The 57,671-nt window shown below is 42.4% G+C and carries 37 protein-coding genes and 1 pseudogene (2 of these 38 running past the window's edge); 13 read left to right on the forward strand and 25 right to left on the reverse strand.

Annotated elements, in window-relative coordinates; translation table 11 throughout:
* The 7 genes from V7K84_RS25145 to V7K84_RS25175 form a co-directional block, all read right to left on the reverse strand.
* Nucleotides 1–254, reverse strand: partial view of a non-ribosomal peptide synthetase gene (locus tag V7K84_RS25145; RefSeq protein ID WP_334842055.1) — the 5' portion only. 3,013 nt of this gene lie to the left of the window's left edge; only the first 254 of its 3,267 coding nucleotides appear in the window; the start codon lies at nucleotides 252–254; the stop codon falls past the left edge of the window.
* Between the two features lie 66 nt (nucleotides 255–320).
* Complete coding sequence (locus V7K84_RS25150) at nucleotides 321–1,463, reverse strand: acyltransferase family protein (protein ID WP_334842057.1); 1,143 nt, start codon at nucleotides 1,461–1,463, stop codon at nucleotides 321–323.
* Between the two features lie 240 nt (nucleotides 1,464–1,703).
* Nucleotides 1,704–2,702: a cupin-like domain-containing protein gene (locus V7K84_RS25155; protein WP_334842059.1), complete on the reverse strand. Its 999-nt coding sequence runs from the start codon at nucleotides 2,700–2,702 to the stop codon at nucleotides 1,704–1,706.
* A gap of 82 nt (nucleotides 2,703–2,784) precedes the next feature.
* The gene (locus V7K84_RS25160; protein ID WP_334842061.1) at nucleotides 2,785–7,707 is read right to left on the reverse strand and encodes an aminotransferase class III-fold pyridoxal phosphate-dependent enzyme; all 4,923 of its coding nucleotides are present in this window, start codon (nucleotides 7,705–7,707) and stop codon (nucleotides 2,785–2,787) included.
* A 3-nt stretch (nucleotides 7,708–7,710) separates the two neighbouring features.
* Nucleotides 7,711–9,738, reverse strand: coding sequence for a non-ribosomal peptide synthetase (locus tag V7K84_RS25165; protein WP_334842063.1), 2,028 nt, complete (start codon nucleotides 9,736–9,738; stop codon nucleotides 7,711–7,713).
* 613 nt (nucleotides 9,739–10,351) lie between these two features.
* On the reverse strand, nucleotides 10,352–13,027 hold the full coding sequence (locus V7K84_RS25170; RefSeq protein ID WP_334842064.1) for an alkaline phosphatase family protein: 2,676 nt from the start codon (nucleotides 13,025–13,027) through the stop codon (nucleotides 10,352–10,354).
* A 405-nt stretch (nucleotides 13,028–13,432) separates the two neighbouring features.
* Nucleotides 13,433–18,205 (reverse strand): esterase-like activity of phytase family protein, encoded by a 4,773-nt coding sequence (locus V7K84_RS25175; protein WP_334842067.1) that lies wholly within the window; start codon nucleotides 18,203–18,205, stop codon nucleotides 13,433–13,435.
* 540 nt (nucleotides 18,206–18,745) lie between these two features.
* Between V7K84_RS25175 and V7K84_RS25180 the strand changes: the two genes are divergently transcribed.
* Nucleotides 18,746–21,271, forward strand: coding sequence for a molybdopterin-containing oxidoreductase family protein (locus V7K84_RS25180; RefSeq protein WP_334842069.1), 2,526 nt, complete (start codon nucleotides 18,746–18,748; stop codon nucleotides 21,269–21,271).
* Between the two features lie 281 nt (nucleotides 21,272–21,552).
* Here V7K84_RS25180 and V7K84_RS25185 read toward each other — a convergent pair whose 3' ends face one another.
* The 16 genes and pseudogenes from V7K84_RS25185 to V7K84_RS25255 all read right to left on the reverse strand — a co-directional run bounded on the left by V7K84_RS25185 (nucleotide 21,553) and on the right by V7K84_RS25255 (nucleotide 43,064).
* Nucleotides 21,553–26,982, reverse strand: coding sequence for a phytase (locus V7K84_RS25185; RefSeq protein ID WP_334842071.1), 5,430 nt, complete (start codon nucleotides 26,980–26,982; stop codon nucleotides 21,553–21,555).
* A gap of 135 nt (nucleotides 26,983–27,117) precedes the next feature.
* Nucleotides 27,118–31,218, reverse strand: coding sequence for a choice-of-anchor I family protein (locus tag V7K84_RS25190; RefSeq protein ID WP_334842073.1), 4,101 nt, complete (start codon nucleotides 31,216–31,218; stop codon nucleotides 27,118–27,120).
* Nucleotides 31,219–31,610: 392 nt separating this feature from the next.
* Nucleotides 31,611–32,393 (reverse strand): COP23 domain-containing protein, encoded by a 783-nt coding sequence (locus tag V7K84_RS25195; protein ID WP_334842075.1) that lies wholly within the window; start codon nucleotides 32,391–32,393, stop codon nucleotides 31,611–31,613.
* 237 nt (nucleotides 32,394–32,630) lie between these two features.
* Nucleotides 32,631–33,356, reverse strand: a complete 726-nt coding sequence (locus V7K84_RS25200; protein ID WP_334842077.1) for a Uma2 family endonuclease — start codon at nucleotides 33,354–33,356, stop codon at nucleotides 32,631–32,633.
* 121 nt (nucleotides 33,357–33,477) lie between these two features.
* Nucleotides 33,478–33,960 carry a pentapeptide repeat-containing protein gene (locus tag V7K84_RS25205; protein WP_334842078.1) on the reverse strand — a complete coding sequence of 161 codons (483 nt, stop codon included), beginning with the start codon at nucleotides 33,958–33,960 and terminating at the stop codon, nucleotides 33,478–33,480.
* Nucleotides 33,961–34,226: 266 nt separating this feature from the next.
* Complete coding sequence (gene psb34, locus V7K84_RS25210) at nucleotides 34,227–34,397, reverse strand: photosystem II assembly protein Psb34 (RefSeq protein ID WP_292736552.1); 171 nt, start codon at nucleotides 34,395–34,397, stop codon at nucleotides 34,227–34,229.
* Between the two features lie 233 nt (nucleotides 34,398–34,630).
* A complete protein-coding gene (psb34, locus tag V7K84_RS25215; RefSeq protein ID WP_334842080.1) occupies nucleotides 34,631–34,801 on the reverse strand; it encodes a photosystem II assembly protein Psb34 in 171 nt (56 codons plus the stop codon).
* Between the two features lie 386 nt (nucleotides 34,802–35,187).
* Nucleotides 35,188–36,822: a mucoidy inhibitor MuiA family protein gene (locus V7K84_RS25220; protein ID WP_334842082.1), complete on the reverse strand. Its 1,635-nt coding sequence runs from the start codon at nucleotides 36,820–36,822 to the stop codon at nucleotides 35,188–35,190.
* 121 nt (nucleotides 36,823–36,943) lie between these two features.
* Nucleotides 36,944–37,885, reverse strand: a complete 942-nt coding sequence (locus tag V7K84_RS25225; RefSeq protein WP_334842084.1) for a LysR family transcriptional regulator — start codon at nucleotides 37,883–37,885, stop codon at nucleotides 36,944–36,946.
* A 246-nt stretch (nucleotides 37,886–38,131) separates the two neighbouring features.
* Nucleotides 38,132–38,920 (reverse strand): BMC domain-containing protein, encoded by a 789-nt coding sequence (locus tag V7K84_RS25230; protein ID WP_289798916.1) that lies wholly within the window; start codon nucleotides 38,918–38,920, stop codon nucleotides 38,132–38,134.
* A gap of 57 nt (nucleotides 38,921–38,977) precedes the next feature.
* Nucleotides 38,978–39,751, reverse strand: coding sequence for a transferase (locus V7K84_RS25235; protein ID WP_334842087.1), 774 nt, complete (start codon nucleotides 39,749–39,751; stop codon nucleotides 38,978–38,980).
* A gap of 162 nt (nucleotides 39,752–39,913) precedes the next feature.
* Nucleotides 39,914–40,171 carry a ribulose bisphosphate carboxylase small subunit gene (locus V7K84_RS34340; protein ID WP_442940991.1) on the reverse strand — a complete coding sequence of 86 codons (258 nt, stop codon included), beginning with the start codon at nucleotides 40,169–40,171 and terminating at the stop codon, nucleotides 39,914–39,916.
* Between the two features lie 93 nt (nucleotides 40,172–40,264).
* Nucleotides 40,265–41,920: pseudogene (locus V7K84_RS25240) on the reverse strand (ribulose bisphosphate carboxylase small subunit); the annotation flags it as partial.
* A gap of 88 nt (nucleotides 41,921–42,008) precedes the next feature.
* Entirely contained in the window at nucleotides 42,009–42,311 is a 303-nt protein-coding gene (locus tag V7K84_RS25245) for a EutN/CcmL family microcompartment protein (protein ID WP_094327600.1), read from the reverse strand.
* Between the two features lie 6 nt (nucleotides 42,312–42,317).
* Nucleotides 42,318–42,662 carry a carbon dioxide-concentrating mechanism protein CcmK gene (locus V7K84_RS25250; RefSeq protein WP_010995041.1) on the reverse strand — a complete coding sequence of 115 codons (345 nt, stop codon included), beginning with the start codon at nucleotides 42,660–42,662 and terminating at the stop codon, nucleotides 42,318–42,320.
* Between the two features lie 93 nt (nucleotides 42,663–42,755).
* Nucleotides 42,756–43,064, reverse strand: a complete 309-nt coding sequence (locus V7K84_RS25255) for a carbon dioxide-concentrating mechanism protein CcmK (RefSeq protein WP_012410633.1) — start codon at nucleotides 43,062–43,064, stop codon at nucleotides 42,756–42,758.
* A 657-nt stretch (nucleotides 43,065–43,721) separates the two neighbouring features.
* On the opposite strand from V7K84_RS25255, the gene V7K84_RS25260 reads away from it, so the two are divergent.
* The 4 genes from V7K84_RS25260 (at nucleotide 43,722) to V7K84_RS25275 (ending at nucleotide 49,272) form a co-directional block, all read left to right on the forward strand.
* Nucleotides 43,722–45,578, forward strand: a complete 1,857-nt coding sequence (locus V7K84_RS25260; protein WP_334842091.1) for an NAD(P)H-quinone oxidoreductase subunit F — start codon at nucleotides 43,722–43,724, stop codon at nucleotides 45,576–45,578.
* Nucleotides 45,579–45,695: 117 nt separating this feature from the next.
* On the forward strand, nucleotides 45,696–47,201 hold the full coding sequence (locus V7K84_RS25265) for an NADH-quinone oxidoreductase subunit M (protein ID WP_334842092.1): 1,506 nt from the start codon (nucleotides 45,696–45,698) through the stop codon (nucleotides 47,199–47,201).
* Nucleotides 47,202–47,314: 113 nt separating this feature from the next.
* Entirely contained in the window at nucleotides 47,315–48,445 is a 1,131-nt protein-coding gene (locus V7K84_RS25270) for a CO2 hydration protein (RefSeq protein ID WP_334842095.1), read from the forward strand.
* Nucleotides 48,442–49,272, forward strand: coding sequence for a class I SAM-dependent methyltransferase (locus tag V7K84_RS25275; protein ID WP_334842097.1), 831 nt, complete (start codon nucleotides 48,442–48,444; stop codon nucleotides 49,270–49,272). Before V7K84_RS25270 ends, V7K84_RS25275 begins: the two co-directional genes overlap by 4 nt.
* Before the next feature lie 40 nt (nucleotides 49,273–49,312).
* On the opposite strand, the gene V7K84_RS25280 is transcribed toward V7K84_RS25275, so the two are convergent.
* Nucleotides 49,313–49,783, reverse strand: a complete 471-nt coding sequence (locus tag V7K84_RS25280; protein ID WP_334842098.1) for a GNAT family N-acetyltransferase — start codon at nucleotides 49,781–49,783, stop codon at nucleotides 49,313–49,315.
* Between the two features lie 630 nt (nucleotides 49,784–50,413).
* Here V7K84_RS25280 and V7K84_RS25285 point away from each other — a divergent pair.
* The 7 genes from V7K84_RS25285 to V7K84_RS25315 all read left to right on the forward strand — a co-directional run bounded on the left by V7K84_RS25285 (nucleotide 50,414) and on the right by V7K84_RS25315 (nucleotide 56,445).
* Nucleotides 50,414–50,920 (forward strand): hypothetical protein, encoded by a 507-nt coding sequence (locus V7K84_RS25285; protein ID WP_334842100.1) that lies wholly within the window; start codon nucleotides 50,414–50,416, stop codon nucleotides 50,918–50,920.
* A gap of 228 nt (nucleotides 50,921–51,148) precedes the next feature.
* The gene (locus V7K84_RS25290; RefSeq protein WP_334842101.1) at nucleotides 51,149–51,472 is read left to right on the forward strand and encodes a DUF6464 family protein; all 324 of its coding nucleotides are present in this window, start codon (nucleotides 51,149–51,151) and stop codon (nucleotides 51,470–51,472) included.
* A gap of 261 nt (nucleotides 51,473–51,733) precedes the next feature.
* Nucleotides 51,734–53,005: an ABC transporter substrate-binding protein gene (locus V7K84_RS25295; RefSeq protein WP_334842102.1), complete on the forward strand. Its 1,272-nt coding sequence runs from the start codon at nucleotides 51,734–51,736 to the stop codon at nucleotides 53,003–53,005.
* A gap of 7 nt (nucleotides 53,006–53,012) precedes the next feature.
* A complete protein-coding gene (locus V7K84_RS25300; protein ID WP_334842104.1) occupies nucleotides 53,013–53,963 on the forward strand; it encodes a branched-chain amino acid ABC transporter permease in 951 nt (316 codons plus the stop codon).
* Nucleotides 53,964–53,977: 14 nt separating this feature from the next.
* Nucleotides 53,978–54,580, forward strand: a complete 603-nt coding sequence (locus V7K84_RS25305; protein ID WP_334842105.1) for a Uma2 family endonuclease — start codon at nucleotides 53,978–53,980, stop codon at nucleotides 54,578–54,580.
* Between the two features lie 53 nt (nucleotides 54,581–54,633).
* A complete protein-coding gene (locus V7K84_RS25310; RefSeq protein WP_334842108.1) occupies nucleotides 54,634–55,599 on the forward strand; it encodes a branched-chain amino acid ABC transporter permease in 966 nt (321 codons plus the stop codon).
* A gap of 54 nt (nucleotides 55,600–55,653) precedes the next feature.
* Nucleotides 55,654–56,445, forward strand: a complete 792-nt coding sequence (locus V7K84_RS25315; RefSeq protein ID WP_334842110.1) for an ABC transporter ATP-binding protein — start codon at nucleotides 55,654–55,656, stop codon at nucleotides 56,443–56,445.
* Between the two features lie 2 nt (nucleotides 56,446–56,447).
* Here the strand turns inward: V7K84_RS25315 and V7K84_RS25320 are convergent, their stop codons facing one another.
* A complete protein-coding gene (locus V7K84_RS25320) occupies nucleotides 56,448–57,287 on the reverse strand; it encodes an Rpn family recombination-promoting nuclease/putative transposase (RefSeq protein WP_334842113.1) in 840 nt (279 codons plus the stop codon).
* 161 nt (nucleotides 57,288–57,448) lie between these two features.
* On the opposite strand from V7K84_RS25320, the gene V7K84_RS25325 reads away from it, so the two are divergent.
* A protein-coding gene (locus V7K84_RS25325) for an ABC transporter ATP-binding protein (protein ID WP_334842116.1) crosses the window boundary here: on the forward strand, nucleotides 57,449–57,671 show its beginning. 509 nt of this gene lie beyond the right edge of the window; the window shows 223 of its 732 coding nt (coding positions 1–223); the start codon lies at nucleotides 57,449–57,451; the stop codon falls past the right edge of the window.

A 57,671-nucleotide genomic window follows, 5' to 3' on the forward strand; every position in this document is an offset into this window, starting at 1 on the left:
GTCCGTAGTGCTTCATGACGTTGTACTAACTTTTCCACCGCAGATTGGAAAAGTTTGACATCAAGTTCGCCTTTTAGTCGCAGAGATTGAGACTCATTATAAGCACAATTAGCAGCATCGCCCATTTGCACAGAAGCCCAAATTTCTTTTTGTGATTCTGTGGCGGGGGCGGTTAGAAGTAATTCTCCATCTGCAAATGGATCAAAATCAACCGCAGTTAATGTCGATTGGTAATCTACAGGTGATAAGGTCATAAAAATTTATTATTTTCTCAGTTTATTGAATGTGGATAAATCTCAATCTTTTTTAGATTCCTGACTTTAAATACCTTGTTTAGCCAAGATTGTAGACTTTAAATAATTACGCGCAGGTATTTCTACAAATTTATATGTCAATGATGCAGCCAATAAGACAATCATAAGAAATACTCCTAAAGATGTCAATGATTGATATCCTGTAAATTCTTTGCCAAAAACATCGTGAAATTTATAAAGCCAGAAAGATTTTAACAATTCTTGAACAACCCAATGAACCATATAAGTTGAGTAAGAGATAGTGCCGATATATAGCATTAACTGTGAATTAAGAAACTTTGATATTAAACTTTTTTTGTTGATAGATACAGATAAAATCAGTAGAGAAAAAGCTGGTAAAATTAGCCAATCATGAATATTACGAAAATGATGCCAGTAGTAATGCATAATCAAAATTATCCAAGTTATAGCTATAATTGCCAGGAAACTAAGATTAAAATACTTTTTATAATTACCTCTATGATAAATTTTGTAAGTTATAATACCAAGGATGCATTCTAGCCCACATCTAGCTATCGAAGGTATGCCAATAATCGTATCTAAATTGCCACGGGTAAAAGTGATTAGTAATAATATGCAAAAGAGAGTAGAACTATAAATTATTAAATCAGTTTTGAATTTATTTTTTAATAAAACTACTAATAAAATTGGAAATATGCAATAAATAAAAAACTCCACACTTATTGACCAAGCTGGCTCATTCCAGTAGGTATTACACCAGAATAAAGGTGGGCACTTTATGTCAAATGCTTGGAGAAGAAAAATATTGGAAACAAGAGCCGTTAAGTTAAATTTACCAGTAAAAGCAGAAGCATTTAGGAAAAGTAATTTCACAACCTCTAATCCAACAAATAGAGAAATAATAAATATATGCAGAGGATAAATTCTAGCAAAACGCGAGAATAAATATGAACGATAGTTTTTTAAATTGACTTTTAAACAAAAAGTCTCCGCATAAACGTGGGTCATAATAAAACCACTCAGAATAAAGAAAAAATCGACCCATAAATATCCATTTGTAAAAAAATTAGTATAGGCTGATAAAGTTGAACCGATTTTCGGTAAACCGTAGTAAGAAAAATGGTGTATAACAACAACCAAGGCTGCAATACCGCGTAAAGAAGTGAGCGATTTGATGTGTTTATACATTAAGGTTTTTGGTTTTAGTTTCTACCTATAGCAATCCTATTTGAATTGTGAAAATTATTTTGATAATTAGACGCGTAGTTGCTTTGTGTTGGCTACATGAAGGATGTAATAAGCGCTTACTATGTATAAAAGCAAGCTACGCGAAGTGTTTAAAATAAAATATTTCACAAATGATTTAGAATTGCTATAGAATACCGATTCAGTATTCAGGCTAATTAATAATTAGTCATTTGAGAAAAATTATATTTTTTTCCCAATCTTGTCGATAAATTGCTTTAACTTCCCCTCAATAGATTTTAGTTTTAATACACCAGAGCGCAGGATCATAAATTTACTTTTCGGTCGGCGATCGGATAGAAGACCCAGAGCAAAAATTTTGAGCCGATCTTTCAAAGCATATTTATCTGGTGGAGTGGGTTTTAATCCCAGTCTGCGTAAGTAGCTGTTGACTTGATATATTCTGGCTTTGAGATCGTAAGGTCGCAGATAAAAGAGAATACTCAAAGCTACAGAGACATTATTACCATTTTTAGCCCAATGGGGTGCCAATATAGGATGATGGAGTCCCTTGCCTGGTTGCAAATAGTAAACCTTTGCTTTACTTTGATTCTCCTCTTTATAATTTGCTACGTTCAGGTCGCCTACATAAAATTTTTCAATCTCCTCTTCGCTCAGTACAGAACGATCGCTTTGATTGAAGAGGCTCATATCTTTCTCGCCCTGAATTTGAAACAGGAAATTCAACTCACTATCGATATGGTAAGGTGTAATAGAATTTGGGGAACCAATAAAGATGTAAGCACCTAGCCAAGTCATCTGCTTCCGAAGGGGTTTGCCTGTAAGCGTTTCGAGTTCAGTTATAATCTGGTTAACCAAGGCAGCATATTCTGGGTCTACTTGAACATCTTCAAGCATCACCCAAGAATCCGATTCACCAATATGTGCGATCGCCTCGTTAATTTGCTTGATTCCAGGTCGCTGATTCCACTTTTGCTCAACAGGAACTTTGCTGATATAAGACTGGATTTTATTTGCTCTACCCTGACTTAGCATAGTATTTGCAAGCTCAACTAAGCGGGGAATCTCAAATAAAGGATGTCCTGCAAGGTTATGCGAAAACATGAAGTGAGAAGAGTTGAAGTTTTCCCGGAAGTTTGAAACATCAGTTTCAATGATTTGTTCAGGAAGCTTCGGATCGGACTTAATAAAACTCGGTTCAAGTAGATTATCAACTGACATACAAAAATGGATGAGTATTTACTATTTGCAAAAATTATTAACGCTTACTACACTTTCTATGCACTTGATTTTTGAAAGCACTTCAAGAAACACTTGCGACTTGTAAATATTTCCCAGGACGCTCGATATCCGGGATATACCAGGCGGGGTTTCCTTGGGGATCTCGTCCTAATTTGGCATCGGGTTGTGGAGGACGATTACGTAAACTGTTATTGGTTTCGCGGTTTGTTACTTCTATAGGCGGTGCAGACAAGAACCCAGCAGATTGCATTTCGGCAATACTTTCTTTAAAGGCTGCCATTACGAAAGCCAGATCGGCTTCGGAATGGGCTGTCGTCAAGAAGCAAGGACGGTGATCCCAAGTATGCACTCCCTTATCGCGCAGCAAGTAAAACAATAAATCTCCGTAGGGAAACTCTGGTAAAGACTTCACCATGAACAGGGAGCCGAAATTATAAGCTGTAAACGGAGCCTGAACTTGCTGGAAATAGCCCATAAGTTCCGCTACAAACTTATCGGTTCTAGCATTGAGATTTTGCTGTAAGCTGGGGCCATTCTGTTTTAAATGTTGAAGTACTGCTTTGGCGGCTGCTAGTGCTAAAGGATGGCGGACGAAAGTGCCGGCGAAGTAAGTCACACCTACTTCTGGAACGGAGTCATCGCCAAACTGCCAAAACCCACCATCCAAAGCATCCATATATTGTGATTTGCCAGCAATGACTCCAATTGGTAGCCCACCGCCCACAATCTTACCGTAGGTTGCTATGTCCGCCTTGATACCGAAATGTGCTTGAGCGCCACCTGGATGAATTCTGAATCCGGTAACAATTTCATCAAAAATCAGGGCAATACCAGCTTCTTCTGTGAAATCACGCAATTGCTGGAGGAATTCTTTAGGCTGGTATTCAGGGCGACGACTTTGCACAGATTCCACCATCACTGCTGCTAACTCATCAGCCCGACTTCTGAGGATTTCTAGAGACTCAGGTGAATCGTAGTCCACCACCAAAATGTTCTCTACCATTTCGGGTGGGATACCAGGAGCAGCAGGAATTGATCGGAGTTTTTTTGTACCTCGAACAATTACTTCATCCAAAATACCGTGATAAGCTCCAGAAAAGATAGCAATCAAGTTACGCCCTGTGATGGTGCGTGCCATCCGCATTGCTCCCAACACCGCTTCCGAACCTGTGTTGCAAAAGGCTGCTCGGTCAAAGTTGGTCAACTCACACATCAGCTTTGCCACTTCTCCAACTAAGGGAGTTTGCGGCCCAATTTCCATGCCGAGTTTGAGTTGTGCTTCAATTGCCTCAGTAATGAAAGGTGGCGACCAACCAAACAAATTCAACCCAAAGCCATTGCTTAAATCGACATATTCATTACCATCAACATCCCAAAGTTTAGAACCTGAAGAATGAGACGCCACGATGGGATAAACCATCTCTTTCATCATCGGGTTAAACCCGGAAACAGTTCTGGGATCTGCTAAGTAAGGGCGATGAGTTTGAGTATATTCTTTGGATTTTTGAGTCCGTTTTGTATATCTTTGGATAATTTTGTCTAGATGAGTGCGTTGTTGCGCTGTCAAAGTTTTAGTCTGGGTCTTTTCAATCCGAGCAGCCGCACCAAATGCCTTTTTAGCACCATTTGACTCTGTTTCTACTGATGCTGATTCTTTGCTAGTTTGGGTTGGAGGGACAGATACAGCATTTTGTGGCTTGACACCATTATTTTGAGATGTTGCCGCAGGCACAACTGGGATTGTTACAGATTGACTGCTATTACCCAATAGCGCCAATTGCTGGCTCATAATTTGTAGCTGCTGATTAATCACATTTTCTAGGATGCTACTAGATGCAGCAGGTTGGAGGGAAATCTTAGGTGCAGATCCATTCGATCCATTTGTATGAACTTCATGAACTACCAAAGTGCTTGTAGGTGTAGGTTCTGACAAGGGTACTTCTGGAACGATATCTGCAACGGTTTCTGTTAATCCTAATGCGGATAAAGTTTCGGGAGACAAGGCTGAATTGATAAAGTCAGCCAGTGTTCCTAAATTGGAGTAAATTTCTAGTAACTGCCTAAGTGTGACTTTGACTTGAAATTTTTTCTTTAACGCTAGCCCGACTTGTGTCAGAGATAAGGAATCTAATCCCATTTCTAAAAATGTTATCGAGTCGTCAACACTAGCAATTTCCAATCCTGAAGTTTCTTCGATAATTTCTTTGAGCAGGGGAATAAGCTTTTGCTGAGGGGATGTTGTCATAATTTGGGTCTTTTCTAATAATTGGGGATTTAAAAGTGTGGGAGTTGCTACACGATTGGGATGAGGTGGAGGATCGATCCAGAAGCGTTGGCGTTCAAAAGGATAAGTAGGTAGAGGAATTCGTTGTCGCGTTTCCCTTTGATAGAAGTTGCTCCAGTCAATAGATACTCCTGCTAACCACAGTTGCCCTACTGCCTTGAGTAATGCCGTCCATTCGGCTTCGTTCTCGGCGTTATCGCCCAAAGAAGGAATCGCAATCTGTTGTTTAATATCTTTTGCTTGTTGGCGGGCTAAGGTCGTAGTTGTGATTCGCGGCCCTACCTCTAACAGTAGGCGTTCTGGCTGCTGCCATAGAGTTTGTACGCCCTCTGCAAACCGCACAGTCTGGCGTAGATGTGTAGCCCAATACATCGGATCGGTTGCTTGCTGGGCTGTAATCCAATCGGCGGTAACTGTGGATACAAAGGGAATTTGGGGTGGCGATAATTTAACTTTCCCAACTACCTCAGCAAAGGGGTGAATGATGCTATCCATCATTGGGGAGTGGAAAGCGTGGGAAGTGTGTAATTGGCGACAGGCAACTTCTTCGCTTTCAAGTTGTTTTTGCAGAGATGCGATCGCCTCTGTGGGACCAGAAACTACACACAAGGAAGGGCCATTAATTGCAGCGATCGCTAGTTCTGGACTCAATCGCGGCTCTACCTCTCTGGCTGGTAGGCGCACTGAGAGCATAGCCCCTGCTGGTAACTCCCACATTAAGCGACCGCGAGTTGCAACCAACATCAGCGCATCTTCTAAGGTGAATACACCCGCAATACAGGCGGCGACAAATTCGCCAATACTGTGACCAATCATGGCTTGGGGCTTGACTCCCCAACTTTGCCATAGTTGCGCTAAAGCGTATTCAATGACGAATAGTGCTGGTTGGGTAAAGCAGGTTTGTCGCAATGAGATAGCCGCAGTTTCGCAATCGCTCGGTGCGGGATAGATGATTTCTCGTAAATCCTTGCCCAGCAAAGGCTTAAGCATTTCAGCACATTCATTTACTGCTTCCTGGAATACAGGTTCGTGGTTATAGAGATTCAGTCCCATGTTCACATATTGCGATCCTTGTCCGGGGAACATGAAGACAACGGCTGGATTGCGGATTTCTATGTGACGGGTATTTACTTGATTTGAATCTAAAGATTGGAGGGCTGCGATCGCATCTGTAATATCGTGACAAACTACACTGCGTCGGTAGTTAAAAGCTTTGCGCCCTCGCTGTAGGGTATAAGCTACATCAGCTAAGTTAATTTCGGCATTGTATTGTAAATGTTGCTGTAAATTCGCGGTTGCAGCCTCTAAAGCTTGACTAGTTTTTGCCGAGAGCAACAATAGCTGCTGTGGACGCGAAGATCCGGAACTTTGGATTTGTGGCGCTTCTTCTAGCACAATATGAGCATTAGTCCCGCCGACACCAAAAGAACTCACACCGGCTCGTCGCGGAGTTTCACCCTCCGACCATTCAGCTAGTTTGGTATTTACATAGAAGGGGCTATTGGCAAGGTCAATCTTGGGATTGGGAGCCTCAAAATTTAAACTAGGTGGGATCTTTTTATAATGCAGGGCGAGAGCGGTTTTAATTAACCCTGCTACTCCAGCCGCCGCAACTAAATGTCCGACATTGCTTTTAAGAGAGCCGATCGCACAAAATTGTTTAGCATTTGTATGTACCCGAAATGCTTGTGTCAGCGCTTCAATTTCAATTGGGTCGCCTAAAGGTGTAGCTGTGCCGTGAGCTTCAATATAAGAGATGGTTTCTGGGTGAAAGTTAGCGTAAGCTTGCGCCATTGCAATGGCCTCTGCTTGTCCGTCTACGCTAGGAGCGGTAAAGCTCACCTTATCAGCGCCGTCATTATTGATACCAGAACCTCGAATTACGGCATAGATGCGATCGCCATCATTGAGTGCATCTTCTAAACGCTTGAGGACAACTACTCCTGCGCCATTGTTGAACATTGTGCCCTGAGCGCTGGCATCAAAGGGACGACAATGCCCATCTCCAGAGAGCATACTGCCTTCTTGTGCCATATAACCGCTGTTTTGGGGTGTAGTCATAGATACACCACCAGATAAAGCCAAATCGCACTGATAGCTGGTTAAGGCTTGACAAGCCTGAATGACTGCTACCAAAGAAGTGGAACAGGCTGTATTGACGCTAACGGCTGGGCCTTTGAGGTTGAGTTTGTAAGCAGCACGGGTGGTTAAAAAGTCTTTTTCATTGGCTAACATCGTTTGGAATTCACCGATGCGATCGACAATTTCCATGCGACCAGCAATATGGTTAGCAAAATAAGTATTTTGACCACAACCAGCGTATAAACCAATCAAACCCTCAAAAGACTCTGATTCATAACCAGCATTTTCTAGGGCTTCATAAACCAACTCTAGGAATACTCTAGCCTGTGGGTCCATAACCACAGCTTCAAGTGGATTAATGCCAAAGAATGCGGCATCAAAGGTTTCGCCCCCAGAAATTATCCCTCTAGCTTTTACATAGCTAGGATCTTTGCAAAGGCTCGGATCGATACTAGGATCTAGTTCTTCATCTTGAAAGAAAGTCGTTGATTCTAATCCCTCGCACAGATTGCGCCAAAATTCATCGACATTTCCAGCGCCAGGAAATCTTCCTACCATGCCAATAATGGCAACACCATCAGTAGGATCTTGGTTATCGGATGCTTGCATATTTACCATTGCTTAAACACCTTGTTGATGATTACGGCGACGAGTACGAGCTGCTTGTTGCCGTTGGGCGCGATTTTGCAGCTTGTCAGAAGACGGTTGGCTGTTCTGGTTTGAATCCAAATACTTTGCTAAAGAGCCAATTGTTGAATACTGAAATAGCTTCACAGCAGGTAGCTCAATACCAAGTTCCTGTTTTATTCGCGCAGCAACTTGGAGAATTGAGATTGAAGTTGCTCCCAAATCAAAGAAATTATCATCAATCCCAACGCGATCGATTTTCAGCAGTTCGGATAAAATACCTACAAGCAGACGTTCTAAATCGGTTTGCGCAGCAATGTACGCTTGTTCTAGTTGCGGACGTTCTCTACTTGGTGCTGGCAATTTATGTCTATCTACTTTGCCATTTACAGTCAAAGGCAATGACTCTAACATCACAAATACTGATGGCACCATGTAATTAGGTAGTCGCTGTTGTAAGAAACCACGTAATTTATTGTGCGTATATCCACTGCTATAGTGAGGAACAATATAAGCTGTCAACTGCTTTTCACCTGCTTCATCCTGACGAGCTAAGACGACAATTTCCCGAACGTCAGGATGTTGTGCAATTTCTCGCTCAATTTCCCCTAGTTCAATTCGGAAACCGCGAATTTTTACCTGATTGTCAATCCGACCTAAGAACTCGATATTGCCATCTGGAAGATAACGAGCTAAATCTCCAGTTTTGTAAAGGCGCGTTGCTAAATTGCCATCAAATGAGTGAGAAATGAATTTTTCGGCAGTTATATCTGGGCGATTTAAATAGCCTCTAGCTAATCCATCACCACCAATGTACAATTCACCAGCTTCTCCAATTGATACTGATTGCAGGTTTTTATCTAATATATAAACTTGGGTGTTAGCAATTGGACGACCAATAGGAATCGAAACATCTGGCTGTAGTGGTGCTGTTATCGGATGGCAGCATGTGAAAGTTGTATTCTCAGTTGGCCCATAACCATTAATTAGTTGACAGTTATCTACTGTTTGGAGAAACTTCTGTACATGGGGAACAGATAAAACATCACCACCCGCTAAAAGTTGACGTAAGGATTTTAAAGCATCAATTTTTTCATCTACTATCAGGTGAAATAAACCGGCTGTCAGCCAAAGAGTAGTAACTTGGTATTGCTGAATAATCTGCCCTAATTCTTCTAAAGATGGTGTATTAGGAGGGTAAATTACTAGTCGCCCACCATTAAGTAAACAACCCCAAATTTCAAAAGTGGAAGCATCGAAGGAAATAGGAGCAAGTTGCAGAATTACTTCTTCAGGTGTGAGTTGAGCATAATTAGTTTCTTTGACTAACCTAACTACACCACGATGGATAACGCTAACGCCTTTGGGTGTACCTGTAGAACCTGATGTATACATGACATAAGCCAAGTTGTCAGCAGTGACACTAGTGCTGAGGTTCTCTTTTTTATTTAGGGCGATTGTATTCCAATCTGTATCTAGGCAAATTACAAGTGCTGTGTGAGTAGGTAATTTGGTAACTAGTTCTTTTTGAGTTAATAGTACAGATACCTGGGTATCTGACAGCATGAAAGCTAAACGTTCTTGTGGATACCCTGGATCTAATGGTACATAAGCTCCACCAGCTTTAAGGATAGCTAAGAGTGCTACAACCATTTCTAAGGAGCGCTCTATGCAGATTCCTACAAGAATTTCTGTTCCTACCCCTAGTGATTGTAGATGTTTTGCTAGTTGATTAGCACGATTATTCAAATCTCTATAAGTAAGATGCTGATTATTAAAAATTAGTGCTACAGCATCAGGTGTTTTCTCGACTTGTGCTTCAAACAACTGATGAATAGACGCTTGTTGAGGATAATCAGTTTGAGTATGATTCCACTCTATTAGTAGGTTGTTTTCAGATTCTTTCAAAATAGGTAATGTTAAATTATCTCGTTCTAAGTTATTTTCTGATGATGAATATTGACCATTAGTCATCAGTAATTCATTTTTATTTTGGGGCAATGAATTAGTTATTATTTTCATTTTTAACTTTAAGAAAAAATATTTATATCAATGAGCAACAAGGAATTGGGTGTATTTAAATTTAAGATGAGATGTTTATTTTCCGTATTTAGAGAAACAGATAAAATAAAAAGTGTGAAAGCATTTCCATATATTTGTTATTAGTGTTTCCACGTAGAATTTATGGTTACATTCTTAGCTTTAAATTTATATTAAAAGACTAATTTGACAAAAAATTATGCCGCAATCCTACAATATTTGTGTGAAAGGGCACTGACTCTAAGATTTAGTTCTCTCATTCTGACCTATTTCCTCCAAATCGCAGTTATTTCCAGTACATCTTCATTGAAAATTAAAACTTTAGAGATGTTTGCAATGGGAATATTAACTGTACGCAGGCTTATTTGGAGATAACAAGAAGAATTAATACCTTGAAGAACAAGGAATACTGCGATTTTAGCAACTGATAAGTAATGTAAACTCTTCGAGGTAGGTTGGACTCCAGCGAAACGAGAATAGGGTGAGCATTACAATGCCCACCCCACAATAACCAACTATTTGCTGTAGTCTACGTAATAGAAAACCGCTGTTTCAACTGATAGTTATTTCTGCTGTGCTGCACTAGACCAACAAACTAAGCCACAACACTAGCAGAGAAAACGAAATCATTTGCTGTCAGGTTAGTTGAAGTAATTTCTAGTAATGAAGCCAACTCTGTATTTCCGGTTTTTACGATAGTGTCAGCACCCTGTTGCAATAAGGTTAGGGCACTAAACTGAGTGACGCTAATCCCGCCCAGCCCAATTTTATCAATACCGATCGCAAAATCAGTCACGATGTTCTTACTAGATGGCAGACTGGCGTTAGCAATCCAGAACTGGTCAGCACCAGCACCACCACTCAAGCTATTACCACCACTTTGTCCTGCAAATAACACATCATCACTATCGCCACCAAACAGCGAATCATTTACACCGGAGAAGAGTTTATCATCTCCAGAACCACCATACAGACGGTTATTGCTACCTTCGCTCTTGAGGGTGTCATTGCCTGAGCCACCAAAGGATAATTGACGAGTACCTTCAACTACCGTCAAAGTATCAGCACCTACGCCTCCAAACAAATTATTACTACCACTAGCTTCGGCAACGGTAACTTCATCATTACCATTGCCACCATCAGCACTAGTATTGTTAGCAGGGCTATTTGCGCCAATCAAGACTCGATCGTTACCATCCCCAGTGGACACAGAGGAGTTACTACCAACTACCACCGTGTCATCACCTTTTCCAGTCAGAATTTTATTAGCTTTAGTACCCTCTACAAAGTCTGCTCCGTCACCTGTAAATAAGGTTTGATTTGGCTTAAGGGTGACATCATCACTACTGCTAGAACCAAATTGAAGGTCTAGTGTTGTTAGTCCAACAGTGCGACCAGCAAACCCTGCTGCTGTAAAGTACTGAGTATTCCCTACACTCTGAGAATCTAAAACTGTTGCTTGACCATTAGTAGTTTCTTCCGAAGTCAAGACTTTTTTAGTGGAGGAAACTACATCTGGGCCTCCCACCAGTGCTTCTGTAATGGCACGACCTTTCAAATCGCCATTACTGGGAATGTTTAACCCCAGAATACGAGCAAGTGTAGGCGTTACATCAGCATTACTGACAGGCGCATAGTCCACATAGCCTTGTTTAAAGTCAGGGCCAATAGCCTCCATATTATTGAAAGTATCACCTCGACCAAAGCTGCCATGCATCCCCTGCCCTTGCTGTAAAGTTGTATCAGCAATTTCTACTTGAGCTTGAGGGTTATTTGGGTTGCTTGGGTCTGTGCTAAAGCTTTTGAAGTTGATAACAATAGATGGAACTGGTGTTTGAGCATCACCTTTTAGCCCGATCGCACTCAGTGGTAAAGCGCCTGGAATGCTTCCAAATGCATCGTCTACAAAAATACCACTTATGTAGTCTTTCTGCGAGAGCAAATTCACTACCTGTTTAGCTAAGTCAGCATTGCCATTGGGTAGATAAATTAAGTCAGAACCACCATTGGCAGCTACAACTATTTTTGTACCTGGGTCAAGTTGGCCATTAATTACTTCACCTGTACCACCAATTACACCATTCCCAGAAATAGGACGTTGACCTTTTGTGGCATCAACAGTTGCATACTGGATCTGGTTGAGGTTTGGGGGAAGGGTTGTAGGGTTAGGATCGTATAAGGGTAAATCGAGATCGTGAGCCAAATCAATCGCCACAAAACCTGCTGGTAAAAATCCCGGATTTACGCCTGCATAAGTTTGGGTGGCAGCATAACTTGTAGTTTTTGTGCCTTGGCTATCAATAGCTTGTTTGCTGATGCTAGAAAAACCGTGGTCGGAAGTAATAAAGACATCAGTAGTCTTGTCCAAGCCTGTACTCTTGAGATAGTCAAGAAGTTGCTTTAAATTATCATCAGCATTTTTGACTCCAGCTTTTGAAGTAGGGCCATTGATACCTGGTGTCAAAGTGTTTAAACTATCACCCTGATTGTGTTGAGTACCATCGGGATCTCTTGACCAGTAGACCAATGCAAATGGTTTACCATCTTCCTGAAACTTGGGTAAAATTACTTTGGTTGTGGCGTCTGCAAAATATTGTTGTTGAGCGACATTGGCATTTAGAGTACCAGGAGTTGTATTATTACCTGCTGGCTGGACTCGCGGTGTGGTTTTTACATCTAGACCAGCGGCTTCTAAGCGATTGACAATATCTGGATCGAGTGGGACACCAGAAGGCGAACCTGCGGCTGTAGGCGGCGGTGTTGCACCGTTTGTAGTGTCATCAATAATAATTGTATCGGGAGTAGGAATAGTACCTGTAGTACCACCTTCTCGGTTAACTTGGTTAACATCTTGGATCGCAACAGGCCCTAATTTACCAACTGCTGCTGTGTTGAAACCCTGCGATCGCGCGTAAGCTAAGAGTGACTCTTCATCTAAAAAGTTGTTACCGGGGAATTTTTCATCAATATCCCCCAAAACCGCATCATTTTCGATGAATGGCGTGACACTACCATTGGCATTAGCACTAGGAAAACCAGTGTAGATAGTGTTGCTAAAGTCACCTGTATCACCAAGATAATGCCCCGTGGCGATCGCAGAAGCATTCGGCGTGGTAAATGTCGGAAATAGTGAATGACTATTGGCGAAACTAACTCCTTGCTCACGGATGCTATATAAAGTCGGGGTATCAGTGGGGTTTACAGAACCGTTACGCAATCCATCTGCAACAAAAATAATGACATTTCTACCGTTGCCGTTTGTATCAGCCATGCCTACCATTCCTTAAGTATTGTGAGTACAATTAATCACAGCAATTGCGTTTCTATGGACTGAGCGATTAATTACACTCAACCTCAGCAAAAATTATTGGCTACAGAAACATAAGTAGTATTTGGCGACAAAATGCTTAGTGTCCACACAAATTAGTGCAGATAATTAGATGAACTTAACTTTGGTTACTGTCTCAAAAGATAGTTGTTCAATGTTTAAGGAAAGTTATAAACAAGTTAAGATTTTGGACAAAAAGATCCCCGACTTCTTGAAGAAGTTGGGGATCTAATACTTTTGGTAGATAGCAAATCAAAATATGATTGCAATATCACTCTTTAGAGTTAGCAAAATCGCTACTGCTTAATTCATTTTGAACATTGAACCTAAGCTGTAATCATTTTTGAGCTAAAGGGCACTAGCAGAAAAAACGAAATCATTTGCTGTAAGGCTAGTTGCTGCAATTCCCAACAATGAAACCAACTCTGTATTTCCGGTTTTCACGATAGTGTCACTACCCTGTTGCAACAGTGTTAAAGCACTAAATTGTGCGATCCCAACACCGCCCAGCCCGATTTTATCAATGGCGATCGCAAAATCAGTCACAATATTCTTGCTAGTTGGCAGACTGGCGTTAGCAATCCAGAATTGGTCAGCACCAGTACCACCACTGAGGCGATTACCGCCCTGTTTACCAGCAAATAGCACATCATCGCCGTCGCCACCGAACAGGGAATCATTAACATTAGAGAAAAGTTTGTCATCGCCAGAACCACCGTTGAGACGGTTATTGCTACCGCTACTGCTAAGGGTATCGTTACCTGAGCCGCCGAATAATGATTGACGAGAACCCTCAATTACTGAGAGAGTATCATCACCTGCCGCCCCAAGTAAATTATTACTTCCACTAGCTTCCACTACGGTAATAACATCATTACCATTACCACCATCAGCAGTAATATTTTGAACCGGGCCATTTTGACCAATAAATATCCGATCGTTACCCTCTCCTGTGGACACTGAAGAGTCACTACCGACTAGCACCGTGTCTTCACCGTTTCCAGTCTGGATTGTGTTACCTTTAGTACCCTCTGCAAAATCTGCTCCGTCACCTGTGAATAAGGTTTGATTTGGCTGAACGGTAATATCATCGCTGGTAGTGGAGCCAAAATTAATTTCTTCAGTTTGAGGTTGACCTAAGCCAGGAGCAAGATTAAGGGGCTTCTCTAACTTCAGTTGTAGAATCTCATTGTTGTCTATAACTGGATTTTGAGGATCGTTTCCAGGACGACCTGTAGAGAAGGGATAGTTGTTGTCATTCGCTACCAAAATGGTGTTTTTGTCAACAACCAGAACATTTTCAATGGTTTGAAATGGGAAGTCGAAGGTGGTCTTACCATCCCCATTCAGGTCGTTGGGATCTTGAATGTTTAACAAGTCTGCAACTTCTTCTTTAGCGACATAGCCATTAGAATCTGTTTTAGACAAATCTATTTTGTAGATCCTCTTAAATTTAGCCGCAGCTCCTTGATTGTTATCCCGTTCAATGACTAGGTACTCATTATCATTAATGACTGCTAAATCCCCGATCGCATTTGCCGGATTATCCAATCTGTAGTAAAGCTTTTTATCAGTGTACTTGTGGCTGGCTAAATCAAATTCGTTAATCCGCAAAGCACCAGGAGTATCGCCTTGAACCGTACCTTCTAGGAGGAAATAAAGCTTGGTTTTGCTGGCGTTGATTGCTCCGCCTTCAAAACCTTTGGAACTACCCAAGTTAGCAAAAGCATCACCTGAAAGCACATCGGGATTTTGTGGCGATCGCACTACATTATACTGAGGATCGTCTCTGAGTTTATCCCGTACTCCATCGGCAATATCTGGGAAATCTGAGAAGAGTGCATCTACCCCTAATTGATAGAACTGCTGAATTTCTAATGCTAGCTGGCCTTTGTAATCTGCTGCTAAGTATTGATCTTCCGCCCGGAAGGTGTAAGGATGAACCTGCAATCCTGCATTGTGAGCATCTTGAATTAAGGTAGAAGGAGGTAATGTTGTCTTATCAGCATCATTGACTGCTCCATCCCCATTCACATCATCAGCTTTGCCGTCACCATTCGCATCAGTACCTTTGACGCTAACAATCATCCGTTTCCAAGGGCCAATACCATCAGCATAAGTGGCAACTTCAGCCAAGCCTTCTGGTGTTCGCAAGTCGCCATAAGTGCGAGTGTCACCACTGACTTTCAAATCATAAGGCTGACTCTCGATGATTTTGCCGTTGATGTCAATGTCACTGGCATCTAAAAGTTGGACAAGTGGAATGTCAACCCCTGCCGCAGGCATGATGGTATCATGCAATTCTTTGAGATTGCCGACTTCAAAGGACTGGATGAAGATGCGACTGGGGTCAGTAAAGTTATTTTCCTTGAGCGTATCGATTAATAACTGACTGATGTTTCTGTTGATTTTGTCTGTGGTGCCTACATAAGTGGCTTCATTAGCCAAATAAGTCGGATGCTTAGTTTCAGGGTAGATGCCAATTTTTTTACCTGTCTCGGCTTCTACTTGCTTAACCAAGTTGATTACTTCCGTGAAGGTAGGAATCTCAAATTGATCGTCAAAGGAATGATCGCGGAAAGGTAGACGTTCTTCTGCGCGTAAAGTCTTGATTTCAGCTAAAGTGAAGTCTTCAGCAAACCAACCTGTAATTGTGTTTCCATCTAAACTTACCGTTTTCTTGCGATCGGCAAACTCTGGATGCTTGTAAATATCTGTGGTTGTATTGTTGAAATTGACAGTACCATCAGCATTCAAAACTGCTAAAGCTGGCTCATGGCGAGCAATTAGCACACCATCTTTTGTAACTACTAAGTCAGGCTCAATAAAGTCAGCGCCTCGTGCAATTGCTTGCTTATAAGACTCTAAGGTGTGTTCTGGACGATAGCCGCTTGCACCTCTATGACCAATAACTTTAGGTGCTTCTCCATCTAAAGTTTTGAATTGGTCGGGTGTAGCGATCGGAGCCTCTAATAACTTACCACTGGCATCAAAATGCAGCAGGTAGGGGCCAAACTCGTCTCCCACCCAGATTGTCCCGTCTTTATCAAAGACGAATGACTCGACATCAAAGTCTGCACCAGTTAGTAATCTTCCAGTAGTTCCCTCATTCACAATTTCAAAAGGAACTTTGTTGTTAGGGTCAGAGAGTTGAATGTAGTCTAAAACTTTAACAGTACCATCGCCATTTTCTGTTCCCTTAAAATTCGGGTCTAGACGATTGATCCGCAATAAAAAGTCTTCACTATTATCTTTGCTACCGTAACCGTTATCTGACAGGAAGTACAAAGAGTTACTGTTAGCAAATTGGACACCGCTAAAGCCTTGAATTGGCTGTCCTGGGAAAGGCCCGGTTCTGCCATTGGCTGAAACATCTGCACCAGAAGCTGGCCCATCACTAAAGGTATCAGCAGGCAAAGAGGCAAAGCCTACTAACTCAACTTTTGGCACTATTGAAGCAAACATCGTTTGGTAGATGTGGGTTTGATCGTTTAAACCCGCAATTCCAGGAATCTCAGAACCGTAGGCGTTATAACCTTTACCTACCAAGCTATTTAACACTTCAGAACCAGCACCTTGGTAGTAAACAGGTACGGGACGGTTGGTGTGAGTTCCCCAACCATACTTGACATTGGGATCGGACCCCCAGTAATGTCCAACTTCTGCTGGAGTATCCAAATTGGTTAATGCTTCAGCACCTTGATTTTTTACTAAAGTCGGAAAATTACCGTCGAGAGTCAGATACTGATCGTGGTCAGCCGTAACGATCAGTTGGTTTTCTTCCCAACCACCATTTTTTTCAATCCAGTCAATCGTAGATCCAACTGCCTTATCGAAATCCAATGTGGTGCCAATCAAGTTGTCTATGTTGTTATCATGGGCAGACCAATCAATATCGCCACCCTCAACCATCAACCAGAAACCATCGGGGTCTTTACCTAATACATCTAATGCAGCGTTTGTCAAGTCATTGAGGGTTGGGTTTTCGTTAACCTCTTTGGCAATGAAAGATGCATCCGTCTCTCCGGGAAGCAGGGGACGTGTGGTGTCTACTTTGGCGTTATCACCTTGGTTAGTGAAAACGCTGAACATATCTAAACCAGTAGTGCTGTAGTCGCCGTTGGCAGAACTTACAGGCAAGTTACCGTTTTGACCGCGCGCACCGTATAAACCGAAAAGGCGATCGCCTTTTTCTGGATCGATTGTCGCCGCAGTTTCAGCTAGTTTCTGGGCAGCATTTTCACCGCGCTCTAAAAAGGTGTAATCGTAGAGGTTGTTTGTTGGTTTAGTGCTAAGTTCTGTGTAGGTAGATTGGCTAATGTATTCATTGCTCGTATTCGGCTCAACCCCTGCTGGTAATAAGTCTCCAGGAGCAGAGAGTGGGTGTCCACCACCAAGTAATACTGTTGGTTGATAGACACGGAGTTGCTGTTGCAAGATGTTGTCTAATGCCGGATAGTCAGCATCATACTTGCTGCGACGGTTAACGTTGGCAGCAGCAGCAGCAGGTGTCGCGTGGTCGATGGGAACTGAAGTTACTAAACCAGTAGATTTACCAACTTCGTTTGCAGTTTTGAGAATTGTTTCTAGAGGATTCTCGAAAATATCAACGCCAACAGCGTTGTTGTAGGTCTTGACCCCAGTGTACAAAGTTGTTGCGGTGTTTGCAGAGTCAGGATAGCTGTACTTAATATATTCAGGATCGTTACCGGGAGTCCAAGGATTAACGCCGCCTCTGGTAGGGTCATAACCAACTAGGTTTCCAACAGCACCATCACTGACTTTTGCACCACCTGTTGGGGTATTACCTTGGTTAAAAGTTGGATCGAAGGTGAAACCAGGGCGAACTGGGCTTTCTCCTGTGATGGGATTAGTCCCGTCAAGGGCGGAATTAGCAGTACTAAAAACTCCATTACTATCGGCGATCGTTGTCCCGTAGGTGGTTGCCAAACCGTAGCCTTGGAGTGTTTGAAAGTTGAGTCCTTGACCCTTACCTTGTGTATAAAAATCACTCAGATTAGCGCCTGTCTTACCATTTTGAATCTCTTTATAGATGGATGCAGCACGAGCCATTTCCCAGCCCATACCATCCCCAATCATAATGATGACGTTCTTAGCCATGAAAGAGAATCTCCCTGTGTTTATTGTTGAGATGGTCTTGGCTCTAGTGGAATCAAAAAAGTAATACAGCAGAATTCAGGAGTAAAACACGCTTTATACCTGGGTAAAAGACTTAGCTTGTGTACCTCAGCAACTTGAAATCTGCTGTATTATTAGGGCAAAATTTGTAGTTCTAGACATCTAGAGATGTAGTTGACTTGTAAACTTGTTGAGTCTGAACTATTAAATATCAACCACTATAATTGACATCTCACTAGAGGATTAAGGTATCAAAATTAACAAACTTAATTGCATATTAATTAACATACATAGCAAAAGTTGTGAAAAAATTGTGGACTGGTTAAGAAATGTTGTATTGCAATCTTTTGCTTAATGTGTTGGCAAAAATTTTGTGCATATTTCTGATGATATAAATAATTTTTTTTGCACTTCTGTGTTAGCGATTAAATTGCCCAAATATTTAGTTTTTAATAAAAAGCCGACTTTGCTATGTTTTTGTGAAAAGCTGGAATCAGTGCGAAATATAAGGAGACTATCTCCATGACATCAAAGGGCAGGAAAAAGACCTCACGACGTAGTTTCCTCCAAGGAGTAGCTATTAGCACAGCTGCGGTTACTGGAGTTGAGTTACTAAAAAAAGATGTGGCAGATGCAGCAGATGCTACAAGTGAAGGGCAGTGCGGGGAGATTCCTTCTCAAAGCACTGAATTTGACTTGACCGAGAAATCAGCAGCTTTACAGCCAGACAAAATTGTTAATAGTGCTTGCCAATTTTGTAATTCTCTGTGTCGTCTGAAAGTTCATGTCAAAGATGGACGGATCGTAGATGTCTTAGGTGAACCGGACGATCCAGTACAGGCTGGTGGGTTTTGCATCAAGGGGCCGATGATGACTGAGCTAGTCTACAATCGCTTTCGGCTAAAATACCCGATGAAGCGGGTTGCAGGAGAGAAAGGTTCAGCAGATTCACAATTTGAGCAGATTTCTTGGGATGAAGCTCTTTCAATCATCGCCAGCAAGTTCTTGGCACTCAGGGATGCAGGAGAAGCTAGAGCGATCGCAAATAAAACTTCTGGTAGATTACCACGGGGAACAGGCTCTTTGGTCGGACGCTATTTCAATTTGTTGGGCAGTCCCAACGATACTGATGTCGGGCCTGTATGTAACGATGCTGGTGGCAATGCCTTGGCCTGGACATTTGGATTAGGCAATTTTACCAACGGTTACGGGATTGATGGTGCGACTAAAAAAGAAGACTTAGGCTCGGCTAAATTCTTGCTGTTTTTGGGTACGAATCAAGCAGAAACTCATCCTGTTACCTTTACTTACCTTTTGAGAAGCCGAGCGAAAACCAAAGCCAAATTAGTAGTCATCGACCCACGCTTAACTCCCACTGGAGCGCAAGCTGATGAGTGGATTGCACCCAAACCACACACAGACTTGGCTTTAGTCTTAGCAATGCTTTACCACATAGTTACTCAGAACTTATATGATGCTGCTTTTGTACAAAAGTGGGTGCTGGGTTTTGACGAACTTAAACAACATCTTAAGAGCAATAATTACACACCAGAATGGGCGGCAGAAATTACAGATGTTCCAGTATCAAAAATCAAATTTCTAGCTGAAACTTATGCTCAAACCAAGCCCGCTGCCATTTTCTGTAACGCAGGTATTTCCCATCAACTGAATGCTTTTGATACTTACCGCTGTCTGGCATTCTTGGCGGCGATTACGGGCAATATTGGTATTCCTGGTGGTGGCTGCAATTTCATGCACAATACTTGGCCTGGGGGATTAAATCTACCACCGATTCAAGGCAAGATACCTAAAAAAGACATAGCTTTACCAGTTGGGCCAGATTATTTTGCCGAAGCTATCATCTCAGGTCAACCTTATCGACTCAAAGCACTCATAACTCAAGGCAATCCTCTGTTAGCTTGTTCCAACACAACTAAAGTACAACAGGCTTACCGCCAATTAGAATTTTATGTTTACACGGGATTATTTATGGAGGAATCGGCTTATTATGCCGACATCATCTTGCCCGTCACTAGTGGTTTTGAGATGGAAACTGTCTATATGCGACGAGATGACAGGGCAATTCGTTGGCAACAACAAGTAGTTCCTCCTGTAGGCGAATCGAAACCAGATTGGCACATTTGGATTGAATTAGCACACGCCACAGCTAAACTAGATAAACGTAATCCACCGCAATACTGGCAAGATAACTTTCCTTCTTCTTGGAAAGACTACCGCCATCTGTGGGCAACTTTTGTGGCGAACACTCCAGGAATGGCTGGTATGACTCAACAAAGGCTGAGTGAACGCACCGAACCCTTACGTTGGCCTTGCCCAACAGTAGATCATCCTGGTGTCAGCACTCTTTATCTGGATCGTCCGTCTTGGTATCAGGCCGCAGAAAGCCTCAATGTTGATAATATTGGTAAGCGATTTCTAACTCCTAGTGGAAAAGTGGAAATCTACACTTCAGAGTTACAAAAGCAGTTGACCAAAGCAGGACACTCTGCATTACCTATTTTCTATACCCACCCTGAAGTTACAGGTAGAAATCCGACAATCGAGTATTTAGGAGAGTTAGTAAAAAATCCGGTAAATCCCCACGCACTGACTCACAATGTGAAGTTGGGCAAACTTTCTACTGGTGAAGTACATAAACAATATCCACTCATGGGGACAACTGGCAGGTCTAGTGTAGTTCATTTTCATTCCATTACTCATTGGACTTACACAGGTAAGCAAAAAAATGGTGTTCGCTTAGTACAAATTCACCCAAAAACCGCGCAAACTGCTGGTATTGAAAATGGTGATGAGATTATTGTCGAAAGTCTCAGAGGATCGATCAAAGGCACAGCATTGCTTTGGCAGGGAATTCGAGAAGATACTATTTTTGTGCCTAATTGGTTTGGCTCTCAACAGAAGATGGCTCAAGATTTAGGCACACCATACTATGAAGCAGCTAATGTCTTGATCGACCAAAAGTACTATGACAATCTTTCAGGACAGCAAGCTTTTAAATGTTTTGCGTGCCGAATAAAAAAAGCATAATGGAAACTGAGAAGCGCCAATCGAAGTATTTTTGAAATGTTTGGGTGAGTTGAAGCGATCGCATTTGACCCCGTTTGAGAACAGACTGTTGAGTTTGATTGAGCAGAAATATGGGATGATAGACCAAATAAAAATTGAGTAATTACGCCAAAGGCGAACGCGTCTACGCATCCGTAGGCTGCGGGAGAACTTTATAAATAAGGGTTTTTGCAATCATTGAGTACAGCTTCATTAACTTTTGCTGTGTAATGAAGCTGTAACAATCAGACTAGGCGAACAAATTAACCTATAACACTGCCAGAGAAAACAAAGTCATTTGCTGTGAGAGTATTTGATGTAATTCCTAGCAATGAGACTAACTCGACATTTCCGATTTTCACGATGGTATCATCACCCTGTTGCAATAGTGTCAGGGCATTAAACTGAGTAACACCAATACCGCCCAGCCCGATTTTATCAATGCCAACTGTAAAATCAGTCACAATGTTCTTGCTAGTTGGCAGACTAGCGTTAGCAATCCAGAATTGATCGACACCAGTACCTCCACTGAGGCGATTACCACCCCCTTGACCAGCAAATAGTACATCATCGCGATCGCCACCAAACAGGGAATCATTCACACTGGAGAAGAGTTTGTCATCTCCAGAACCACCGTAGAGACGGTTATTGCTACCGTTACTCGTGAGGGTGTCGTTACCTGAGCCACCGAATAATGATTGACGAGAACCTTCAATTACTGTGAGAGTATCATCACCTGTCGCCCCAAACAAATTATTGCTACGACTGGCTTCCACCACCGTAATTTCATCATCACCAGCACCACCATCAGCACTGGTATTTTGAACTGGGCCATTTTGACCAATAAATATGCGATCGCTACCATCTTCCCCGGATACTGAAGAGTTACTGCCTACAAGCACAGTGTCATCACCATTCCCAGCCTCGATTGTGTTGCCTTCAGTACCCTCTACAAAATCTGCTCCGTCACCCGCAAAGAATGTTTTTCCTGGCTGAACTGTAACATTATCGCTGTTACTAGAACCAAAGCTATCGGGGAAAGTCGGCTGTGCAGTTGTCAGGTTATTGGGTAGTTCAAGAATGCCGAGTTTTTCAGCAGCCGTATTACCCGTAATGTTGAAGTCGTTGTCGTTAATCAAGGCTAGGGTGTTAGGTGCTACCAGTGCCAGACCTTCTAATTTTTCCACCCCGGTGTAACCCAACTGAGCAGCATTAGCAATCAAACTCTTGCTGACAGGCGTAATATTAGCAGCAGCTAACTCCGCAGAGGTAAGTTGTTCAATAGTTTTACCAGTTGGCAAGGTAAAGTTAGCAGGGTTGTTGATGTTGGTCGCCCCGGCTAAATCAATTTGGTAAATCAGTTTATTGCCAGCAGATGTGCCATTGTCGTCTCGTTCAACCACTGCAAATTTGCCATTACCCAAAGAGACTGCATCGCCAATCTTATCGGTTCCTGGTAAACCTTCTAGACGATATAAATACTCTCCTGTTACCTGCTTGCTAACAATATCAAACTCCAGAATTCGCAGGTTGAGAGAAGCTTTGGAAGTCGCGTCATTGGCGACATCTGGATTATCAATTGGACTCTGAATAAAGGCATATAATTTATTACCTTGGAATGCTACAGCTTCAAATCCCCTATTATTGCGGCGTTGGGCATAAACCGCTGGCAATACCTCAGTGCCAAAAGTTCCTGCTGGTTGATCTGGGTTGGGCGCTGTGGCAGTTCCTTGAGGGATAAAGCGCTCAATTAGCTTTCCATTAGTATCAAAATGATAAATGGAGGGACGATACTCATCTACCAGCCAGTAATCACCATTTTCCGCAACTACAATGCCCTCTAAATCAGCACCCAAAGGATCGTTAGCTAGAACATTGTTGTCTAAGTCAACGGCAATTTCATCTGTGTAGGCTAAACCGTTTCCTACACCTTGTAAGTTAGGCAGTCCCGTTAATGGCGTCGTTCCATCTTGGCGAAATAGTTCTGTTCTGTTGGTAATGTTGATTTCACCTGTGGTGCGGTTGAGTTCAAAACTGACTATTTCTGGCTGGAAGTTGGGTAATAAAAATGGTCTTTTGACACCATCAGGTTCTCCATTGGGGCCACGGTCTGTGTTGGTGACAAATTTCAGGTTGCCATTTGCTGCAAACCCTTGGAAATACAACCCAGAAAAACCACCTAAGAAAATATCTTGATTTTCAGAAGTCGTACCTAACTTTGGTAGGTTTTCAAATTCATAGATAGTCAGCTTGGGTTGGGCAACAGGATTGCGAGGATCGTAACTAGTGGTGTCGATATTTAGAGAATTGGGGAAGGTATTGGCGATATTTTCCCAAGGTACCAGCTTAAAGTTAGAGTTGACATTTTCGCCATCGATGGTCTTGGCAGGTTCATTGGAGCCATCTTGAGTAACAAATAAACCAAATGGGAAGTTAGGCCCCAGTGCCACGTTAATTACATCAGCACCATCTGACTCTTGCACGCTGTCAATTGACCCATTGTTACCAATGGCAAAATTACCTACGTATTCGTTATTACCTTCACGAGTGTAGGCAACAAAAGTGCTGTCGCCTTGGCTGGATGCTAGCAAGTAGCCTGTGCCGTTTTTGCCGTAGTAGATGGTCAACCCTTCGGCATCATCGGTGAGGTGAGAACCACCCTCAAAACGAACGCGATCGATCAGTTTGCCTGTTGTGCCGCCGTCCGGTTCTGCCTGGAATTTCCAAATGCCCACATCTTCTTGGGCTATGTAGAGAAAGCCGGTTTCTTGGTCAACCACCATACCCTCTGTTTGGGGAGAACGCCCTTCTGTGGTGGGCGAGGGGATGGTGAACTCCCGCACTAGTTCCGCTCCAATTTTGCCATTACCTTTGTCAATCAATTTGAATTGAGCTATATCTCCAGTTTGGCGGCGACTGGTAAAGACATAGTAATCATTAGTTACAGGGCTACGGTATAAGGTAACTCCATAAGAACTGCGAGTTGATGCAGAATAAGGAGGTTCAAAAGGTGATGCTTGAAAGATTGTACCAATATTGCTATCGGTGATATCTTCCAAATATTGTCCGGCGGTGGTAGGGTTGGGGTTAATTTTGAAGATTGCTAGTTTATCATTTTGGCGATCGCTAGCTACGGCAATATCAACAGATTGATTGCCTAATTTAAAACCGTATTGCAGATCAATGTTGTTGTAGCGAATGCCACCAGGATTAACTGTTTGCAACAAATTACCAGACAAGTCATAAACCCGCAATCCAGCATTTTTGACTGAGGTTAGTACTAAACTATCGGCAGAATTTGTCGCATTAACATAAATGGCAGGGTCATCAGCATCAGCGTTTTGATCCACAGCAGGTAGTGTTGGATCTTCATCGTCAAATAAACTGGGGCGGGTTTCTACTGTGGGTGCAGCAGTGGGAACTAAGTCTGCATCTAATGTGAGAATTTGGGTAAATTGACTTTGGCTGAAGTTGTTATCACTTACCAGCACAATCGACTGGCTACCATCTGCTAGTTTGGGGCCAAAGGTAATACCCTCGATGTTATCTGTACCGTTAGGCAAGTTTAAGTCATTTAAATTCAACAGCAGTCGCTTTTGAGCAGGTGCGATCGCTGCTAGTTGTTCAGCGCTCAAATTATTGAGAGAATCGTAGAAACTAATGTCAGTTGCACCTTGCAAAGAAACTTCGTAGATTTTGATGGTGTTGCCTACACCTTGGGCAAAGGAACGTTCTAGCGCTAGTAATGTGCCACGATTATCTATTGCTAATAAGTCTGCCAAACCATTGTCAGCTGAACCTGTGCTAGGGTTGGGCGCTTCGGGAATCGCATCAGTAATATAAAGGTATTCTTTTTCTGGTTGTCCAGTAACCACATTATATTGCAGAATCCGGGAAGGGCTGCCATTGTTGAGCGAGGCCTTTAATCCATCTTGGGACAGTGCGTTTTCGGTGGCGGTGAATAGAGTTTTCTCGTCGGGTGTGATGGTGAGGCTTTCAAAGGCTAAGTTATTGTAAACACCTGATGTCTGCGTATCACCTGCATCGATAATGCCGTTACTGTTGGTATCTTCTAGGACTGGCAGGAACTTTTTGGGGACAAGTAGCGATCGCACTTCTTCCCCAGTAGCCAGCGAAAACTCTTTAATAAAGGGATTGGTAACACGACCAGCAGTAGGATTTACTTCGCCTTCTGAAGAGATGAAAACAGTGCCATTGTTAGTTAAAGCAATGCCTTCTGTGTCGAGGCTGTTAATTGCAAAAAAGTTGCCGTTGATATCTTTCAGGGTTGTGACATTAGTAAAATTCACCCCGGAATCGTCAGCAGTGAAGGTATAGAAACGCGCAGGGGCAACTTGGGAGCGATCATCTGAGATTGCGTAGTAGCGGTTATTCGCAGCATCATAGGTGACGCCAGATAATCCACCCACTGGAGTTTGTACCCCATTTACCGTTCCTGCTGCGCCAGTAGGAATAAAGCCAGTGACAAAGGTAGTTTGTCCCAAAAATCCTATATTAGGAATGGTTTTACCTGCTTCAGTTGGCCCAGCTTGCACATCTGCGAACACTAAGCGATGGTCAGAACTGGGGAATGGAAAAGTACCGACTGGGGAAAATGTTGGATCGGTATTCAGCGGCCAAAATACTCCTGAATTGGCAATTGTCAAGTTAGCGGAAGGTAGCACATAGTCAGTCCGCAGGTTTCCGGGAGTCGTATCAGCAAAGTCTGCGGTGTCAAAGCTAGGATTACCATTTTGGCTAATGTTTGCACCAGCTTGTAAGCCTGCTTGTTGGCGACCACCCAGACTGGTAGGAATAACATTAGTATTGATATTGGGATTTTGCAACAGTTGGCGAATAGCGTTGTCAAAACTATCACCATCCAATGGATCGGCATTTTGATCGCCCACAATCACAAAGTTTGATCCAGCATCAATACCGCCTGTTTTCCCTTCATCATCGTAAATGTAATTACCGTTACCTGGGGTAATATAGTCTGCCCAAAAGCGGATCTCGTCGTGGTTGCGTTTGCCGTTGCGGTCTTCCGCGCCATCAAAGGTTGGGGGTGTGGGGTGGCTGGCAAGGATGTGAATTGTCTCGCCGTTTACCTTAATTGGTACATCCCAATGACTTTTGGAGGAGAGGCGTAAAACTGCCAGTTCATCCTCAGAATACCAATCATTTGGCTGTGGTGTTGTCGGATCGTCGGGAAGTAAGGCATTTGGCATATCCTTCCAAAGGAAATTTTGGAAGGTGCGGATATTGGCAATGTCGATGGGATATTTAGACAGCAACAACATCCCGTATTGACCAGGGAAATTCCCAAATCCGAAGGCATCATCGCCGTATCCCGTTTCACCAGGGGTTGTAACTACAGTGCCGTTGTTGTTTAAGTCAAACCCAGAGGCAATACCCGTATTGGAAGGAGCGATGTAGAAGTAAGGGTAATCAACAGCAGTTGCACCGTTCTGGCTGACGGCTAAGTAATTTTGCCGGAATAGTTGAACTGCTTCCGGGGAGTAGTCAAACTCGTTAATTAGCAACACATCCGGGTTATTACGCTGGATGATTTCTGCAACTGCCTTTGCTTGAGCATTGTCAGGGGTAGAAAGATCGCTGACTAACTGACCTTTGGCATTACGATTCAAAGAAGCATTAAATTGGGAAAAGCGAATTGTATTAGTAGTTACCATGTTTAATTCTGAGATTGATTCCAGATATGAGACTGCTTTGAAATTTGGCAGTGGGGAATAGCGAACCGCAGAGGCGCAGAGTACGTAGAGAAATCGGAGTTTGAAAGATTTTAGGTAAGTTTTATTAAATCTGCGTTAAACAAAGACGAAACGAGTATCTGTTGCCAAATTGGTATTACGGTTTAACCCGTTTTCTACAACAGCAATCAATTCCGCTCCATTGTTGGTGAAAATGCCTACATCCGATCTAACTGAGGCTAGTGAGTAATTGTTCGCAACTCCCTTAAGCTGAATCCGATCGTTTGTTTGGAAGTTGAGAATATCGGCATAATCATTGTTGCGGGAACTGGTATAGAAAGCTGAAGTGGCATCACCTAAAACGTAAGTATCTGCACCTTGTTCGCCGTTGAGGAGGTCGATTTCGTTTGTGCCACCGCCCCAACCAATCAGGCGGTCATTATCATTGCCTCCAGAAAGTGCGTCACTGCCAAGTCCACCAAAGATTGTGTCATTGCCATCGCCACCGAGGAGTACATCTATGCCTCCCTTGCCATCCAGGTAATCATTGCCCGATCCACCATCGATTAACTCGCTGGTATTAGTGCCGATGACGCGATCGCTCCCTGCTAGAGCATTGACTATGTATTTGTTCAAACCAGTAAGTTCGCTGACAAAGATGATGTCGTTGCCAGATGTCGCCTTGTTATTGGCAACAGTCAAATCAAAGGTATCGCTAACATTAGTGCCTTTAGGATCGGCAGCGGTAACTGTGACTGCAAAAATGCCGATTTGGGAGATAGTGCCGGATATTACACCTGTGTTGGCAACGATACTAGAACCAGTGGGTAAACCTGTAGCACTGTAAGTCAGGGTATCACCTGGATCTACATCAGCAAATTTGTTACTGATATTGAAAGAAAAAGCTTTATTAGTAGAAATGATTTGGTCGTCAATCGGCTGTACTACCGTGGGAGCATTATTTTTAGGGAGATTAAACCGAGCTACACTAGGGTCATGATCGCTATCCTGGTCGGCAAACTCTGAGTTGATGTGAACTACATCATAACCATCCAGCTTGTTGAGCAAGTTGTTACTAACTAAAACGTGGTCAAGGGTTTGGGCGTTACCTTCAAAGTTGTAGGTGTAACGCTCATTTTGCGGCAGAGTTTCAATTAAAGAAGTCAGTCCAGCGCTTTCTAGGGTGTTGACGGGGTTGGAAAACTCAAAGTCATTTAAGTCACCCGCCACTACTACATTGGCATTGGGAGCGATCGCTAAAATAGACTCGACAAAGTTTTTCACCAGGGTAGCTTGTTGCTGGCGCTGGGTTTCACTACTGAGAGTTGGTGGTTGATTCGGGCCAAATAATGGTTGGTCGCCACCTTTAGAATTAAAGTGGTTGCCAATTACATAAACAGTTTCACCGTTGAAAGTAAATTCACCCACTAATGGTTTACGACTGCTGGTAAAGGCGGAGTTGGTGGGGTCGATTAAACTAGGACTATTAGAAACTGTAGGAACACCAGAGACATTGGTAACTGTGGTGCTGGTGGTGGAACTACCACCAGGGCGGTCTACAAAGCTGACACGATCGGGATTAAACAAGAAACCCACCCGGATATTCCCACCAGGTTCACCGCCGTTCGTATCGTCTACTGGGTTAATTTGGCGATATTGATATGTGGGGCCACCAGCAGCAGTAATTGTATCAATTAACTTTTGGAAGGTAGTGCTGGCATCAACAACGCTATCATTTGTTGCACCGTTATTGTCCTGAATTTCTTCGAGACTAATGATATCTGGTGATTTCAGATTATTAACAATGCGATTAGCCAGGTTGTTAAACTTGGTTGGATCGTCACCTGGATCGAGATTTTCGACGTTGTAGGTAGCGATCGCCAGTTGGTTGGTGGTAGAAGTTAGGTTAGTGACTTCTTTTTGAATGTTACTGTTCTGTACTACTGTGGGAACAGCCGATACTAGAACTTCATAGTTATTAAAGCTGTAGTCAACGACACCAACAATATTACTAAGTTGCGTACCAACATTAACTTCAGGCAGTGTTAAGGCATTGTTGAGATCGTCGATCTGAATCCGCTCAGGATTGAAGTCTGAATCACTAATCAGGCTACCACCGCGAACCGTTCTACCCGTGGCATTTGCGCCATTGTCTGCTAATACCCAAATTTCTTCTGATGTGCCAAAGTTTGCAGTGGGTGAAGTAGTAATTGGGTTATTCACCTGTACCAGCATTCCTTCTAAGCTTTCATAGAAGTCGATGCCATCCTGGGCAGGATCGAAGGTGGTTGTTCCAGTTTCGATATTAGCGATCGTGTCGTTATCGATTACTGTTGTTGGGATTGTTCTGCCACCATTACCCAGGATTGTAGCAGTGGGTAGATCGTTGCCACTAGAAACGGTAACAATTGTGGGAGTAGTGATTTGTGTTTTGGTTAAATTATTGGCATCGTTACCAGGACGAAATTCTGTAACGGTTCCACTGACTAATATGGAATCGCCGACGGATACGGTTGGTGCTGATGAGGTGAAAACAAAAATACCTTCAGAAGTGCGATCGTCGCTGTCTGGAGTGGGGTCTTGCAAGTAAAAACCGTTACTTGCTTTAACTGTGACAATTCCCGCTACATTGCTGACAGTCTGATTTCTAAAGGATGAGATATGCCCCGTTCCCTGAATGTCGCTAATCCGAACAGATGGAGTTACTTCAAATACCGCAACCGTCTTGCTGACTTCGGCTGTAGTAACTAACAAAGGCTTGCCTGTGGGACTATCAGCCGCCGAGACAAAGGTTAGTCCTTCGATCGCAATATCTTCAGGAGTGTTGATATATTGAACAAAACTTGGTTTGTTGGGATTTGTCACTTCGTAAACGATGACATCGCCAGTGCGTTCTAAACCAATAAAAGCATAGGTGCGGTTGTTGATGACTCCGATTGCCACGCCTTCGGGTTCAGGCCCTTTGTTATCGCTGCGGGTGTCAAAGGTATCAGCCGCACCATCTGAGTTAAACAGAGTTGGTACTTTGGTTGCGGTGATTTGTTCAAATTGGTCGCCACTGTCGAATATCTGATTGCCGCTGGTATTCCAAATCGAAAAGGAACGTCCCCCAAATGCTTCGATGCGATCGAAATCTCCGTCTCCGTCGGTGTCTCCTGTGGCATTTGTAACGGTTAACCGTCCCAGGTTGGTATTTTGCTTTAGGGTAGCCGCATTGGGGAAAACTGTTGGATCTAAAACATATCCGGCTCCGCCTACCCGGATTTCCTCGCTAAAACCAGTGTAGTCGCGGGAATCTCCTTCGTTGGCGGTGATGTAGTAAGTCTGTCCATTGGCGGTGAAGCTAACGATCGTATCGGGTTGATATAACCCAAATACCGGCCAATTCTGAATATTAATTTTACCATCGCGATCGCTAGCATCTAATCCGTTACCTGGAAGATTGTAATTTTTCGCACCCAGAGGCAAAATATTGGTAATGGTGGCGCTAGCAATATCCAGAATAGCGATCGCATTGTTTTCTTGCAAGGTAATCCGCGCAGTTTTGCCATCTGGAGATACAGCAATATACTCTGGTTCTAAGTCTTGTGCCACCGTCGAGCCGGGGCCAGTAATCCGTACACCTACGGCTTTAAGTGTGGCTATCTGGCTATTGAAGCTTGTAAACGCGGCTTGGGCAACGGTTGCATTCGCCACGCCACCAGAAATGTCAATAATGCTAACTGAACCTTCAGGATCTACCGAATTTGGTTGCCCGTAGCTGTTGGGTTCTCCCTCATTTGCTACTAATGCCTTCGTGCCATCGGGCGTAAAGGTGAGCATATCGGGTAATGCACCCACCGCCACTGAGTTCAAGAATGTGCCGACGGCATTGTAGAAACTCACCTGTCCCGTCTGTTGGGCGTTTGTGGTGGTGTTTTGAATGGCGTAGGCGACTGCGACAATACCATTTTTCACCGCAACGCTGTTGGGAATAGCTTGTGTCCCTGCGGGAGGCGTAAATCCTGTTGTCAAAGAACCAGCTAAGGTTAGCGTGCCTGTATTGCTGACATTATAAATTTCAACTATGCTGCCAGCAACCACAAATAAGCGATCGCTTCCTGAATCAAAGGCGGATATTTCGGCTCCATTAGTACTGGTGAAGGCACCAACTTTCTGCAAAATACTGGCATCAGCATTGAAAGAGATAAAAGCAATATCGCCTTGTGTCAAAGCCATTAATAACGTCTCCTTCAATTTATTTTGTCTTGTTTGAAAATTGCCTGAAAAGCTGATGTTCAGTAAGAATTTGTAAACATAATCCAGTCACATTGACAATCGCAATATCACTATCAATAAAAACTATTTTGTAGTCAAAAAAACTACGTATTTTACTAGTATTAATCCATATTCAACAACCTCAAGTTATCTCAGCAACGTTAAGAAACTGCTAGCAAAAGGTTAAAAGAATAAATAATATACAACTGGATTTAGATCCCTGACATCTCGAATAAGTCCGAGGGACAGCAATTTTACGCCCATAAAAAAAAGGCGGACATCTTGTCCGCCCCACAATAAGTAGTTGGATATTTTTTATTTGAAAGTCATTTTGTATTATAAGCTACTCTTGCTTACCGAAATTTACCAGGGCTGAGACGAACACTGTTAGGTTGAGACTGACGACGAATTGCTACTCCACTCCGCAAATTGTTTCCAGTACCGCCATCTTGACGATCGAGGAAAGGTTTCAGATTAATCCCACTTCTAGATGAGCTAACCCGATTATTGCTACCGCCTAGAAGTGTGCGTCCTAAATTATATAATTCGCTGCCTCCACTACTGCGATCGCCATAAGTGTTAACGGCTATAGTTTGTTGTCCACTGTCAGCAGTAGTCAAGTTCTGAAAAATGCTATTGCGGATAACAACAGGATCTTTTCCACGGGGGACTGTCAGCACAATTCTACAGGTTGGATTAGCTTCAGTTGTGACGCAGACAGTATTTTCGTTATTTTCTACGGATGTCTGAAGTTCTTGTAAACCATCTGGGCGATAAAGTTCCAAACGACTGGCAATTGCTGTACAACGCCTTTGTGCGTCCCAACCACCACCTAAAGCCGCAGGTGCTGCCCAAGCAAAAAATTGTCCTGGTTGACTTTGTGGCTGATACATGACGGTGTACTGTCCATTATAAGTTTGACAGGTAAACCGAGTTGTACCATCAGCGGAGGGTGAAGGTGGTACCCCTGTCGATGTGTCTATTGGAACTGGTGCTGATGTGCCACCTGATGGTACTGTTGGTACTACTACACCATCGCCATTAGAATCATATTGCGCCATTGCTGCCGAATTGCCCAGACACAAAGATAAGCCAAGACCGCCCAAAGATATCAACCGCAGCATTTGTGATGACATAAATCATCCTCCAGGAGAAATTAAGTAGGGAATTGATAGTTTAAATGACGAATAATTCTGGCTTTTGATTCAGCAAAAACCTATTTTTTTCCTATCTTGCTTTTTTCTGTGAGAGTAGCTTTTTCACCCGTGCTTAAATTTCTGTATGATGCCCCACTCCTTGATAGGCGTAACGGTTGTAGCACTTATTTGCTTAAACTAAGTCACTCAAATACTTGAAAATTTTATTTGTATATGCTAAGGCAAATTATTTGGATCGATACCTTGAGATTGTAGATAGGCAATTAGCCGTTCTTTTTGCTGGCGTTCCTGTTCGATTTGTTCCACTGCCCAAAGTAACAAATTACCTGCCTCATCCCACCAGCGCAACCAATAACCAGTTCTGGCTTCTTTTGTTCCTTGCCAAGTTCCCAGAAATAAACCCATTGAATCAATCCAATGACGACCATTTTCATCAGGTTGCTTTAACTCGTAGCGCCTGTTTTCGAGTTGGTAAAATTCTAATAAACCACCATTTGGGTCAAAAATTATGTAAATTGGGACTTGAAGAATCTGCTCGTAAAAAAACCATTTTCCTGGTGGATAGGTTCGTTTAAAAGAGTATTCTCCACCCTCAGTGTCAGATAGAAATTCCATCACAATTGCTGGAATATCTCCATCTAAATTAGGTGTATAGCTTTTGCGTTCTCCTAAAACCTGATTTACCGATGGCACATAAACCCAGTCGGGTGCTTTAGCTATAAATTGCCCGTTTATCGTCGCACAAAGTCCAAAATTTGAGGCGATTAACATCTGCGGTTGGATGAAACCACTTATCTCAAGGCTTTCGCGCAAAGCCCCAGCCAATAGTGGCTGACCTGTATTTTCCACTGGTTCATCCTCTAGGTGAAAATCTGCGGGCAATGCTTCCCAAGATATTACCAGTTCTATTGAAGATTTAGCTTCACCGAGTTGGGTTGCCATAAACACCCCCTTTTATTGATTTGTCTTTATTTTATGGCTGACCCGTAGCTTGTTGCTGACGGGGCAACAAAAAAAGCTAGGATGCAGATAAAATCGCACTGATTCTCAACTAACAATGGTCTCACCAGTCATGATCGTCGTTGAGGACACTTCCATCCTCTAAAACAAGACCTCTAACGCGAGTACCAGTCCAGTCAACATTACTCACATGCTTGGCACCACTCATATTGGTATTACCCAGCCAAGTTTGGGTGATAGAAGCGGATCGCAATTCAGCACCACTCATGTCAGTATCCATGAACTCAACAACATCCAAACAAGCTTTTGTCAAATTGGCTCCACTCAAATTAGCACGAATCAATTTGCACTGGCCCAAGTCGGCACTAGTCAGATTGGCGTTACTCAAATTGGCATCAGTAAGATCGGCACCAGCCAAGATAGTATCAGTCAAGTTAGCTCCACTCAAATTGATTCCACTCAAGTCAATATTAATAAAAACATCTTCCATTGGTTCGGAGCCGCTGATATTAACACCCCTGAGATTGAGACCGCTAAAATCTCTTTCCCCAGCAGCATATCTTCTTCTCAATTCTTCTCCATCCATAATTTACCTCGCATATTAATCAATACGTTTATACTATTGATTTGAGCAATACCAGCGACGAACTGTGATGCTTGTGACGCTCGATAACTCGCTAACGCTCTTGGTGTGTGCCTTTGGGAGAAGACTCGCTAACGCACTTGTTTGACAATATAATACACTCGCCGTTTGGGATACATAAAACACAAAAAACCCCGGCTAATTTAGCCGAGGTAAAGTCGAGAAGTGAGATTGACGATGAGATACAGCGATACTGAAATCAAAAAATCTTAGCTAACGCTAAAACCAACCAAAACTAAAGCCGTGACGATTAAAGTTGCAAAAAGACTCTGTAAAACGTATTTACGTTGTTCCCAAATTGCCGGGTACTCAGCGTAGTACATCTTGGGTTCTGCTGCGTAGTTGTTGAGAATGCCGTCTTCGTTAGTGGTGGTGTACATAGTTTTTTCTTTTCTTCGTTTTGTTATCTTATGTAACTAAATATAACAGTTTCGTTACAAATCGTCAACAAGACTTGACAAAAAAAGACTGATAGTAAATATAAAAATGACTTATCAGCACACCACTGCCGTTTGGGATATGTAAAAAACAAAAAACCTCGGCGAAACTAACCGAGGTGACAGAGAGAAGTATGAATGACGATGAGATACAGCGATACTGAAATCAAAAAATCTTAGCTAACACTCAAACCAACCAAAACTAAAGCGGTGACGATTAAAGTTGCAAAAAGACCCTGTAAAACGTATTTACGTTGTTCCCAAATTGCTGGGTACTCAGCGTAGTACATCTTGGGTTCTGCTGCGTAGTTGTTGAGAATGCCTTCTTCGTTAGTGGTGGTATACATGGTTTTTTCTTTTCTTTGTTTTGTTATCTTATGTAACTAAATATAACAGTTTCGTTACAAACCGTCAATAAGACTTGACAAAAAAAGACTGATGGTAAATATAAAGCTAACTTATCTGCGATCGCGGATTCTGGCAAAGTGATTCGAGTCTACCAACACCGGATGTCTCTTAACTCGTCGCTGCGCGTCTTTTTTTTAACTTGATTGCAATAAAAAACCCCCAGTAAATTGGGGGCATAAATTGTACTTGTGTGAAAAAGTCGGGCTAGACGTTTCTGAGGCTGCTAACCTTCCTTCGACTTGGCTGTGTCGGTGGCTCCAAATCAAGAGCTATCAAATCCTATAGCTGATTTGCTCTTTCTGCCTCCTTCAATTTTTAAAATTCCCTAAATATCTAACCCAACTACCATGAAGTCAGGCGGGTGTTCAACATTAAACTGGTAATATATCTCTCGTCGCTCTTGGGCTGGAAGAGTTAACAGCCATTCTAAAATCCCCATTTCACCGAGTTGAATTTGTGGGTTGGTGCGACTGAGGCGTACTTTAATTTGCTCGTTGCGGCTAACTGGCAATTGTTCAGTTAATTTTAGATTTACTTCTTTCTCTAGTAAGTTAGTAACAATCAACCGATAACTATAAGTAATCCGGCGCTGGTTGCTAATTAATCTTTTATCTACCAGGCGCTCAACTAAGTCGCGCTCAATTTTTAAACCTTCGTCAATTCCTAAGTTCAGTTTAAACTCTTGCCCTGGTGCAATATTTTCTAACTGAGTTGTCCCAATAAAAACGTTGTCGCGGAAAATATTCGCTTTGCCTGGTAACAAAGTCGCACCGTTGGGACTATTTTTCACATTCGCTTGTAGATAAGCAAAGCTTACCAAGCGCGGCATTGCTACATAATCGAAGCTACAAGGATAATCATCGTTGAAAATTGTAGTTTTATGGGGTGCGCCATCACTGGGAATATTACCACCACCATTCAGTTTAAAGGTAACTACACTTCCTTCTTTAGATACTTCTGCTGTAACGGTTTCTGCTAGGATAAGACTATCATCGGCAACTTCTTCTTGTTCTTGCCAATCAGCTCTGGCAGCAGAAGCAGGCGGCTCTGGTATGCTAGGCAGTAGTGGTGGCTGGGCAGTAGCTAGTCGAGATCGTCGCACTCTTTGAGGAAGTGGGCTATCAATATACCAGGGTTCAAGTTTAGGTGGAAGTGTACCTAATCCCGGTTTGGCGGTAGAAAGAGTAAGATTTGCACCAATCCAATCTTCGCCAGTGCTTTGAGTGATTTCTGCAAGGTAACTCAGATGTACAATATCGCTGGTAGTGCTAAACCGTAAGTCATAAAGCGGATTCCAACTAGCGCGATTTACTATGTAGGATACCTCTAATTCAAATTCGCCTTCACCCGCAACTTCAACGGCTACAACTAAGCTAAAACTCTCTTTAGGATGGGGTGTTTGGATTATTTGCAATGAAGTCTGGAGTGCTTGCAGTTGTTTATCTAATTCCTGCTGTTGAGTTTTGCACTCTCCAGATGCGATCGCATATTCACTATACTGGCTTCCAAGAAAGTTCAAAAAATCCAAAGTTTCGCTGAGGCTGAGATTTTTCCGAGACAAACTCTGTGAAAAGGGTTCTTCTGTTTTTTCGCGTAAGCCGGCGATAAAACTAGATTGCAATGCTAAAGCATCTACCTGGGCTTGCAGGTGGCGTTTTTCTGCTTCTAATTGCTGAATTTGCCTTGTCAAATGTGCTACTCGTTCCGCTACAGGTTCAGTAGTGTAGATGCGATCGCTACTAACTCCCATCAAGCGTACCCCTACTGTACCTGTACCGCTAACCCTGATAGACTCAGTTTCTAGAGTCATTGGCACTGGGGTAATTACTAATTCCTGTTCAATTCCTGTTAAATCAACTACACCTCGACGTGTAACCAATGCTCTGTCAGCATACACGGTAACAGCTACAATCTCGCTTTGTACTGTTTTGCGCCAAGATGGTATTTCCGGGTTAACCACTGCCAGTTTTCCCCCATTTTTAATGATTCTGCTGGTTAATTGTCAATGTTTACCGGTCTAACAGTCAACCCCTTTAGAGAATTCGTAATTCATAATTACGAACTACGAATTACGAATTCTCTCATCCATGAATTTCTTCAAACGCGCTATAAGCGATATCAGCTTTTTGCTCAACAAAATTCTTTGCCGCAGCTAGTAGATACTCATAATAGGCACGAGCGACGATAGATAGCTGCTTGCCAGATGGGTAAACCATGTACCAATGCCGCTGAATGGGAAAGTGTTGTACATCTAAAATGCTGAACTCTGAAGCGTCTGATAGTAAGGTATGACGGGATAAAACAGAAATTCCTAAACCACCTGCGATCGCTTGTTTAATTGCTTCGTTACTTCCCAATTCTAGCTTGACTTTTACTACTACCCCTTCTTCTTCAAATAGCTTTTGGACGGCGCGACGAGTTCCTGAACCTGGTTCCCGCATAATAAAAGGTTCGTTAGACAGGCGTTGTATAGGAATATTTTTTTCTTTGGATAAAGGATGATTAGTCGGTGCAAAGACTATCAAAGGATTTTCTAGAAATGGTTCACAAGTCACATCGATATTGTCTGGAATTTGACTCATAATATATAAGTCATCCAAATTTTGACTCATCCGTTCTAAAATTTGTTCGTGATTTGTGACTTGTAGCGAGATATCAATCCCTGGATAAAGTTCGCAAAATGGCCCTAACAAACGTGGGATAAAATATTTTGCTGTTGTAATCACTGCCAAACGTAATTGTCCCTGCTTTAGCCCTTTTAAATCTGCCACCTTCATTTCATACTGGGCTATATTGTGAAAAATCTGCCGACAAGTAGCAAATAATTCCCGTCCTGCTTCCGTCAGATACAATCGCTTCCCCACTTGCTCAAATAATGGCAAACCTACCGATTTTGTTAGTTGCTTGATCTGCATAGAAACGGTAGGTTGGGTGAGAAACAATTCCTCAGCAGCACGAGTAAAGCTACTGTGCCGTGCCGCCGCCTCGAACACCTTTAACTGGTGCAGCGTCGCTTGGTTCAAGGGTGATTCTCCTATATATAGCGATTAATAGATATAAAACTAGTATTGCTGAACACTGGCAAATGATATAGTGATGCTCACAGAAAGTTACGAGTTTTATCATAGATAAAACTCTATCATTTATATTAAAATAAAGGTATTTTATTTATGGATTGAAAAAGCTATTATTCAGAATAGCTTAAGCGTAAGATGCCTTCCATCTAAACGATGAATGCTGAATGATGATTTTCAAAAATTCATCTATCATCATTCATCATTCCATAATTCTTCTTGAACTTTTGTAGGTAACTTGGTTAAGTCTGGTAATCTTAGTACCTCGATTTCTGCAACTTGTTCTTTAATATTCACTGGCAAGTTTAACGGTTCGCGTTCTTCTATCCAGCAGCTTGCCAATGGCAAAGTTAACTCCATTTCATCCAGCGGTCGAGGAATTACCATCACTGCATTCAATTCCCCAATTCGTTCTGCTTCAAACATTCCCGCTTCTACTGCTACCGCCACATTTGCTACAGAACCCCGAATAATTGCTGTACACAAACCCCCACCAATTTTTTCATAAGCTGCTAAATGAACATCAGCAGCTTTGAGCATCGCATCACACGCTCCGACCATCGCGGGAAATCCTCGCGTTTCTACCAAACCAATAGCTTGGTTACTTAGACGGCTGGAATTGCCCTCTTGCATTAATTTAGTGAAACGAGTTGTAATGGGAAGCACTATATCTAGGTTGGGATAAGGTCGGGGAATCACTAAGCTAGAAACCAACTGACCAAACTGTTCAGCCGTTTGCACGCCAGATTCTACCGCCAGACGCACGTCAGCAATTCCACCACGGACGATCGCAGTACAATAACCACCACCAATTTTTTCATACCCAACCAGGTGAACTCCCGCTGATTTCAGCATCATATCGGCCGTCCCAACGATCGCCGGAAAGCTACGGGTAGAAACTAAACCCAAAGCAGTATCTTGAAAGGTTTCTTGACTACTCGCTCCCTGGATGGTGCGAATAGACCGTTGATTATATGTTTCCATGATGAATTCTCCAAAATACGGAAAAAGGCGACACCTTACAATTAACACTTACTCTGACTAATCGTCAGGGTTTGGGTCATTCAAGGATTGTCTGTGAGGAAACAGTGTAGTCAACAGTCTGCTTATGCTCCCTTGTCCATAAATTTGAGTCCCAAAACCGTTAGGGGGTTCTGTGGCGGACTGACTGGGGTCTAAGTTATGTTCTGTAGACGGTTCGGCGGCTGATTCCAAAGTGGAGTCAGGATCATTGGCCGGTTCCTCCACAGGAGGAGACTGACTTTCGGAAGTGGCGGGAGATTTAAAGTAAGAAATCGACTTGTTTTGTTTGAAATCTACAAAAGCCGAAGCTGAGAAGTTAGTTGAGGAAACTACCTTTTCCTTAACTCCACCTGAGCTATTTTCCTCTTCCTTCGCTGGTGTATTTGTAGTAGAAGTTGGGTTATTTGTAGATGCTTCTAGCTGCTTTGTTGGCTCAATCTGCCGACTGGTGTCTCCTAAAATTGAACCAGGCGGTACTACTTGTTCGGGTTCAACCGAATAGTTAAAAACTGTAGTAGCCGAACCAATACAAGCATTTGCGCCAATTTTGCCTTTGCCAATCATCAAAAAACCGGCTCCCAGGTTTGCACCTGCTTCTACTTCTAGAGTGCCTTCATGGACTTGGAGAATTGCTCCCATACCAATACAGACCCCTGGCCCAATGACGATCTTGCTGTTTACAGCCGCTTGGAGGATTACCCCAGGTGCAAGTACCGCGCTTGGATGAATAGTCACCTCACCACTAATATAAGTATCAAAGTTATTGCTGAGGCGCAGTAGCGGCACAGACATGGAAATTTTAACCTCGGCAGCCGGAAAAAGATAGAGAGTTAGAAGTTAAAAGTTAGGAGTTAGTTAAAAGTGGGGAGTTATAAATTTTAAGTTTGGAGTTATAAATTAACAATCTTTTTTAACTCCTAACTCCTAACTCCCAACTCCTAACTTTCTAACTCCTTAAGGTCGTTGAATAATCGTTTCTAATACGCGACGCTTGGCTTTGGGGTCAACACCAATTAAGCGCACATATTCCCCTTGGTATTCGCCGAGTTGTCTTTCTACAGCGGCGATCGCTTCTCTTTCTGAGGAGGCTTGAATTTGACCAGTACTAGTCCAGGAACCTGTACGGAACCGTCGTTGATCTACGTGTTCAATGCTAATTTTTGAGCCGCTAGCCAATAAATGCCGGAGTTGGTCTACTACTTCACTACTCAAGCGGGTGGCTGTTGCTGTTGCTGTTGCTGTTGCAGAGGGCGCACTACTAGTAGTAAATGATTTCTGACCACCAGAGGAGGCTACTTGACCATTTGGACGTTGGATAATGGTTTCTAATACCCGCCGTTTGGCTTTCGGGTCAATACCAATTAAGCGTACATATTCCCCTTCGTATTCGCCGAGGTGTGCTTCTATGGCTGCGATCGCTTCTCTTTCTGAGGAGGCTTGAATTTGACCGGTACTAGTCCAGGAACCCGTACGGAAGCGGCGCTCATCTACATGTTCAAGGCTAATTTTTGAGCCACCACCCAATAAATGCCGGAGTTGGTCTACTACTTCAGAACTCAAACGATTACTGTTAGCTGTTCCCGTACCAGAGGGTGCTGCACTAGTAGTAAATGATTTCTGACCACCAGAGGAAGCTACTTGACCATTTGGACGTTGGATAATGGTCTCTAGTACGCGCCGTTTGGCTTTGGTGTCAATACCGATTAAACGTACATACTCGCCTTGATGGCTTGCTATACATTCTTCCAAAGCGGAGATGACTTGATTTGTGGAAGTTGCATCAATTGGCGTGCAACTAGTCCAGGAACCAGTGCGGAAACGACGCTCATCTACGTGTTCCATGCCAATTTTGTAACCACCTGCCAAGAGTTGGCGGATTTGCTCTAGTGTTTCGCCACTGACTTTGCCACTACTAGAACCATTGCCGTTACTGTTACCATTACTACTGCTGTAACTGCTATTGCTACGACCAGTCGGCGCTTTAAAGCTGGTTGCTGGTTTTGCATCATCATCGGGACGTTGGATGATGGCTTCTAGCACGCGTCGTCTATCTTTGTCAATGCCAAACAGTCGGACATACTCGCCGCTATGGTCATTTACACAGCTTTCTAATGCTGCGATCGCTTCACCGAGCGATCTCGGTTCGATTGGTTGGCAACTAGTCCAAGAACCCGTGCGGAAACGTCTTTGGTCTACATGTTCCGTACCAATTTTATACCCTTGCCCCAATAGATACCGCAACTGATCTATTGTTTCTGCACCCAAGCTATTGCTCGACACTTCACTACTCCTTTCCAACTCTAAAACAGTAATACCATTACCTGTATAAGATTTAGCGTTCTCATCCCGGATGGGTGCTATACATTTGCTATCCGCAGCACAGAGATAACCCGCTCGTAATGCCTGATTAATCCCAACCACATGATGAGCAAATTCTTTATCCTGATCTTGCACATCTGGCAAGCGATCGGCTTGCTGCTGGCTGGTAATTATCGCTCCCGAAGGTACATACTTACCAGGGGGAACCTCTACGTCTTGAATCAAAGCGTGCATCATCACGATGCAACCTGCACCCACCCTGGCATTAAACACCGTAGAGCGAAAGCCAATGAAGGAATTATCACCTACATAAGCTGGCCCGTGAATTAGAGCCATGTGGGTAATGCAAGCGTTTTTACCAATCCATACTGAGTATTTATTTTGGTCATCGCCAATTACTCGGCCTTGCTCCAACCCATGAATGACAACACCATCTTGAATATTAGTGTTTTCACCCAGATAAAAAGGTGTGCCTTCATCCGCTCTAATCGTAGTCCCCGGAGCAACGATTACATTTGCACCTATTCTTACATCCCCAATTATATTGGAGAATGAATGTACAAAGGCAGTTTCATGGATTTTGGGTTCAGCTAAATTCCTTGACCACGGGGTTGGGGGTGCCGCCGTGCTGCGGACTGCCATCGCGAGATTCCTCCTGTATTGTCTGCCATTAGTCATTTGCCCTTTGTCATTTGTTGAGAACTAATGACTAATGACTAATGACCAATGACTATCGATATTGATCTTTTTTGCTGTAAATGAGGCGATCTTCAACGTAAATAGTATCTATGATCGCCACCACTGCTGCATCCAATGGACGCTGTTCATTGCCAACAACTTGACGAGCGGCACTACCACGAGTGATGAGTACCCACTCATCTACTCCTGCTCCCACAATATCTGCTGCTACTTCATACTCTGGTAGGATATTGCCGTTTTCATCTACTAATTGTAACAACAGTAGTTTCACACCTCTAAGAGTTGGATCTTTTTGGGTGCTAACTACTGTGCCGCGAACTTTGGCAATTTGCATTACAAATTACGGTCTTCTACCAAAAGGACGAATTGCATTCACATTTTCCCGGAACTGCTCTACGTCTTCGGTATAACGAATTGGTAGGACGTATTCTAAGTTTTCGTGAGGACGAGCAATGATGTGAGTGGATAACACTTGTCCGCCGTTGACCCGCTTTACAGATTCAACTCCTGCGGCCACAGAAGCTTGCACTTCCGAAACGTCACCTCGAACAATTACCGTTACCCGACCACTACCGATTTTTTCATAACCTACTAAAGTGACGCGAGCCGCTTTCACCATTGCGTCAGCAGCTTCCACCACTGCTGGAAAGCCTAGCGTTTCAACCATTCCCACTGCAATTGACATTAGTTTTAATCCCTATTTCAAAGTTTTTAGCCTTGGACAAAAGTGATGCTCTTTTCAGACAAAGAGCTTTAATTACTTTGTTTAAACAGCTTTTTAAGTACGGAATTGTTCCACCGCTTCTGTGTAACGTATCGGCAAGACGTATTCCAGGTTTTCGTGAGGACGAGCAATGATGTGAGTGGATAACACTTCACCACCAAAGACTCTTTTTGCCGCTTCAACCCCAGCTGCTACAGAAGCTTGCACTTCCGATACATCTCCCCGAACTATCACGGTGACGCGAGCGCTACCAATTTTTTCATACCCTACTAAGGTGACACGGGCGGCTTTCACCATCGCATCAGCAGCTTCCACCACTGCTGGAAAGCCCTTCGTTTCAATCATTCCAACTGCAATTGGCATCGCAGAACTCCTACAAAATTAATGCAATCTGTACTGTCGTTTGAATTTTTTGACGGGGAGAGCCTGATCTTATAGCTAAGAAAACACTTCCAAATTAAGCATAGGAAAGCTTGGCGTTCCTGGCAATATAAATTACTATAATAGTTTATGATAAGAAAGTTTTAAAAAACTTAACAAAAAGTTATCTAGGCATCTGAGCAATTAAAGTTTACAGATTCCTTGAGCAGGCACTTATGCTTTATAATTTCTTTATCACATTTACAAAACGACATTCATAACCAAGGCTAATCCTATCTGATGAGAGGTAAGCAGCGGCTGTATGTTTTGCTGTATCTATCTTTCCTCAAATATTTCTAAGTGTACAATGACTAGGTGAAACATATATAATTTTTTCAAATATATCGTATAAATTACTTTGGTTAAAGTAGAAATACAAATGTAAAAAGGTCGGTGATATTAAGGCAAGTAAATGCTTTTGCTTATGTAAAGTTATATTTTACTTATATTTAATAGGGTAGCGTTAAGTAAAAGTACTTCTAGAAGTTTAGTTAAAATAATAGTAAAGAAACATCGATATTTTGGTAAATTAATTTTATTAAATAAATAATTCGTTGGAATTTTTTTAAAATCAAGGCTGAGTCATCAAGGAAAATTTAAATGGATCAATTTCTATTTTCAACAAGTTGGTTTGTGCCTTTGTATAGCTTATTAGGTGCAATTTTGACCTTGCCGTGGGGAATAGGAATAATTCAGCGAACAGGGCCAAGACCTGCGGCATACATCAACTTGTTGACGACCGTTTTAGCTTTTGTCCATAGCCTGTTTGTATTTAAAAACATCTGGGATAGAGATCCAGAACACTTACTAATCAATTGGTTCAAAGCAGCAGATTTAGATTTATCTTTTTCCTTAGAACTATCGCCAGTCAGCATTGGGGCAACAGTTTTAATTACAGGGTTAAGCTTACTGGCACAAGTTTACGCTCTGGGTTACATGGAAAAGGACTGGTCGTTAGCGCGTTTTTTTGCGCTGCTGGGATTCTTTGAAGCAGCGCTGAGTGGTCTAGCGATTAGTGATTCTTTGTTTCTTAGCTATGCCCTTTTGGAACTACTGACGCTTTCTACTTACTTGCTGGTGGGTTTCTGGTACGCTCAACCACTAGTAGTGACGGCGGCGCGGGATGCGTTTTGGACTAAACGGGTAGGAGATTTGTTGTTGCTGATGGCTGTAGTGACGCTTTCTACCTTAGCCGGGAGTTTGAACTTTTCGGATTTATATGAGTGGGCGCAAACAGCTAATTTAAGTCCAATGACATCGACGCTGCTAGGGTTGGCACTAATTGCTGGGCCTGCTGGTAAATGTGCCCAATTTCCACTACACCTGTGGTTAGATGAGGCAATGGAAGGGCCCAACCCCGCCTCGGTAATGCGGAATTCTCTGGTAGTAGCGGGTGGTGCTTATTTACTGTATAGATTTCAACCATTATTAGCGCTGTCGCCAGTTGCCTTGAATGCTTTGGTAGTCATGGGTACAGTAACGGCGATTGGGGCCACATTAGTATCCATAGCTCAAATTGACATTAAGCGATCGCTATCTCATTCCACCAGTGCATACATGGGGTTAGTGTTTTTAGCAGTGGGGTTACAGCAAGGGGGCGTAGCCTTGATGTTGCTATTAGCTCATGCGATCGCTAAAGCATTATTATTCATGAGTTCTGGTTCAGTCATCTTGACTACCCAAAGCCAAGACTTAACAGAAATGGGCGGTTTGTGGTCGCGGATGCCAGCCACCACCACAGCCTTTGTCGTCGGTTCAGCCGGGATGGTAACACTGCTCCCCTTGGGAAGTTTCTGGGCAATGTTAGCATGGGCTGACGGTTTTGTGAGTATTAGCCCTTGGGTGATTGGGGTTCTAATATTAGTCAATGGTTTGACAGCATTCAATTTGACGAGAGTATTTAGATTAGTCTTCTGGGGTAAACCGCAACAAAAGACCCGTCGCACCCCAGAAGTTGGTTGGCAGATGGCCTTACCAATGGTGTTTCTGACAGTGCTGACTCTGCTTCTACCTCTGATGCTACAGCAATGGTACTTACTACCAGATTGGGAAAGTATTAATTGGTATGTGGTGTTAGCCTTGTTTAGTTCTACCGTAGCAGGGGTAGGTTTAGGGTGTACAGTTTATCTGCACAAAGCTTGGTCAAGATCCAGAATCTTGGCGTGGAGATTTCTACAAGACCTGTTAGGTTATGATTTTTATATTGACCGAGTTTATTTTGTAACCGTGGTAAGTGTAGTAGGACTGCTATCTAAAATTTCTGCTTGGAGCGATCGCTACTTGGTTGACGGTTTTGTAAACTTGGTTGGGTTTGCGACAATTTTCGGCGGACAAACCTTAAAGTACAGCATTTCTGGGCAATCTCAGGGCTATATGTTGACCATCCTAGCAGTTGTCAGCGTCCTGGGTTTTTTCATCAGTTGGTCATTGGGTTTACTAGATAAATTGCCTTTTTAAGAGTGCTGAGTGCTGAGTTAAGGAGTTAAAAATTTATTATTTTCTCCCTGCTCCCCGGTCACTGAGCGTAGCCGAAGTGCTGCTCCCCTGCTCCCCTGCTCCCATTACCTAAAGTCTATGCTTAGTGTTTTAATTCTAGTGCCGTTAATCGGCGCAGCTTTAATTGGTTTCTCCCCCTCAAGCATTAGTGGAAAATTCGCCCGTGGGGTGGCTTTAGTTTTTGCCATTATCGCTTTCTTGTGGACAATCGTATTAGTAAGTCAATTCCATCCAGGAGAAATTACTCAACAGTTTGCTGAGTCTGTCCCTTGGGTAGATGCTTTAGGGTTAAACTATAACCTTGGGATAGATGGTTTATCTTTGCCATTGCTGGTTTTAAATGGATTGTTAACTGCCATTGCCATCTACAGCAGCGATGAATCGCTACAGCGCCCTAAATTTTATTACTCTTTAATCCTATTATTGAGCGCTGGGGTGACAGGAGCCTTTCTAGCACAGGATTTACTGTTATTTTTCCTGTTTTACGAATTGGAACTAATTCCACTGTATTTGTTGATCGCCATTTGGGGTGGCGCCAAACGGGGTTATGCTGCGACTAAATTTCTCATTTATACAGCCGTTTCGGGAATCCTGCTTTTAGCAAGTTTCCTCGGTATGGTTTGGCTGAGTGGTTCCTCTAACTTTGCACTAGCAACCTTGAACGCGACAACTTTACCTCTAGGAACACAGCTTTTATTGCTAGCGGGTATTTTGATCGGTTTTGGAATTAAAATTCCCTTGGTTCCCTTCCATACTTGGTTGCCAGATGCTCACGTTGAAGCTTCTACACCGATTTCCGTACTATTGGCTGGGGTGCTGTTGAAGTTGGGAACCTACGGCTTACTGCGCTTTGGCATGAACTTGTTACCAGAAGCTTGGGCTTATGTGGCTCCTTGGTTGGCGACTTGGGCAGTAGTGAGTGTACTGTATGGTTCATCTTGTGCGATCGCCCAAAGCGATATGAAAAAAATGGTAGCATACAGCTCCATTGGACACATGGGTTACGTGCTTTTAGCGGCGGCGGCGGCCACACCTTTAAGTGTATTGGGTGCTGTGATGCAAATGATTAGCCACGGCTTGATTTCGGCAATGCTGTTTTTGCTGGTAGGGGTTGTGTATCAAAAAGCTGGAAGCCGTGATTTAGAAATCATCCAAGGATTACTGAACCCAGAACGGGGTATGCCAGTAATTGGTAGCTTGATGATTGTCGGAGTTATGGCCAGCGCTGGTATACCAGGAATGCTAGGGTTTATTTCCGAATTCGTAGTTTATCGGGGAAGTTTTCCAGTTTTTCCAGTGCAAACCCTGTTATGTATGCTTGGTACTGGTTTAACAGCAGTTTACTTCTTAATTCTTGTCAACCGCGCCTTTTTTGGACGTTTATCTGCATCAGTTACCAACTTACCACGTGTGTATTGGAGCGATCGCATCCCAGCTGCAATTTTAGCTGTGCTGATTGTGATTTTTGGCATTCAACCTGGTTGGTTAGTGCGTTGGACTGAACCAACAATTACAGCAATGGTAAATACCCAAAACGTAGTATTAGCAGTGTCTTTAGATAAAGCAATGGGGAATGGGGAGTAGGGAATGGGGAATTGGGAATGGGGAATGGGGAAAAGTTTTCCCAATGCCCAATGCCCAATGCCCAATGCCCAATGCCCAATGCCCCAATCCCTAAACTTTTTGGAGAGATGGCAATGGTAACTATTAAAAAAAAAGCTACTCACAATCCCTTAGCTGAGTATATTGAACGCCTACAAAAAGGAGATGCATTACTCCCCGATAGTCCAGAGAATGTTTTAGAAGTTGTTGGTATTCTTAAAAGCTATGGGGTAGTTTTAGATGCTTACTCAAAAAATCTTAACTATATTGCCGAGCATCAGTTTTTAGTATTTTTCCCATTTTTTAAATACTTTAATGGAGAGGTTTCTTTTCAGAAATTACTCCGTCACTGGTGGCATGACCGAATTAATTTTGAATATGCCGAATATTGCATGAAAGGCATGATGTGGCACGGTGGCGGCGGACTAGATACGTATTTAGATACACAAGAATTTCAAGAAAGAGCGCAAGCCGTTATTAACGCAAAATTTAAAAATAATCCTTTTATTCTGGGTATTAACCAACTGTTTCCAGATTTTTTAACAGAACAGTTGCGTGTCTCTGCTTATTACACTGGTTTAGGTCAATTCTGGCGAGTCATGGCTGATATGTTCCTCAATTTATCAGACCGCTATGACCGAGGCGAAATTAAATCGATTCCCCAAGTTGTAGAACACATTAAAGCCGGGTTAGTGGCAAATGCATCAAACCCAATTACTTACGCTGTCAAAATTCGAGGTAAGGTCTATGAAATCATTCCCAAAAGCGTTGGTTTGACTTTCTTAGCAGATACAGCAATACCTTATGTAGAAGCAGTATTCTTCCGAGGAACTCCTTTCCACGGTACTGTTTCATACAATGCCCAAGGATATCAAATTCCCCCAGATCAAACCCGATTTCAATATGGTGCATTGTATGCCGATCCTTTGCCCATCGGCGGCGCGGGTATTCCTCCTACCTTGTTGATGCAAGATATGCGTCATTATCTTCCAGAATATTTGCACGAAATTTATCGTCGCAGTCTTCGGGGTGAAGATGATTTGCGAGTTCAAATTTGTATGAGTTTCCAAAAATCAATGTTTTGCGTGACGACAGCAACGATTTTGGGACTGATGCCTCATCCTTTAGATAGTAAAGATCCAAATGAGCAAAAAGGTAATCGAGTTTATTTAGAGAAGTGGATGAGTCGGTTACAAACTTCGCGGTTGTTGGATGTGAATAAATGACAGATGATTCCACCATTACTCACGAGGCATTCAAGCAATTCGAGCGCGACAAATTTTCTCTTGTAGCTCAAGAATACGATCGCGCGATCGCTGTTGTGACTTCTCAGGTAGATGAAGCCATATTGGATGCCGTCGAAGCTAAGTCTGGTATTCGATTGCTGGATGTGGCTTGCGGAACTGGGTGGCTTAGTGCCGCAGCACTAAAGCGGCAGGCTATAGTCACAGGATTAGACTTTGCAGAGAAGATGGTGGCCATTGCCAGAGAGCGATGTCCTCAAGGGTCATTCCATCAAGGGGATGCTGAGAACCTAACTTTCGAGTCGGGCCAGTTTGAGGCGGTGGTTTGTAGCTTGGGTATCCTCCATTTCCCAAACCCAGAAAAAGCGATCGCTGAATCCTTTCGCGTACTCAAACCGGGAGGGCGCTATGCTTTTACCTGTTGGACACCACCAACGCGTAATCCGTTTATGGCTCTGATACTGGGTTCGGTGCAGACTTATGGCAGTATGGATGTGGATTTACCTTCTGGGCCACCCCTGTTTCGCTTTGGCGACCCCACTGAATGCGAAATGGTTTTAAGCGCCGAGGGATTCACTCAGGTGTCTGTCACAGAACTGCCCATCAAGTGGACTTTCTCTACACCTGAAGATGTGATGCCAAAGATTGTTGTAAGTTCGGCACGTCTGGGGTCGATGTTGGCAATGCAAACCGATGAGCAACGGCGCAATATTGAAAACGCAATTATCGAGGGAGCCTCAAAGTATGTCACAGAAAATGGTGTGGAAATTCCCGCTTCTGTGGTGCTGGCTGTAGCTTACAAACCATAAGCTAGAACAACTTTTTTGAAATTGCTGTAAGCCGATGAATTTAGCAATTTTTTAAGTGCTTTTCCATGACAAAATTTATCAGTTTTTGCCCTCTACGCTCTACTTCTTGCTTTTTAATAACAATAAATCCCTGACTCTCAAAAAAAGGTTTAGCTGTAATACTGGCTTCTGTAAATAGCTTTTCCACCCCTAAAGAGTTTGCTTTTAATTGAATCTGTTCTAAGATTTTCTTCCCAACACCTTTCCTTTGAAAATCTTTATGACAATAGAAACGGTCAATATGACCATTAGCCTCTAATTCTCCAAAACCAATAATTTGGTCTTGTTCTTCTGCTACATAGGTAAACTTACTTCCTAAACTTTTAATCCAAACTTCAATATCCATGTTTGCTGGTGCCCAAGCAGCTACTTGTTCTTGTGTGTAATCATGAATATTCACTTCATGAATAGTGTCGTAGAACAATTTCATAATTTCTTTAGTATCAGCTATTTCGTATATTCTTATTTTCATAAAGTAATTAATGATCGCTAACTCTAATTAACAATATTATCAGTGTTGATGAGTCTGGATATTTCCACAGTGAAGCTCAGTTGGCTGCATTATTCTCGCTTCATCATAATAGACTTCTGGCATGAATAAATCCCTCTCCCAAGCTTACACGGTGTATACACAAGTCTGAAATACCTGATGAATCTGGGTTTTACCCCACCCTAACCCTCCCCTTTATAAGGGGAGGGAACTGGATTTCCGGTTTCCCCCCTTTATAAGGCAGGGCTGATTCATTCCATTTCAAAGAGGATTTGTCAAGATGGTTAGCAAGAAAATTGTAAGTAAGCGTGACGAAGAGATGAACATTTAAGCACTGAAATATCAGTAAAATAGTTGGTTTCATCGGCACGCGAGTAACAAAATAACTAATTTTTAATCGCGAGAACCCTTGATTTTTCAGGCTCTTTGGGGAATGAATCAGCCCTGCTTTATAAGGGGGGATTAAGGGGGGTAATTCGAGTTGTGTATACACCGTAGAGCTTGTGAGAGGGACTTTAAAATTCGCTGATGTTCAAGGGAAATTATCTTAGTACAAAAGTACTATTTACTGCTAAAATGCCTTACAAGTCAGCTAGCCTTGTTTGAGGTGGTATGAAAAAAATCCAAGACACGGACAAAAAGCCCATTTTGCTGAAAGTTTCGTTGTTGCAGCCTAAATCTGTAACTACTGCTATAGTGCCACTCCGGCCCCAAAAGGAAAAAATCATCAGCGAAGAAGAGCGTTTGATTACACAAGTTGAACGTATCAATCGGATGGCAGGAGAGTTAGAAGCAGCGATATTCGAGTTGAAAGCGATCGCTAACACTCTGAATACTCAAAAAAGCTACCCAGTTCTCAATCAGGAGCCATGCAAAAATATTTGTCAGTATTTTACAGTTAGCGTTCCTTGGGTGAAACGAAAGCCTGACAACTCATTTATTCTGACGACGCGAAAAGTTGATTTATTCCGAGCCGAAAGGGAAGCCACACAGTTAGCACACCAACTTCGTCAGCAAACCAAAAAAAGATTAGCACCACAGCCACAGACAAAAAACAAGAATGGGGCTGAGGCTGACACAAAATGCTTGTTCAAAAAGGTATTAGTCAACAAATCTTAAAATTATCAACATTCAACGGCATCTCACCCTTGAGGTTGTAACAGTTATGCTGATTGAAGTGGCAGAAGGAACTTATTCCTCAAAATTGTTAGATACCACACTGCCATTATTTCTTTGCAACCATAGTTGGTGACAAAGAAACAAAGTCGCCCTAATATTTGCACTTCCGTAAAACCAGAGTGTAACATCAGGGACGATCGATCAGCGCACAGAAGAGGTAAAAAAAAGGTGTTAAAGACACTTTTAGTGATTGCCGTTGGTTTTTTACCGTCCCTGTTTTCCCTGTGGATGATCCGTAGAACCCAGCGATCGCGCTTGCGGATGAGGCAAGCAGCCATGAATTTTCCAGTGGTACAGGGAAGGCACAACGCCAGACCTGTGGAAGGCGATCGCTATTATTTAGAAGGCGTGGGTTATTTAATTGGCGATATCAGCTGCAAATTTAATGCTCGGTCTGGCTACATCCGCTGTGCTATCAATCCTGAAGGCCCGTGTAATGGTTGCCGTCACTACGAACCTAGAGAATTAACTGGTAATGAAAAAAGCACTTAAAATTATCTGGTTAACACAGACGCTCTGACCTGTATAGTTTTCTAGCAACTTTATAGCACTATAACCGGGGAATGATAAAATCATTACTAATTATAATAATTTGTATTTACAAGCACTTTGAATATTTCTCTTTGCATGTTGAAATAAGAATGATTTAATAGAATTCGTGCAAAAGTGTAAATCTGCATTATTTTGTTTGCAGATTATGAACTTTGCTATTAACTCTTGCCGAATATCTCATAACTAGATGACTATCCAACGATGAACAACGCGATCGCTCGGACAACAGCATTATTATCAACTTGCGCTTTGCTACTAACCGGCTGTGGTGGCACTACCACAGTGACAAATTCTCCCACTAATAGTCCAAATAGTATTCCAAATAGTACCCCAAATAACACTGCAACCAATACCCCAGCAACAACAGGTACATTATCAAGTGCTATTCCCATCGGTATTGGTGTTGCCCAAACTAGCAATGTGGCATTACTGGGTCAAGAGCAAGTCGCTGGAGCCAAACTTGCCCAGAAGTATTTCAATAGTAAAGGTGGTGTTAATGGCACACCAATTAAATTAGTTTTTCAAGATACTAGCGGTGATGAAGCAGGAGCAATTAACGCTTTTCAAACTCTAATTAATAAAGATAAAGTTATTGGAATTGTCGGGCCAACTTTGTCACAGCAAGCCTTTAGTGCCGATCCGATTGGCGAACGGGCAAAAGTACCAATTATTGGCCCATCAAATACTGCTAAAAATATTCCTGAAATTGGTGATTACGTTGCTCGTGTTTCTGCACCAGTTTCCATCGTTGCGCCTAATTCGGTGAAAGCGGCACTTAAGCAAAATCCTCAACTGAAAAAAGTTGCAGTTTTCTATGCCCAAAATGATGCATTTAGCAAGTCAGAATCGGAAATTTTTCAGCAAACAGTTAAGGATCAAGGGCTGGAATTGGTAACAGTGCAAAAATTCCAAACCAGCGATACAGATTTTCAAAGTCAAGCGACCAATGCGATTAATCTCAAACCAGATTTGGTAATTATTTCTGGCTTGGCTGCTGATGGTGGTAATTTAGTTAGGCAATTGCGTGAACTGGGTTACAAAGGTTTAATTGTCGGTGGAAATGGTCTAAATACATCGAATTTATTGTCAGTTTGTAAAGCACTTTGTGACGGCGTATTGATTGCTCAAGCCTACAGTCCAGAACATCCAGGTGAAATTAACGCAGCATTTCGTAAAGCCTATATTGAAGAATATAAAAAAGAACCACCCCAATTTAGCGCCCAAGCTTTTGCAGCAGTGCAGGTTTATGTCGAAGCACTCCAATCTTTAGATAAAAAGAGCAAAATCAACAAACTACAGCTACCAGAATTACGGACGCAGTTAAACAAACAAATACTTGAAGGAGCATACAATACACCATTAGGTGAAATTGGTTTTACTCCCACAGGTGAAGTTGTGCAAAAAGATTTCTATGTTGCTCAAATCAAAATGGAAAAAGACGGGAGTCAAGGTAAATTCACATTTCTAAAATAGTTGCGACATGAATATCAATATCTTTTTGCAGCAATTATTAAATGGGTTATCCATTGGCAGCGTCTATGCAATTTTTGCCTTGGGATATACCTTGGTTTATTCTATTTTGGGCATTATTAATTTAGCTCATGGGGCGATTTTTACCTTGGGTGCATATTTTACTTATGCACTTATGGGTGGGAATTTTGGATTTAATGGCTTGTTAGCTAATGCAGCCTTGCCGATAAAATTACCATTTGCTATAGCCTTGATTTTAGGAAGTGCCTTAGCGGGATTGGTAGGGGTAATGATGGAACGCGTCGCTTTTCAACCTTTGCGCCGTCAAAACTCCGATCCTTTGCTAACTGTTGTTTCCAGCTTGGGGGTAGCAGTGGTAATTGTGAATTTAATCCAGTATTTAATAGGTGCGGAAAGTTATACATACCCTGCAAATACTTACGGTAGTTTGCCACCTGCAATTAACTTTGGGAGTCCAGAAAACCCAATTCCGATTCGCAGTGTTCAGGTGGTAATTTTTACTGTGTCAGTTGTAATTGTGGCAATTCTTACCTATTTTATCAATCGAACTAAATATGGTAAGGCAATGCAAGCGATCGCAGAAGATCCAACTACAGCTAGTTTGTTAGGAATTAATAGCGATCGCTTTATCATTCTAACATTCTTCATCAGCAGTTTTTTAGCAGGATTAGCAGGAACTTTAGTTGCTTCTAGTGTTAGTATTGCAGGGCCATATTTCGGCATTGCCTTTGGTTTGCGGGGTTTAGCGGTAATTGTCTTAGGTGGTTTAGGTAGTATTCCCGGTGCAGTGTTGGGAGGTTTATTAATTGGATTAGTAGAGGCATTTGTCCCTGCTGATTATTCTGGATATAAAGATGCAGTAGCGTTTGCAATTTTGTTTATCATGCTATTAGTTAGACCTCAAGGTTTGCTAGGACGGCGGTTTATTCAGAAAGTTTAAAGAGACGTAGCGCTATGAAAACATATACCAAACAAAAGTTAAGTTTTGACCAATTTTTAGAACATTGTCCAGAGTCAGGTTTATATGAACTTGTGGATGGAGAAATTGTAGAAGTGCGTGCAACCAGAAATCATGATGATGTCGCTGAGTTTATATTATTTAGTTTTAATGATGAAATTAAGCAACTAAATCTGAATTACGTAGTAAAAAATACAGCAGTCTTTAAAACTATAACTACCAATGGCATAGAGCAAGGGCGCAAGCCTGATGTAAGTGTCATAGATAAAGAGAAATGGCGCTCAAATTGTTCTGCTTATGCTGCACTTGAAGAACCTATCCAATTAGCTGTAGAGGTGACATCAACTAATTGGGAAGATGACTACATTGATAAATTAGATGAATATCAACGCTTAGGTATTACAGAATATTGGATTGTGGATTATTTAGCAATTGGGCTAAGAGAGTATTTGGGAAACCCAAAAGTTCCGGCTGTGTTTGTTTTTCTATTAGATGCTGAGGGTAAATACCAATGCACACATTTTAGAGGTTCAGAACGAATTGGATCGAGAACTTTTCCTGAACTGACGCTGACAGCAGAGCAAATATTAACAGCTTAATAGTTGATAAAAGCGATAGTTTGATTAAGTTTAATCAAAATATATTAAATAAAATGGCTGATTTTTTCGCTACTTACGCTTCTTTAATTGTCTCTATGGTATTAGGGGCGCTATTAGGATTATCGCTTTACTTACCGCTAATGACAGGACAATTGTCTTTAGCTAGTCCAGGATTTTATGCTTTAGGTGGATATATTGCAGCAATTTTATCCACAAAAGTTTTTACATCTAGCAGTAGTTTATTTCCAATTCCCTTGTTGTTATTGGAGATGTTAATTGCTGGTGTAATTTCTGGCTTATTGGGTATCTTAGTGGGAATTCCAGCATTGAGATTGCGAGGAATTTATTTAGCGATCGCAACTATCGCTTTTGTAGAAGTTCTGCGCGTCATTTCCCTCAATTTAGATATTACAGGCGGTGCAGTTGGAATTTTTGGTATTCCTCAACCTTTCCAAACACAACTTGAATATTTATGGATTGCGTTGCCATTACTATTAATTAGTATGGTGCTACTTTATCGTTTAGAACGTATCCGTGTGGGAAGGGCTTTTATCGCTATCCGCGAAGATGAATTAGCTGCGGGTGCAATGGGAATCGATCCGACTTATTACAAAGTTTTAGCGTTTACATTAGGGGCTATGCTAGCTGGGGTTGTAGGTGCAATTAGCGCTCACTTCCTCAATACCTGGAATGCTCGTCAAGGTACTTTTGATAGCAGTATTATATATTTAACTTTTGTTTTAATTGGTGGTTCGAGAAGTTTTTTAGGGCCAGTAGTCGGAGGTATGGTATTTACTGCTTTACCAGAGATTCTGCGAAGCCTAGCTGATACTGGTGGTTTACCTAGTTGGTTAGCGCAGTTTTTGCGAGATGGGAGATTAATTATTTTTGGCTTACTAATAGTAATAGGTACAATCTTTTTTCCCCAAGGGCTAATTACTCCAGATGTTTTTCAAAGGAAAAAACGAACAGCCTTCGCGAAGCGTCTCGAAGAGAAGCACGCAAAGGGCGCGAAGTAAGAAAAGTTGTAGAGAGTTATTGCATGGGTCATATATTCATAATAATATGCACAAATGTCACATAGTATTTCAAAAGCTAACAGCAATATTGTCTTAGAAGCAAGAGCATTAACTCGCCGCTTTGGTGGTTTAGTGGCGGTCAATAATGTATCTTTTAGTGTAAATCAACATGAGATTTTTGGATTAATTGGCCCTAATGGTGCTGGCAAAACAACACTGTTTAATTTAATTACTGCCTTCATTCCACCTTCTAGCGGTAACTTAATTTATCAAGGTGCAGAAGTTTCTCAACTGCGTCCCCATCAAATTGCTGCTTTAGGTATCGCCCGTACCTTTCAAAATATCCGCTTGTTTGGGGAATTATCGGCTTTAGAAAATGTGATAATCGCCCGACATTTACACACTAAAAGTAATATGATTACAGGTGTTTTGGGATTACCACCAGCACCTCGTGAAGAATTAAAAACTAAGCAAAAAGCTTTAGATTTATTAGATTTGGTGGGATTGAGCGATCGCGCTGACGAAAAAGCCAAAAATTTTGCCTACGGCGATCAGCGACGGCTAGAAATTGCCCGCGCTTTGGCATTACAACCTCAAATTTTACTCCTCGATGAACCGGCGGCGGGAATGAACCCAAATGAAAAGCAGCAATTGAGTGAATTTATTCGCAGCCTCCGCAATGACTTCAATTTGACGATCGTCCTTATAGAACACCATGTACCATTGGTTATGGGTTTGTGCGATCGCATTGCTGTATTAGATTTTGGTCAATTAATTGCTTTGGGTGAACCATCTATAGTCAGAAACGATCCGGCTGTCATTGAAGCTTACTTGGGAAATGAATGAATTTACGTAGACAAAACTACCAAAAATTCGTCTAAAGAACTCACAGCGATCGCGCTATCCATTAAAGTTTCTAATTGCTCCACATTCCTACCCTCAAGCCTTATTTCTGCCTCATGGGGAATTTCACCAAAGCGTTGTTCCAATACCCGGATTAGCTGCCGTAGCGCACCCTGCTGAATACCTCTTTGCTCAATTTCTTGATACCAAGGCGATTCTCGCAATACTGCCATATCCCACCTCATGATTTGTTGCACTAAAGGCGTGTCTAAAACAAAGCTAGCAAAAAATGCCAGCAATGATTCTAATTGGTTCAACTGTTCATCGTCTCGTAGCGCCTGTAATGCGCGTTGCACAACTGATACCTCTCCCCCTCCTCGCAGAATTGGCACAAAGGGTAACAACGATGGTAGTGGTTGCTCAAACACTATTTCAACATCGATTTCCCACAAATTGATCGTGCGATAATCTTGGATAGCACGTAATCCCAAAAATTCCTGCTCGTAACTACTGACAATAGTTAAGCTGGATGAAGGCGGTAAAATGTTGATCAGTACTGGGTAAGTTGGCAATCGGTAGCGTTCTTGTGCCAAGGCTGCATAGGTTCTCATCCGTAGAGGCATCTGTGTTGTGTAACGCAGTTGTAGTTCATTGAGTACGAGAAAATCTCCGTGAGTAGCACTGTATGCTTTCACTAACACATCTGTTTCGCGGCTAATCCAGTGAAACTCAGAGCCGAGAATTTCTTTCGCCACGACTTCAGGACGTTGTGTCACCCACTTTACCCATGCATCGGGAGCTAAATTAATTAGTCCTTTGCTACCAATATCTGCTACTTTTGCCACTGGACGCTTGAATATCTTTATCAGTAATTAATGGTACATCATAAAGATTGCGGTATTATGGCGTTGGTTTGAAGTTGAAGCAATGTCTACGCACTGTTTTAAGAAATGTATGATTGATGTATCTTAGATTTTGAATCAACATTTCTGGATGTAAACCGCCGATGAAAGCCGATAGTAAGCCAAACTATACAATTTTAGAAGTTCAAGAACTTGATGTAAATTATGGTGGTATCCAAGCTTTAAAAAAGATTAATTTAATTATTCAAAAAGGTGAGGTAGTTACTCTAATTGGTGCTAATGGTGCTGGTAAAACTACTACACTCCGCGCCATATCTAAAGTAGTTAATCCTAAAAGTGGTGTAATTATCTATAATGGACATAATA

This window comes from Nostoc sp. (genome assembly GCF_036917315.1).
Classification (GTDB): Bacteria; Cyanobacteriota; Cyanobacteriia; order Cyanobacteriales; family Nostocaceae; genus Nostoc.

What these genes read in the sequence shown, in the direction of transcription:
- V7K84_RS25300 (WP_334842104.1), top strand. Translation starts at nt 53,013, where the DNA reads ATGAATATCAATATCTTTTTGCAGCAATTATTAAATGGGTTATCCATT.
- V7K84_RS25230 (WP_289798916.1), bottom strand. Translation starts at nt 38,920, where the DNA reads ATGGAAACATATAATCAACGGTCTATTCGCACCATCCAGGGAGCGAGT.
- V7K84_RS25205 (WP_334842078.1), bottom strand. Translation starts at nt 33,960, where the DNA reads ATGGATGGAGAAGAATTGAGAAGAAGATATGCTGCTGGGGAAAGAGAT.
- V7K84_RS25285 (WP_334842100.1), top strand. Translation starts at nt 50,414, where the DNA reads ATGAAAAAAATCCAAGACACGGACAAAAAGCCCATTTTGCTGAAAGTT.
- V7K84_RS25305 (WP_334842105.1), top strand. Translation starts at nt 53,978, where the DNA reads ATGAAAACATATACCAAACAAAAGTTAAGTTTTGACCAATTTTTAGAA.
- V7K84_RS25280 (WP_334842098.1), bottom strand. Translation starts at nt 49,783, where the DNA reads ATGAAAATAAGAATATACGAAATAGCTGATACTAAAGAAATTATGAAA.
- V7K84_RS25190 (WP_334842073.1), bottom strand. Translation starts at nt 31,218, where the DNA reads ATGGCTTTGACACAAGGCGATATTGCTTTTATCTCTTTCAATGCTGAT.
- V7K84_RS25175 (WP_334842067.1), bottom strand. Translation starts at nt 18,205, where the DNA reads ATGGCTAAGAACGTCATCATTATGATTGGGGATGGTATGGGCTGGGAA.
- V7K84_RS25245 (WP_094327600.1), bottom strand. Translation starts at nt 42,311, where the DNA reads ATGCAAATTGCCAAAGTTCGCGGCACAGTAGTTAGCACCCAAAAAGAT.
- V7K84_RS25315 (WP_334842110.1), top strand. Translation starts at nt 55,654, where the DNA reads ATGTCACATAGTATTTCAAAAGCTAACAGCAATATTGTCTTAGAAGCA.
- V7K84_RS25235 (WP_334842087.1), bottom strand. Translation starts at nt 39,751, where the DNA reads ATGTCTGTGCCGCTACTGCGCCTCAGCAATAACTTTGATACTTATATT.
- V7K84_RS25160 (WP_334842061.1), bottom strand. Translation starts at nt 7,707, where the DNA reads ATGGTAAATATGCAAGCATCCGATAACCAAGATCCTACTGATGGTGTT.
- psb34 (WP_334842080.1), bottom strand. Translation starts at nt 34,801, where the DNA reads ATGTATACCACCACTAACGAAGAAGGCATTCTCAACAACTACGCAGCA.
- V7K84_RS25195 (WP_334842075.1), bottom strand. Translation starts at nt 32,393, where the DNA reads ATGTCATCACAAATGCTGCGGTTGATATCTTTGGGCGGTCTTGGCTTA.
- V7K84_RS25255 (WP_012410633.1), bottom strand. Translation starts at nt 43,064, where the DNA reads ATGCCAATTGCAGTTGGAATGATTGAAACGAAGGGCTTTCCAGCAGTG.
- V7K84_RS25150 (WP_334842057.1), bottom strand. Translation starts at nt 1,463, where the DNA reads ATGTATAAACACATCAAATCGCTCACTTCTTTACGCGGTATTGCAGCC.
- V7K84_RS25275 (WP_334842097.1), top strand. Translation starts at nt 48,442, where the DNA reads ATGACAGATGATTCCACCATTACTCACGAGGCATTCAAGCAATTCGAG.
- V7K84_RS25155 (WP_334842059.1), bottom strand. Translation starts at nt 2,702, where the DNA reads ATGTCAGTTGATAATCTACTTGAACCGAGTTTTATTAAGTCCGATCCG.
- V7K84_RS25295 (WP_334842102.1), top strand. Translation starts at nt 51,734, where the DNA reads ATGAACAACGCGATCGCTCGGACAACAGCATTATTATCAACTTGCGCT.
- psb34 (WP_292736552.1), bottom strand. Translation starts at nt 34,397, where the DNA reads ATGTACACCACCACTAACGAAGACGGCATTCTCAACAACTACGCAGCA.
- V7K84_RS25310 (WP_334842108.1), top strand. Translation starts at nt 54,634, where the DNA reads ATGGCTGATTTTTTCGCTACTTACGCTTCTTTAATTGTCTCTATGGTA.
- V7K84_RS25260 (WP_334842091.1), top strand. Translation starts at nt 43,722, where the DNA reads ATGGATCAATTTCTATTTTCAACAAGTTGGTTTGTGCCTTTGTATAGC.
- V7K84_RS25250 (WP_010995041.1), bottom strand. Translation starts at nt 42,662, where the DNA reads ATGTCAATTGCAGTGGGAATGGTTGAAACGCTAGGCTTTCCAGCAGTG.
- V7K84_RS25265 (WP_334842092.1), top strand. Translation starts at nt 45,696, where the DNA reads ATGCTTAGTGTTTTAATTCTAGTGCCGTTAATCGGCGCAGCTTTAATT.
- V7K84_RS25170 (WP_334842064.1), bottom strand. Translation starts at nt 13,027, where the DNA reads ATGGCTGATACAAACGGCAACGGTAGAAATGTCATTATTTTTGTTGCA.
- V7K84_RS25200 (WP_334842077.1), bottom strand. Translation starts at nt 33,356, where the DNA reads ATGGCAACCCAACTCGGTGAAGCTAAATCTTCAATAGAACTGGTAATA.
- V7K84_RS25185 (WP_334842071.1), bottom strand. Translation starts at nt 26,982, where the DNA reads ATGGTAACTACTAATACAATTCGCTTTTCCCAATTTAATGCTTCTTTG.
- V7K84_RS25165 (WP_334842063.1), bottom strand. Translation starts at nt 9,738, where the DNA reads ATGAAAATAATAACTAATTCATTGCCCCAAAATAAAAATGAATTACTG.
- V7K84_RS25270 (WP_334842095.1), top strand. Translation starts at nt 47,315, where the DNA reads ATGGTAACTATTAAAAAAAAAGCTACTCACAATCCCTTAGCTGAGTAT.
- V7K84_RS25180 (WP_334842069.1), top strand. Translation starts at nt 18,746, where the DNA reads ATGACATCAAAGGGCAGGAAAAAGACCTCACGACGTAGTTTCCTCCAA.